The organism is Rhodococcus sp. AB351, from assembly GCF_049538275.1.
Lineage (GTDB): Bacteria > Actinomycetota > Actinomycetes > Mycobacteriales > Mycobacteriaceae > Rhodococcus.
This window is the reverse complement of sequence record NZ_JBMVFW010000011.1, coordinates 1-56,159: the sequence shown is the minus strand read 5'-3', so window position 1 is coordinate 56,159 and position 56,159 is coordinate 1. Positions and strand designations below refer to the sequence as shown.

The 56,159-nt window shown below is 69.1% G+C and carries 56 protein-coding genes, 2 tRNA genes and 1 riboswitch (1 of these 59 running past the window's edge); of the genes, 36 read left to right on the top strand and 22 right to left on the bottom strand.

What is annotated here, in order from left to right; all coding sequences use genetic code 11:
• Positions 1-449 carry the 5' portion of an undecaprenyl-diphosphate phosphatase gene (locus ACPCXD_RS18720; protein ID WP_172415048.1) on the bottom strand. The gene continues 397 nt to the left of window position 1, outside the view, so only the first 449 of its 846 coding nucleotides appear in the window; its start codon is at positions 447-449; its stop codon lies beyond the left edge, outside the window.
• Between the two features lie 211 nt (positions 450-660).
• Here ACPCXD_RS18720 and ACPCXD_RS18715 point away from each other — a divergent pair, with 211 nt between their 5' ends.
• The 8 genes from ACPCXD_RS18715 (at position 661) to ACPCXD_RS18680 (ending at position 7,886) form a co-directional block, all read left to right on the top strand.
• Complete coding sequence (locus ACPCXD_RS18715; RefSeq protein WP_258259473.1) at positions 661-1,599, top strand: aldo/keto reductase; 939 nt, start codon at positions 661-663, stop codon at positions 1,597-1,599.
• A 94-nt stretch (positions 1,600-1,693) separates the two neighbouring features.
• On the top strand, positions 1,694-2,359 hold the full coding sequence (locus ACPCXD_RS18710; RefSeq protein ID WP_423660732.1) for a biliverdin-producing heme oxygenase: 666 nt from the start codon (positions 1,694-1,696) through the stop codon (positions 2,357-2,359).
• Between the two features lie 3 nt (positions 2,360-2,362).
• Positions 2,363-3,385 carry a heme/hemin ABC transporter substrate-binding protein gene (locus ACPCXD_RS18705; RefSeq protein ID WP_413767379.1) on the top strand — a complete coding sequence of 341 codons (1,023 nt, stop codon included), beginning with the start codon at positions 2,363-2,365 and terminating at the stop codon, positions 3,383-3,385.
• A 7-nt stretch (positions 3,386-3,392) separates the two neighbouring features.
• Positions 3,393-4,490, top strand: a complete 1,098-nt coding sequence (locus ACPCXD_RS18700; protein ID WP_423660729.1) for a FecCD family ABC transporter permease — start codon at positions 3,393-3,395, stop codon at positions 4,488-4,490.
• Positions 4,481-5,353 (top strand): heme ABC transporter ATP-binding protein, encoded by an 873-nt coding sequence (locus ACPCXD_RS18695; RefSeq protein WP_423660728.1) that lies wholly within the window; start codon positions 4,481-4,483, stop codon positions 5,351-5,353. Before ACPCXD_RS18700 ends, ACPCXD_RS18695 begins: the two co-directional genes overlap by 10 nt.
• Before the next feature lie 139 nt (positions 5,354-5,492).
• Positions 5,493-6,515, top strand: coding sequence for an NHL repeat-containing protein (locus tag ACPCXD_RS18690; RefSeq protein WP_423660726.1), 1,023 nt, complete (start codon positions 5,493-5,495; stop codon positions 6,513-6,515).
• Positions 6,515-6,769: a DUF5703 family protein gene (locus ACPCXD_RS18685; protein WP_006551956.1), complete on the top strand. Its 255-nt coding sequence runs from the start codon at positions 6,515-6,517 to the stop codon at positions 6,767-6,769. The genes ACPCXD_RS18690 and ACPCXD_RS18685 overlap by 1 nt, the downstream gene beginning before the upstream one ends.
• A gap of 46 nt (positions 6,770-6,815) precedes the next feature.
• Positions 6,816-7,886 (top strand): quinone-dependent dihydroorotate dehydrogenase, encoded by a 1,071-nt coding sequence (locus tag ACPCXD_RS18680; RefSeq protein WP_160875100.1) that lies wholly within the window; start codon positions 6,816-6,818, stop codon positions 7,884-7,886.
• A gap of 57 nt (positions 7,887-7,943) precedes the next feature.
• Here ACPCXD_RS18680 and ACPCXD_RS18675 read toward each other — a convergent pair whose 3' ends face one another.
• Positions 7,944-8,486, bottom strand: coding sequence for a YbhB/YbcL family Raf kinase inhibitor-like protein (locus tag ACPCXD_RS18675; RefSeq protein ID WP_160875098.1), 543 nt, complete (start codon positions 8,484-8,486; stop codon positions 7,944-7,946).
• Between the two features lie 29 nt (positions 8,487-8,515).
• Entirely contained in the window at positions 8,516-9,868 is a 1,353-nt protein-coding gene (locus tag ACPCXD_RS18670) for a M20/M25/M40 family metallo-hydrolase (protein ID WP_160875096.1), read from the bottom strand.
• A 133-nt stretch (positions 9,869-10,001) separates the two neighbouring features.
• On the opposite strand from ACPCXD_RS18670, the gene ACPCXD_RS18665 reads away from it, so the two are divergent.
• Both ACPCXD_RS18665 and ACPCXD_RS18660 read left to right on the top strand, forming a co-directional pair.
• Positions 10,002-10,087: transfer RNA gene (locus ACPCXD_RS18665), tRNA-Leu, on the top strand.
• Between the two features lie 283 nt (positions 10,088-10,370).
• Positions 10,371-10,456 (top strand) — tRNA-Leu (locus tag ACPCXD_RS18660).
• A 63-nt stretch (positions 10,457-10,519) separates the two neighbouring features.
• On the opposite strand, the gene ACPCXD_RS18655 is transcribed toward ACPCXD_RS18660, so the two are convergent.
• On the bottom strand, positions 10,520-10,753 hold the full coding sequence (locus tag ACPCXD_RS18655) for a PLDc N-terminal domain-containing protein (RefSeq protein ID WP_160875094.1): 234 nt from the start codon (positions 10,751-10,753) through the stop codon (positions 10,520-10,522).
• Between the two features lie 86 nt (positions 10,754-10,839).
• On the opposite strand from ACPCXD_RS18655, the gene ACPCXD_RS18650 reads away from it, so the two are divergent.
• The 7 genes from ACPCXD_RS18650 (at position 10,840) to ACPCXD_RS18620 (ending at position 17,095) form a co-directional block, all read left to right on the top strand.
• Complete coding sequence (locus ACPCXD_RS18650; protein ID WP_423660722.1) at positions 10,840-12,309, top strand: SDR family NAD(P)-dependent oxidoreductase; 1,470 nt, start codon at positions 10,840-10,842, stop codon at positions 12,307-12,309.
• Positions 12,310-12,418: 109 nt separating this feature from the next.
• Complete coding sequence (locus tag ACPCXD_RS18645; RefSeq protein WP_006551545.1) at positions 12,419-12,787, top strand: universal stress protein; 369 nt, start codon at positions 12,419-12,421, stop codon at positions 12,785-12,787.
• A gap of 61 nt (positions 12,788-12,848) precedes the next feature.
• Positions 12,849-13,229 (top strand): DUF2784 domain-containing protein, encoded by a 381-nt coding sequence (locus ACPCXD_RS18640; RefSeq protein WP_423660720.1) that lies wholly within the window; start codon positions 12,849-12,851, stop codon positions 13,227-13,229.
• 13 nt (positions 13,230-13,242) lie between these two features.
• Positions 13,243-14,478: a saccharopine dehydrogenase family protein gene (locus tag ACPCXD_RS18635; RefSeq protein ID WP_423660718.1), complete on the top strand. Its 1,236-nt coding sequence runs from the start codon at positions 13,243-13,245 to the stop codon at positions 14,476-14,478.
• A gap of 294 nt (positions 14,479-14,772) precedes the next feature.
• The gene (locus ACPCXD_RS18630) at positions 14,773-15,810 is read left to right on the top strand and encodes a sulfite exporter TauE/SafE family protein (RefSeq protein ID WP_423660716.1); all 1,038 of its coding nucleotides are present in this window, start codon (positions 14,773-14,775) and stop codon (positions 15,808-15,810) included.
• A gap of 19 nt (positions 15,811-15,829) precedes the next feature.
• The gene (locus ACPCXD_RS18625) at positions 15,830-16,408 is read left to right on the top strand and encodes a hypothetical protein (RefSeq protein WP_016693110.1); all 579 of its coding nucleotides are present in this window, start codon (positions 15,830-15,832) and stop codon (positions 16,406-16,408) included.
• Positions 16,409-16,477: 69 nt separating this feature from the next.
• On the top strand, positions 16,478-17,095 hold the full coding sequence (locus ACPCXD_RS18620) for a hypothetical protein (protein WP_088899302.1): 618 nt from the start codon (positions 16,478-16,480) through the stop codon (positions 17,093-17,095).
• Here the strand turns inward: ACPCXD_RS18620 and ACPCXD_RS18615 are convergent.
• The 4 genes from ACPCXD_RS18615 to mutA are packed head-to-tail and all read right to left on the bottom strand — an operon-like array spanning position 17,035 to position 22,937.
• The gene (locus ACPCXD_RS18615; RefSeq protein ID WP_088899303.1) at positions 17,035-17,763 is read right to left on the bottom strand and encodes a lysoplasmalogenase; all 729 of its coding nucleotides are present in this window, start codon (positions 17,761-17,763) and stop codon (positions 17,035-17,037) included. The genes ACPCXD_RS18620 and ACPCXD_RS18615 overlap by 61 nt on opposite strands.
• A gap of 4 nt (positions 17,764-17,767) precedes the next feature.
• Positions 17,768-18,817 carry a methylmalonyl Co-A mutase-associated GTPase MeaB gene (meaB, locus tag ACPCXD_RS18610; RefSeq protein ID WP_088899304.1) on the bottom strand — a complete coding sequence of 350 codons (1,050 nt, stop codon included), beginning with the start codon at positions 18,815-18,817 and terminating at the stop codon, positions 17,768-17,770.
• Positions 18,818-18,824: 7 nt separating this feature from the next.
• Entirely contained in the window at positions 18,825-21,071 is a 2,247-nt protein-coding gene (gene scpA / locus ACPCXD_RS18605) for a methylmalonyl-CoA mutase (RefSeq protein WP_106199843.1), read from the bottom strand.
• A complete protein-coding gene (gene mutA, locus ACPCXD_RS18600; RefSeq protein ID WP_423660712.1) occupies positions 21,072-22,937 on the bottom strand; it encodes a methylmalonyl-CoA mutase small subunit in 1,866 nt (621 codons plus the stop codon).
• 249 nt (positions 22,938-23,186) lie between these two features.
• Here mutA and ACPCXD_RS18595 point away from each other — a divergent pair, with 249 nt between their 5' ends.
• The 3 genes from ACPCXD_RS18595 (at position 23,187) to ACPCXD_RS18585 (ending at position 25,190) form a co-directional block, all read left to right on the top strand.
• Positions 23,187-23,885 carry a VTT domain-containing protein gene (locus ACPCXD_RS18595; protein WP_160875086.1) on the top strand — a complete coding sequence of 233 codons (699 nt, stop codon included), beginning with the start codon at positions 23,187-23,189 and terminating at the stop codon, positions 23,883-23,885.
• Positions 23,886-24,096: 211 nt separating this feature from the next.
• Positions 24,097-24,678 (top strand): SatD family protein, encoded by a 582-nt coding sequence (locus ACPCXD_RS18590; protein WP_160875084.1) that lies wholly within the window; start codon positions 24,097-24,099, stop codon positions 24,676-24,678.
• Positions 24,675-25,190, top strand: a complete 516-nt coding sequence (locus tag ACPCXD_RS18585) for a hypothetical protein (RefSeq protein WP_229568056.1) — start codon at positions 24,675-24,677, stop codon at positions 25,188-25,190. Before ACPCXD_RS18590 ends, ACPCXD_RS18585 begins: the two co-directional genes overlap by 4 nt.
• Before the next feature lie 16 nt (positions 25,191-25,206).
• Here ACPCXD_RS18585 and ACPCXD_RS18580 read toward each other — a convergent pair whose 3' ends face one another.
• Positions 25,207-25,416 carry a hypervirulence associated TUDOR domain-containing protein gene (locus tag ACPCXD_RS18580; protein ID WP_006551530.1) on the bottom strand — a complete coding sequence of 70 codons (210 nt, stop codon included), beginning with the start codon at positions 25,414-25,416 and terminating at the stop codon, positions 25,207-25,209.
• Positions 25,417-25,494: 78 nt separating this feature from the next.
• Positions 25,495-26,820 (bottom strand): DUF2254 domain-containing protein, encoded by a 1,326-nt coding sequence (locus ACPCXD_RS18575; protein ID WP_423660709.1) that lies wholly within the window; start codon positions 26,818-26,820, stop codon positions 25,495-25,497.
• Positions 26,821-26,952: 132 nt separating this feature from the next.
• Positions 26,953-27,042: riboswitch (glycine riboswitch) on the top strand.
• Between the two features lie 142 nt (positions 27,043-27,184).
• On the opposite strand from ACPCXD_RS18575, the gene ACPCXD_RS18570 reads away from it, so the two are divergent.
• Complete coding sequence (locus ACPCXD_RS18570) at positions 27,185-28,222, top strand: EamA family transporter (RefSeq protein WP_160875080.1); 1,038 nt, start codon at positions 27,185-27,187, stop codon at positions 28,220-28,222.
• Positions 28,223-28,274: 52 nt separating this feature from the next.
• Here the strand turns inward: ACPCXD_RS18570 and ACPCXD_RS18565 are convergent, their stop codons facing one another.
• On the bottom strand, positions 28,275-29,513 hold the full coding sequence (locus tag ACPCXD_RS18565; protein WP_160875078.1) for an SPFH domain-containing protein: 1,239 nt from the start codon (positions 29,511-29,513) through the stop codon (positions 28,275-28,277).
• Positions 29,514-29,515: 2 nt separating this feature from the next.
• A complete protein-coding gene (locus ACPCXD_RS18560) occupies positions 29,516-29,956 on the bottom strand; it encodes an NfeD family protein (RefSeq protein ID WP_060653287.1) in 441 nt (146 codons plus the stop codon).
• Between the two features lie 217 nt (positions 29,957-30,173).
• Between ACPCXD_RS18560 and ACPCXD_RS18555 the strand changes: the two genes are divergently transcribed.
• The 12 genes from ACPCXD_RS18555 to ACPCXD_RS18500 all read left to right on the top strand — a co-directional run bounded on the left by ACPCXD_RS18555 (position 30,174) and on the right by ACPCXD_RS18500 (position 40,447).
• Positions 30,174-30,809: a TetR/AcrR family transcriptional regulator gene (locus tag ACPCXD_RS18555; RefSeq protein WP_145691703.1), complete on the top strand. Its 636-nt coding sequence runs from the start codon at positions 30,174-30,176 to the stop codon at positions 30,807-30,809.
• A 121-nt stretch (positions 30,810-30,930) separates the two neighbouring features.
• Positions 30,931-31,458, top strand: a complete 528-nt coding sequence (locus ACPCXD_RS18550) for an oxygenase MpaB family protein (protein WP_145691704.1) — start codon at positions 30,931-30,933, stop codon at positions 31,456-31,458.
• The gene (locus ACPCXD_RS18545; protein WP_423660706.1) at positions 31,344-31,682 is read left to right on the top strand and encodes an oxygenase MpaB family protein; all 339 of its coding nucleotides are present in this window, start codon (positions 31,344-31,346) and stop codon (positions 31,680-31,682) included. Before ACPCXD_RS18550 ends, ACPCXD_RS18545 begins: the two co-directional genes overlap by 115 nt.
• A 195-nt stretch (positions 31,683-31,877) precedes the next feature.
• The gene (locus tag ACPCXD_RS18540) at positions 31,878-32,723 is read left to right on the top strand and encodes an MlaE family ABC transporter permease (protein WP_202399687.1); all 846 of its coding nucleotides are present in this window, start codon (positions 31,878-31,880) and stop codon (positions 32,721-32,723) included.
• On the top strand, positions 32,723-33,607 hold the full coding sequence (locus tag ACPCXD_RS18535; protein ID WP_060653283.1) for an ABC transporter permease: 885 nt from the start codon (positions 32,723-32,725) through the stop codon (positions 33,605-33,607). Before ACPCXD_RS18540 ends, ACPCXD_RS18535 begins: the two co-directional genes overlap by 1 nt.
• A 7-nt stretch (positions 33,608-33,614) precedes the next feature.
• Positions 33,615-34,631, top strand: a complete 1,017-nt coding sequence (locus ACPCXD_RS18530) for an MlaD family protein (RefSeq protein ID WP_160875072.1) — start codon at positions 33,615-33,617, stop codon at positions 34,629-34,631.
• The gene (locus tag ACPCXD_RS18525; protein WP_229568049.1) at positions 34,628-35,665 is read left to right on the top strand and encodes an MlaD family protein; all 1,038 of its coding nucleotides are present in this window, start codon (positions 34,628-34,630) and stop codon (positions 35,663-35,665) included. Before ACPCXD_RS18530 ends, ACPCXD_RS18525 begins: the two co-directional genes overlap by 4 nt.
• A complete protein-coding gene (locus ACPCXD_RS18520; protein WP_423660703.1) occupies positions 35,665-36,681 on the top strand; it encodes an MlaD family protein in 1,017 nt (338 codons plus the stop codon). The genes ACPCXD_RS18525 and ACPCXD_RS18520 overlap by 1 nt, the downstream gene beginning before the upstream one ends.
• A gap of 1 nt (position 36,682) precedes the next feature.
• Positions 36,683-37,783 carry an MCE family protein gene (locus ACPCXD_RS18515; protein ID WP_423660701.1) on the top strand — a complete coding sequence of 367 codons (1,101 nt, stop codon included), beginning with the start codon at positions 36,683-36,685 and terminating at the stop codon, positions 37,781-37,783.
• Positions 37,780-38,808, top strand: coding sequence for an MlaD family protein (locus ACPCXD_RS18510; RefSeq protein ID WP_160875064.1), 1,029 nt, complete (start codon positions 37,780-37,782; stop codon positions 38,806-38,808). Before ACPCXD_RS18515 ends, ACPCXD_RS18510 begins: the two co-directional genes overlap by 4 nt.
• Positions 38,805-39,755 (top strand): MlaD family protein, encoded by a 951-nt coding sequence (locus ACPCXD_RS18505; protein WP_160875062.1) that lies wholly within the window; start codon positions 38,805-38,807, stop codon positions 39,753-39,755. Before ACPCXD_RS18510 ends, ACPCXD_RS18505 begins: the two co-directional genes overlap by 4 nt.
• Positions 39,752-40,447, top strand: a complete 696-nt coding sequence (locus ACPCXD_RS18500) for a hypothetical protein (protein WP_423660698.1) — start codon at positions 39,752-39,754, stop codon at positions 40,445-40,447. Before ACPCXD_RS18505 ends, ACPCXD_RS18500 begins: the two co-directional genes overlap by 4 nt.
• A gap of 12 nt (positions 40,448-40,459) precedes the next feature.
• Here ACPCXD_RS18500 and ACPCXD_RS18495 read toward each other — a convergent pair whose 3' ends face one another.
• On the bottom strand, positions 40,460-41,293 hold the full coding sequence (locus tag ACPCXD_RS18495) for a DUF3097 domain-containing protein (RefSeq protein ID WP_423660696.1): 834 nt from the start codon (positions 41,291-41,293) through the stop codon (positions 40,460-40,462).
• Between the two features lie 82 nt (positions 41,294-41,375).
• Here ACPCXD_RS18495 and ACPCXD_RS18490 point away from each other — a divergent pair, with 82 nt between their 5' ends.
• Positions 41,376-42,185: an Rv1486c family protein gene (locus tag ACPCXD_RS18490; RefSeq protein WP_160875056.1), complete on the top strand. Its 810-nt coding sequence runs from the start codon at positions 41,376-41,378 to the stop codon at positions 42,183-42,185.
• 34 nt (positions 42,186-42,219) lie between these two features.
• Here ACPCXD_RS18490 and ACPCXD_RS18485 read toward each other — a convergent pair whose 3' ends face one another.
• The gene (locus ACPCXD_RS18485; protein ID WP_423660694.1) at positions 42,220-43,047 is read right to left on the bottom strand and encodes a class I SAM-dependent methyltransferase; all 828 of its coding nucleotides are present in this window, start codon (positions 43,045-43,047) and stop codon (positions 42,220-42,222) included.
• Positions 43,048-43,216: 169 nt separating this feature from the next.
• Between ACPCXD_RS18485 and ACPCXD_RS18480 the strand changes: the two genes are divergently transcribed.
• A complete protein-coding gene (locus ACPCXD_RS18480) occupies positions 43,217-43,897 on the top strand; it encodes a winged helix-turn-helix transcriptional regulator (protein ID WP_160875052.1) in 681 nt (226 codons plus the stop codon).
• A 13-nt stretch (positions 43,898-43,910) separates the two neighbouring features.
• Here ACPCXD_RS18480 and ACPCXD_RS18475 read toward each other — a convergent pair whose 3' ends face one another.
• From ACPCXD_RS18475 to ACPCXD_RS18440, 8 genes are all read right to left on the bottom strand, one after another.
• Positions 43,911-44,987 (bottom strand): ferrochelatase, encoded by a 1,077-nt coding sequence (locus ACPCXD_RS18475; RefSeq protein ID WP_160875050.1) that lies wholly within the window; start codon positions 44,985-44,987, stop codon positions 43,911-43,913.
• A gap of 22 nt (positions 44,988-45,009) precedes the next feature.
• A complete protein-coding gene (gene inhA / locus ACPCXD_RS18470; protein WP_160875048.1) occupies positions 45,010-45,816 on the bottom strand; it encodes an NADH-dependent enoyl-ACP reductase InhA in 807 nt (268 codons plus the stop codon).
• A gap of 46 nt (positions 45,817-45,862) precedes the next feature.
• Entirely contained in the window at positions 45,863-46,612 is a 750-nt protein-coding gene (fabG1, locus tag ACPCXD_RS18465; RefSeq protein ID WP_016694070.1) for a 3-oxoacyl-ACP reductase FabG1, read from the bottom strand.
• A gap of 65 nt (positions 46,613-46,677) precedes the next feature.
• The gene (locus tag ACPCXD_RS18460; protein WP_006551517.1) at positions 46,678-47,658 is read right to left on the bottom strand and encodes a VWA domain-containing protein; all 981 of its coding nucleotides are present in this window, start codon (positions 47,656-47,658) and stop codon (positions 46,678-46,680) included.
• Positions 47,655-48,614, bottom strand: coding sequence for a DUF58 domain-containing protein (locus tag ACPCXD_RS18455; protein WP_120282469.1), 960 nt, complete (start codon positions 48,612-48,614; stop codon positions 47,655-47,657). The genes ACPCXD_RS18460 and ACPCXD_RS18455 overlap by 4 nt, the downstream gene beginning before the upstream one ends.
• On the bottom strand, positions 48,611-49,972 hold the full coding sequence (locus tag ACPCXD_RS18450) for an AAA family ATPase (protein WP_423660690.1): 1,362 nt from the start codon (positions 49,970-49,972) through the stop codon (positions 48,611-48,613). Before ACPCXD_RS18450 ends, ACPCXD_RS18455 begins: the two co-directional genes overlap by 4 nt.
• Positions 49,973-50,143: 171 nt before the next feature.
• Entirely contained in the window at positions 50,144-52,075 is a 1,932-nt protein-coding gene (locus tag ACPCXD_RS18445) for an NlpC/P60 family protein (protein ID WP_423660688.1), read from the bottom strand.
• Positions 52,076-52,434: 359 nt separating this feature from the next.
• Complete coding sequence (locus ACPCXD_RS18440; protein WP_202399684.1) at positions 52,435-52,983, bottom strand: Rv1476 family membrane protein; 549 nt, start codon at positions 52,981-52,983, stop codon at positions 52,435-52,437.
• Positions 52,984-53,325: 342 nt separating this feature from the next.
• Here ACPCXD_RS18440 and acnA point away from each other — a divergent pair, with 342 nt between their 5' ends.
• Positions 53,326-56,130 (top strand): aconitate hydratase AcnA, encoded by a 2,805-nt coding sequence (acnA, locus tag ACPCXD_RS18435; protein WP_423660686.1) that lies wholly within the window; start codon positions 53,326-53,328, stop codon positions 56,128-56,130.
• The last annotated feature ends 29 nt before the right edge of the window (positions 56,131-56,159 follow it).

The following is a 56,159-nucleotide window of genomic DNA, read 5'->3' as shown; positions in this document are numbered from 1 at the left end:
AGCTGACTGACGTCGCGCCGCTGCTTGCCGAAGTACTCGGCGGCCGCGATGACGATCGAGAACAGGATGAGCATGGTGGCGACGAGCCACAGATTGCGGGCGACGGTGCGGATGTCGTCCTTGAACAGCACACCGAGGATGCCGATCGGGATGGTGCCGAGGATGACGTACCAGCCCATCTTGTAATCGTGGTCGGCGCGGTGCTCCTTGTGGAACAGGCCGCGGAACCACGCGCGCAGGATCCGCCAGATGTCGCCGGCGAAGAACACCAGCACGGCGGCCTCGGTGCCGAGCTGGGTGACCGCGGTGAAGGACGCACCGGCGTCCTCTCCGAAGAAGATCTCCGACACGATCCGCAGGTGACCGGACGAGGAGATCGGCAGGAACTCGGTGAGGCCCTGCACGATGCCGAGGACGATCGTCTGCAGCCAGGTCATCGATTCGCCGATCATGCGGCGACTCCCGGCACGGAGCCTGCGGTGGGGACGGATCGGTGGTCGCGGATGCAGGGAGCGGTTCTCACTCGCCGAAGGGTACGTGGAAGCCGACCGGTCGGCGCGCCGGACGCTGCCGCGCGCCTGTCGCGCATTAGGGTGCAGTACCGGGGTCGTGGCCGAGCGCGGCGACGTCCCGTCGTGTCGGGAGGAAACGCGGACGGTTATGGAATACAGGACAGTCGGTGCGAGCGGCCTGCGGGTTTCACGGCTCGGCCTGGGCACCTTGACGTGGGGTCGCGGAACGGACGGCGACGAGGCCGCAGCCCAGTTGTCGGCCTTCGTCGATGTGGGCGGCACGCTCGTCGACACCTCCCCCGCCTACGGGGACGGGGTCGCGCAACGGATCCTCGCCGAACTGCTCGACGACGTGGTGCCCCGCGACCAGCTGGTGCTCTCGGGCAGCTCCGGCATCGACACCTCCACACTCGGTTCCGGCCGGGTGGACTGCTCCCGCTCGGGCCTGCTCAACCAGCTCGACGCGACCCTGCGTGAACTCGGCACCGACCACCTCGACGTGTGGCAGGTCGCGACGTGGGATCCGCACACCCCCGTCGACGAGGTGATGGACGCCCTCGAATTCGCCGTGACCAGCGGGCGCGTGCGATATGTCGGGGTGCGCGGTTATCTCGGCTGGCAGCTCGCGACCGCCGCGGGGGCGGCCCGGCGTCCGGCGCCGCTGATCAGCACGCAGGTCGAGTACTCCCTGCTCGCCCGCGGGGTCGAGGAGGAGTTGATCCCCGCAGCCGCCCACCACGGAGTGGGTGTGTTCGCAGCGGTTCCTCTCGCCGGCGGTGTCCTCACCGGTAAGTACCGGTCGGGGGTGCCGGCGGATTCGCGGGGCGCCGACGACGTGCACACCGAGGAGGTGCGCCGCTATCTCACCGAATCCGCGGTGCGCGTGGTCGATGCGGTCGCCACGGCCGCCGACGGTCTCGGCACCTCGCCGCTGGCCGTCGCGCTGGCGTGGGTGCGCGACCGGCCGCACGTCGCCTCGACACTCGTGGGTGCCCGGGATCTCGCGCAGCTGACCGGAGTGCTGGTCGCGGAGGAGTTGGCGTTGCCGCCGGCGATCGCCGCGGCGCTCGACGACGTGAGCGCGTGATCCCGGCGACACCGCCCGCACCCTGCCTTTTTCCGGAAGGTTAGGCTAGCCTGCCGAGTACATTCGGTTCAGGCAATGTGAGGGAGGTCGGTCGATGGCCGCGACCGAAGTCGTCGGATTCGCCGAGCGCATCCGGCTCGAGACCCAGCAGGCCCACAGCGACACCGAGAACTCGGTGTTCGTCTCGGAACTGCTCGGCGGCAAGCTGTCGACCGAAGCCCACGCCGCGCTCATCTCGCAGACCTGGTTCGTCTACGACAGTCTCGAGCGGATCGGCCGCGGCTACGCCGACGACCCGATCGCCGGTCCCTTCCTCAGCGACGAACTGCTCCGCACCCCCGCGCTCGAAGCCGACCTCGATTTCCTCGTCGGCTCCGACTGGCGCGACCGCATCGCGCCGCTGCCCGCGACCGTCGCCTACGTCGACCGGCTCGAGCAGGTCGCGGCGGTGTCCCCGGAAGCCTTCCTCGCGCATCACTATCTGCGTTATCTCGGCGACCTGTCCGGCGGCCAGATCATCCGCCGCATGCTCGAACGCGCCTACGGCTACGAACGCGACGGGCTGCGCTTCTACATCTTCGACGGGATCCCGAAGACCAAGCCGTTCAAGGACGCCTATCGCGCGAAGCTCGACGCCGCACCGCTCGACGGCGACCAGCAGCAGACCGTCATCGACGAGGCGAACCTGGTGTACGGCCTCAACGGTGCGCTGTTCGCCGACCTCGCGCGCGATATCGACCGTTACCGGGTGCGTGCCTGACCGATGTTCCGTTCCCTCCTCCGCCTTCCGGTCGCGCTGATCGCGGTGCTCGGTGTCCTCGTCGTCGCCGCGTGCAGTGCGCCGACCACCGACGGCACGACCACCGATGTCGCGACGGGCCCGCGGACCGCCGTCGTCGACTCCGAACCCGAGCCGATCACCACCGACCCGGCGCCCGTGCTGCCGGCCACGGTGCGCGGCGTGGACGGGGTCGAGACCACGATCACCGACATCTCCCGGATCGTGGTGGCCGACCGCTCCGGCACCCTCGCGCAGACCGTGTACTCGCTCGGTCTCGGCGACAAGCTCGTCGGCCGCTCCACCGCGTCCTTCCCCGCGATCGAGGACGTCCCCAACGTCACCCCCGGCGGGCACGGTCTCAACGCCGAGGCGATCCTCGCGCTGAACCCGACCGTCGTGCTCACCGACACCTCCATCGGTCCGCTGGCGGTGCAGGAACAGATCCGCGCGACCGGCGTGCCCGTGGTGTTCGTCGATCCGGAACGCTCCCTCGACACCGTCGCCGACGACATCGAGGCGGTCGCGGCCGCACTCGGCGTCCCCGAGGCCGGTGCCGCGCTCGCGCAACGGACGCTCGACGAGATCGCCGCGGCGAAGGACTCGATCCCCGCCGACCATCCCGAACCCACCGTCGCCTTCCTCTATCTGCGCGGTTCGGCGATCAAGATGCTCGGCGGCCCCGGCTCGGGAGCCGATGCGCTCGTCGCGGCCGCCGGTGGTCGCGACGCCGGCATCCTCGCCGGCCTGGACTCACAGTTCGTGCCGATCACCAGCGAGGCGATGATCGCCTCGGCGCCCGACATCATCCTGGTGATGACGCACAGCCTCGACTCGGTGGGCGGACCGGATGGGCTCGCGCAGCTCCCGGGCGTCGCGCAGACCCCGGCCGGGAAGACGGGCACCATCGTGGACATGGACGATTCGACCCTGCTCAGCTTCGGCCCACAGACCGGCAAGGTCCTGGCCGCCCTGGTGGAGGCGTTCTACCCGTCGGACCGGTCGTGATCGCCGGATGTCCGTGAGCGAAGACGTCACCGAAGCCACCGGTCTGCCCGAACGGGCACTGCGGAAGGCCGGACGGGGACGCACCACCGTCGTCCTCGTCGGTCTCGTCGTCGCCCTGCTCGCCCTGGCCGTCGCGTCGGCGTGCCTCGGTCAGGTGCCTACGAGTCCCGCCGAGGTGGTCGGCAGTCTGCTGCACCGCATGGGGCTGGATCTCGGGCCGGTGCCCGCGCATCCCGCCGGGGAGGTGACCTTGTGGGAGGTGCGCTTCCCGCGCGTGGTGCTGGCGATGCTCGTCGGTGCCGCCCTCGGCTGTTCCGGGGCGCTGTTGCAGGGCATCTTCGCCAATCCCCTCGCCGAACCCGGAGTGATCGGGGTGTCCTCCGGCGCCGCTGTCGGCGCGTCCGCGGTGATCGTGCTCGGCGGCGCCTTCACCGCCGGCTGGGCGCTGGCCGGTGCCGCACTCGTCTCCGGTCTGATCACCACCGTGCTGGTCTATGTGCTGTCCCGATCGAACGGACGCACGGAGGTGGTCACGGTGATCCTCACCGGCGTTGCCGTCAACGCCGTCGCCGGCGGGCTCATCGCGTTCTTCACCTTCGTCGCCACTCCCGCTGCCCGCGATCAGATCGTGTTCTGGCAGCTCGGCAGTCTCGGGGGCGCCACCTGGGACATCGTCGCGGTGGTCGCCCCGCTGACCCTGGCCGGGGTGCTCGTCGCGGTGCTGCTCGCCCCGAAACTCGACCTGCTGGCGCTCGGTGAGAGCGTCGCCCGGCATCTGGGTGTGGACGTCGAACGCGTGCGGCAACTGTCGATCCTGGCGGTCGCGGTGCTGGTCAGCGGCGCCACCGCTTTCACCGGCATCATCATGTTCGTCGGCCTCGTGGTGCCGCATCTGATGCGCCTGGCGCTCGGCCCCGCCCACCGGGTGCTCGTCGTGGCGAGTGTGCTCGCCGGCGCAGTCGTCCTGCTCGCCGCCGACCTCGCCGCGCGCACCCTGGTCGAGAACGCCGACCTGCCGCTCGGCATGATCACCGCCCTCATCGGCGGTCCGGTCTTCTTCCTGATGCTCCGCCGCACCCGCGCGAAGCAAGGCGGATGGGCATGAGGCTGCTCCCCCGCTCCCTGGGATCCCCGGCGACCGCCGTCCCGGCCCGCTCGGCGCCCGGCACCGCGACGATGCGCGCGGTGGGGGTGCGACTGCGGCGCGGCGAGCGGGAGATCCTGCACGGTGTCGACTTCGAGGTGCGCACCGGTGAGGTCGTCGCGCTCGTCGGCCCCAACGGGGCGGGCAAGTCCACCCTGCTCGCGGCGTTGTCCGGCGACCATCCGATCAGCGGCGGCACCGTCGAGGTCGAGGGCCGTGCCCTCGAGCGGTGGTCGTCGATCGCCCTGGCGCGCCGCCGCGCCGTGCTACCGCAGCAGCACACCGTCGGTTTCCCGTTCACTGCCCGGCAGGTCGTACGGATGGGACGGGCCGCGTGGGCGCGCACCCCCAGACAGGACGACGACGACCGCATCGTCGCCGAGGCGTTCGGGACCTGCGACGTCGCCCATCTGGCCGACCGGCCGTTCCCTGCGCTGTCCGGCGGCGAACGCGCCCGGGTGGCGCTTGCGCGGGTGCTGGCCCAGGACACCGAGACACTGCTGCTCGACGAACCCACCGCGGCACTGGACCTCGGCCATCAGGAGGCGGTCATGCAGGTCGTGCGGGCCCGCGCCGACGACGGGCACGCCGTGGTCGTCGTGCTGCACGATCTCGGGTTGGCCGCCGCCTACGCCGACCGCGTCTGTGTGCTCGAACAGGGCCGCATCGTCGCCGACGGCGCACCCGGCGACGTCCTCACCGAAGAGCTGCTCGGCCGTGTCTACCAGTACCCGGTGGCGATCGGCCGCCACCCCGAGACCGGTACCCCGCTCGTGTTGCCGCGACGACCGAACCGCGACCGGTCCGCCTCGGCGCAGACCTGAGCAGCAGATCACATCCGGCCCGTCGGACGACCCACTGATTTCTTCCCCGCGACCGGCATCAGGAACACTGAAGGTCGGCGCGCCGGGCGCCGGAGCACGTCCGGCAGGTGCGAATCGAATCCGAGGACGAGGAGCAACGATGGGCAGAGCGGGGATCCGAGCGGTCACGATGGTGGGCGCGATCGCGATGGTCGTGCTGGCCGGCTGCTCGTCGGAGAGCACCCCGGACGTGCTGCAGACCATCGAACCCGCCACTCCTGCGGCCGCCCCCGAGGTCGGCCCGTCCCCTGCCGGCGACGTCCGTCCGCTCGACCTGCAGGTCGATGCGCTGGTCGTCGAACCGTCCACGGGTACCTTCGCCGCGCTCGTCGACGACGGCGCACGGGTCGCGTTGTTCGACGACACGGCGTTCGACGGGCCCGGGACGGAACCGCGCCTGGTGGGCCTGCCGTCGTCCGCCGCCACCGTCGTGACCGGCCCCGAGGGCAGTGTGCTCGCGCCCGTGTCCGGGGCCGTGCTGCGCATCGACGTCGCCGACGGCACCATCACCGAGGTCCCGGTCGACGGCAATGCCGCGTCGGCGGCCGTGCTGTCCGACGGCCGCTGGGCCGTCGGCACCGACGACGGCCGGGTGCTCGTCGTCGACCCCGAATCCGGCGAGGTGGCCACCACCCTCGGGGGCCTCGCCTCCGTCGACGCTCTCGCCGTGACCGGTGACGCCGTCGCGGCGCTCGACCGCCGGCAGACCTCCCTCACCGAGCTCGACCTCGCCGACGCCCATCTCGGGCCCGCGCTGCGCGCCGGCGAAGGCGCGACGCAGCTGACCACCGACCCGTTCGGACGCGTGGTGGTCACCGACACCACCGGCGACGAACTGCTCGTCTACACCCTCGACGCGATCGTCCTGCGGCAGCGTTATCCGGTCGGCCCCGCCCCGTACGCTGTGACCTACGACGAGACGCGGGACCTGATCTGGGTGACTCTGACCGGCAGCAACGAGGTCGTGGGCTACGATCTTTCGACCGGGATCCCGCGAGAACGCCACCGCTTCGCAACGGTGCGGCAACCGAATTCGATCGCCGTCGATCCGGCCGATGCGGCACTGGTGATCGCGTCGGCAACCGGTGACGGACTGCAACGGATCCCGATCGAAGGACAGTGATGGCGAACGAGCGACTCGGCCGGCTCACCCGGATGCCCGTCGGTTGGGACACCAGCAACGACGAATACGAATACGTGCCGCTCAAGCTGCCCCGGGACGTGTCCCGGGTGAGCGCGTCGATGCGTCTGGCGATCTCCGCCGAATTCCACGGCTGGGAACTCACCCGGGTGCGTCTGTATCCGGACGGGAGCCGGCGGGTGCTGCTGCGCCGCCGCAAGACCGCCCATCACGTCCCCGAACCCACCGTTGGTTGATAACAGATCCCGGACCGTCGTGGACCGGGCTTGCAGGGAGTAGTTCGTGTACCGCTATCTTCTTCGGCTCATGTTCCTGTTGCCGCCGGAACGAGCCCACCACCTCGCCTTCCTCGCGATGCGCTGGTCGACTCGCTTCGGGCCGCTGCGCGCCCTGGTGGCGAAAGTGCTCGTCACCGACGACCCCATCCTCCGCAACACCGTCTTCGGCGTGCAGTTCCCCACGCCGGTGGGTCTGGCGGCCGGTTTCGACAAGGACGCGACCGGTGTCGACGTGTGGGGGCCGCTCGGATTCGGGTTCGCCGAGATCGGCACCGTCACCGCCCAGGCGCAGCCGGGCAATCCGCAGCCGCGACTGTTCCGCCTCCCCGAGGACCGGGCGATCGTGAACCGGATGGGCTTCAACAACCACGGTGCCGGGGAGGCCGCCAACCGGCTGCGTCAGCGCCGCCGCACCGTCCCCATCGGCGCGAACATCGGCAAGACGAAGGTCGTGCCGGCCGAGCAGGCCGCCGACGACTACACCGAGAGCGCGCGACTGCTCGGTCCGCTCGCCGATTTCGTGGTCGTCAACGTCTCCTCCCCCAACACCCCCGGCCTGCGGGATCTGCAGGCCGTCGAGTCGCTGCGCCCGATCCTCGCCGCGGTGCTGGACACCGTCACCGTGCCGGTGCTGGTGAAGATCGCCCCCGACCTGTCCGACGAGGACGTCGACGCCGTGGCCGACCTGGCACTCGAACTCGGGCTCGCCGGCATCGTCGCCACCAACACCACCATCCGCCGCGACGGGTTGAACACCCCGCAGAGCCGTGTCGAGGAGATCGGCGCGGGCGGCCTGTCGGGCGCCCCGGTCGCCGAGCGCTCCCTCGAGGTGCTGCGCCGACTGCGCGTGCGGGTCGGCGATCGACTCACCCTGGTCTCGGTGGGCGGCATCGAAACCCCGGAGCAGGCGTTCGAGCGCATTCTCGCCGGCGCGTCGCTGGTCCAGGGCTACACCGGCTTCATCTACGGCGGTCCGTTCTGGGCGCGGCGCATCAACCGCGGCATCGCCCGCAAGCTGCGCGCGCACGGCTACCGCTCCATCGCCGACGCGGTGGGCGCCACCGCACGGGTCTGACCTGCAACGGACGGGGCCCGGGTCGTACTCGACCCGGGCCCCGTCCGTCACGACCTGTCAGCGCACCTCGTAGGTGCCGGTCAGCAGACCGCGGGCGATGGCGTGCCCGAAGACGTTGAAGCCGAGGAAGGCCGGGCTCGACTCGGGCGTGACACCCTCGAGCACCTCGACGTCGAGTGCGTGCACCGCGACGATGTAGCGATGGTGGCCGTGGCCGGCCGGCGGAGCGGCACCGATGAACCCGTGGGCTCCGCCGTCGTGGCGCAGCGTGACGGCCTGCTCCGGAAGAGCGTCCGAGTCGGCGCTACCCGCACCCGTCGGCAGTTCTGTGACCGAGGCGGGGATGTTCGCGACGGCCCAGTGCCAGAAACCCGACGCCGTGGGGGCGTCCGGATCGAACACCGTGACGACGAAGCTCTTCGTCTCGGAGGGGAAACCCGACCAGGACAGCTGCGGGGAGACGTCGCCGCCCCCGGGGATTCCGAACGCACCGCTGGCCTGCGGGAGTTTCCATTCCTCGCCCTCGGCGAAGTCCGCGCTGGTCACCTCGAAGGTGGGCAGCTCGGGCAGGAACTTGTACGGGTCGTAATCGAAAGCCATTCCGGTCCTTTCGTGACGTTTCGTGTGTTCTAGGCGTGCATGAGGAAGTGTTCCATGACCCGGGTGCCGAAGCGCAGTGCCTCGACGGGGACACGCTCGTCGACACCGTGGAACAGCGCCGCGAAGTCCAGATCGGGCGGCAACTGCAGCGGCGCGAAACCGAAGCAGCGGATACCGAGCTTGGCGAACGCCTTGGCGTCGGTGCCGGCCGAGAGCATGTACGGCACCGTCCGGCCGATCGGGTCGTGCGCGAGGATCGCCGCGTTCATCGCGTCGACGAGGTCGCCGTCGAAGGTGGTCTCGTACGGCTCGAGCCCGGTGATCCACTCCCTGGTGACGTTGGGGCCGATCAACTCGTCGACGGTGCGTTCGAACTCGGCGAGCCGGCCCGGCAGGATGCGGCAGTCGACGACGGCGTGCGCGGTGCGCGGGATGACGTTGGCCTTGTACCCGGCGTCGAGCATCGTGGGGTTCGCGGTGTCGCGCAGGGTCGCGCCCACGATGCGGGCGATCGACCCGAGCTTGGCGAGCGCCCCCTCGAGATCCGGCGAGGCCGGATCGAAGTCCAGGCCGGTCTCCTCGCTCACGACGGAGAGGAACTCGGCGACGGAATCGTTGACGACCAGCGGGAAGGTGTGTGATCCGAGCCGGGCCACCGCGCGGGAGAGGACGGTGACGGCGTTGTCCTCGTGGAGGAACGAGCCGTGCCCGGCGACACCCGTTGCGGTCAGGCGCATCCAGCGCATGCCCTTCTCGGCCGTCTCGACCATGTACAGGCGACGTTCGGTGCCGTCGGGGCGCGGCACGGTCAGGGAGAACCCGCCGACCTCCCCCACGGCCTCGGTGACGCCCTCGAACAGCTCGGGCCGGTGCTCGACCAGCCACTGCGAACCGAACTTGCCTCCGGCCTCCTCGTCGGCGACGAACGCGAACACCAGATCGCGCGGGGGCACGATGTTCTCGACCTTGAAGTAGCGGGCGACGGCGATCATCATCCCGACCATGTCCTTCATGTCGACCGCGCCGCGTCCCCACACGTAACCGTTCTCGACGGCCCCGGAGAACGGGTGCACACTCCAGTCCGCGGCTTCGGCCGGCACGACGTCGAGGTGGCCGTGGAGCATGAGGGCACCGCGGCTCGGGTCGGAGCCGGGAAGCCGCGCGAAGACGTTGCCGCGGCCCGGCGCTCCGGATTCGACGTAGGTGGTCTCGTAGCCGACCTCCTCGAGCACGGAGGCCACCCATTCGGCGCACTCGCGTTCGCCGCGGGTGGTGGTGGGTTCGCCGGTGTTGGAGGTGTCGAACCGGATGAGGCGGGAGACGAGGTCGACGACCTCCTCCTCCGCCCGGGACGGCTGGTGGGCGCTCATGTCATTGGCCATGGCCGTATGTCTACCACCGCCCGTCCACCATCTCGACAGTTCGGATCACCGCAGGTGGAGGTGGCGATTTGGGACCGTGGGCGCGGTGGGTTACTCTTTCACAGCGCCCACGACGAGCGGGCGCGAGCATCAGGTCCGAGTGGCGGAATGGCAGACGCGCTAGCTTGAGGTGCTAGTGTCCTATTAACGGACGTGGGGGTTCAAGTCCCCCCTCGGACACTCTGAGTCGAGACAGACGACGAAGGCCCCGAACATCATGTTCGGGGCCTTCGTCGTTGTCGGGAAACGATCGAACGGGCGACAGCCGCTACCGCTTTCGTCAGCCGCGGCGGCGGTTGCCGTAGCGGCTGACGAATCAGCGCGCGGATCCATACGAGGTCCGGCTCGTCGAGTACCGCGGGCGCGCCTGAAGTGCCGTTTTGGGGATCGGGCGCCCCATGCGCTACTGTTTCTTCAGCGCCCGCGGGAGCGGGTTCTACCGACATGCCCCGCGTGGGCGTCGGTCCGAGTGGCGGAATGGCAGACGCGCTAGCTTGAGGTGCTAGTGTCCTATTAACGGACGTGGGGGTTCAAGTCCCCCCTCGGACACTCCGAAACCCGAAGGCCCCGAACCGATATCGGTTCGGGGCCTTCGGTTCGTCCGGGGTCCGCTCAGTCCCGGCGGCCCTTGCGGAAGTACCGGATCGGACCGAAGAAGTTCACCGCGATGGTCAGCGCCCAGCGCAGTTTGCTGCCGTTGATCTTGTCGGCCGGTCGCCTCGCCAGATCGACCCAGGCCGTGATGGCGAGCGACAACTGCACCACCGCGAGGAGGACCACCAGCGCCTGCTGGGGGCGGCTCAGTTCGGCGAACTTCTTCTTGGACAAGGGGGAGCTCGGGCTCATCGTTCCTCCGGTACCTGCACGGGAATTCGGACACGATCATCCTGCCCGATACGATCGGGCATACAGCAGCACACGGAAAAAGGCAGATGAACCCCCACAGCGACACCACCGCCGAGCCCGCCACCGACGGCTTCACCCGCATCGACCCCGACGATCTGGCCACCTGCCTGCGGGTGCTCGACCAGGCGGCGGGTCTCGACGCCGAGCATCCCGACGCGATCACCGTGCAGCGGGCCGTGGGGCACATGTTCAAGAAGTTCAAGCGGTTGCGCCGCAACGAGGCCCGCAAGCAACGCGTCGACACCGACCGTCAGGTGCTGTCCGCGACCGCCACCGCCTCCCCCACCCGCATCGACGACGAGACCGCCGGACTCCCGCTCGCGTCGGCGACGCGCGGTGCGAGCGCGGGAACGCTGCTGCGTCCGCGGCACTGCTACATCTGCAAGGACAAGTACACCCGCGTCGACGCCTTCTATCACCAGTTGTGCCCGACCTGCGCCGAGGAGAACCACGCCAAGCGCGACGCGCGCACCGATCTGCGGGGTCGTCGCGCCCTGCTGACCGGCGGGCGCGCCAAGATCGGCATGTACATCGCGTTGCGGTTGCTGCGCGACGGCGCGCACACCACCGTCACCACCCGGTTCCCCAACGACGCGATCCGCCGCTTCACCGCGATGGAGGACAGCGGCGACTGGCTGCACCGGCTGCGCATCGTCGGCATCGACCTGCGTGATCCCGCCCAGGTGGTCGCCCTCGCCGACGATGTGGCCGCGCAGGGTCCGTTGGACATCCTCATCAACAATGCCGCGCAGACGGTGCGCCGCTCCCCCGGTGCCTACTCGGCGCTCGCCGAGGCGGAGGCCGATCCGCTGCCCGCCGGCCCTCGCCCCGAGGTCCTGACCTTCGGCAAGCCCTCGGACGCCCACCCGGCCGCCCTGGCCGGGTCGCTGCCGGCCGAGTTGTCGGCGCACTCGCTGACCTCGCTGGCACTGGTGGCCGGCTCGGCGACACCCGAGCGGGTAGCGGCCGGCGTCGCCGTCGACGCCGGCGGATTGCTGCCGGATCTCGTGCACACCAACAGCTGGGTGCAGACCGTCGGCGAGGTCGAGCCGCTGGAACTGCTCGAGGTGCAGCTGTGCAACTCGGTGGCGCCGTTCATCCTCGTCAACCGTCTGCGTCCGGCGCTCGCCGCATCCCCGGCACGCCGCAAGTACGTCGTGAACGTCTCGGCGATGGAAGGGCAGTTCGCGGGTCGCCGCTACAAGGGCGCCGGGCATCCGCACACCAACATGGCCAAGGCCGCGCTGAACATGCTCACCCGCACCAGCGCCGAGGAGATGCTCACCGACGGCATTCTCATGACCGCCGTCGACACCGGGTGGATCACCGACGAGCGGCCGCACCACACCAAGATGCGGCTGGCCGAGGAAGGCTTCCACGCGCCGCTCGATCTCGTGGACGGCGCTGCCCGCGTCTACGACCCGATCGTCCAGGGCGAGACCGGTACGGACCTGTACGGATGCTTCCTCAAGGACTTCCGCCCGGCACCCTGGTGATCCGGACCCCGAAATTCGGGGAGACCGGTTCCACACCGTCGATCGTGGCCCGGCCTCGGGGCCGCGGCGATAATGGAGGACGTCCCCGCAGGCCCGCACGAGGAGAGTCATGACTGTCGCTGTCGTTCACGCCGATACCCCCGAAGGCCGGATCGCTCTGCAGGCCGCGGTGCGGGAGGCCGCCGACCGGCAGCAGTCGCTGGTGGTGCTCCACCCGCTCGACGAACCCGACGAGGTGGAAGGCGTGCGGGCACAGGTGAGCGAGGTGGCCGGTACCGACGGCTGGGAGTTGCTCTCGGCCGTCCACGACGGCGATCCGGTCGGCACGACCGTCGAACTGCTTGCGCGCAGCGGCGCCGAACGCGTGGTCATCGGCAGCCGCGGGCGCACCGCGACCGGCAAGTTCCTCGTCGAGCGGGCGGTGCAGCGGCTGATCACCGAGTCGTCGGTGCCGGTGCTCGTCATCAAGGCCGGCTGAGGCGCCGCCCGCCCTCCGATAACCGCGTTCGTTCCGCGGCCGTTCGTTCTACCCTGGGCACATGGCGTTCCGAGTGATCGCCGACCTCACGGCCTTCGTGCATCTGCTGTTCGTGCTCTACGTCGCGTTCGGTGGTTTCCTCGCGTGGCGGTGGCCCCGCACGATCGTCGCGCACGTCGTCGCAGTGGTGTGGGGAGCGGCCTCGGTGGCCGTGGGGTTCGACTGCCCGCTGACCGCGGTGGAGAACTGGGCCCGCCGCGAGGCCGGCCAGGAAGGTCTGCCGCCGAGCGGGTTCATCGATCACTACCTCACCGGGGTGATCTACCCGGAGTCCGCGCTCGGTTCGGTCCGCGCCCTCGCCGCGCTCGCCGTGCTGATCTCGTGGGTGGTGCTGTGGCACCGGATCCGTGTGACGAAGGTCGCCCCGAAGACTTACTCCTGAGTAGGGTGGGGGCATGACTGTCTCCCGGGATCTCGACATCGTCGTCTACGGCGCCACCGGCTTCGTCGGGCGCCTCACCGCCGCCTATCTCGCCGAGAACCTCCCCGACGGCGTCGCCGTCGGACTCGCAGGACGTTCACGCACCAAACTCGAGAAGCTCGCCGCCGACCTCGGAACCGACTGGCGGCTGATCGAGGCGAACGCCGACGATCCCGCCTCGCTGACCGCGCTCGCCGAGTCCACCCGCGTGGTGATCACGACCGTCGGTCCCTACGCCACGTACGGGCTGCCGCTCGTGCAGGCGTGCGCCGAGGCCGGCACCGACTACGTCGACCTCACCGGCGAGGTGCTCTTCCACCGCGAGAGCATCGACCGCTTCGACGACGTGGCCCGGCGCACCGGCGCCCGCATCGTCCACTCGTGCGGTTTCGACTCCGTCCCGTCCGACCTCGGCGTCCATGCGCTCTACCGCGCCGCGGAGGCCGACGGCAACCTGCCGCTCACCGACACGACGTTCGTGCTCGGCTCCTTCCGCGGCGGGGTGAGCGGCGGAACCATCGATTCGCTCCGGCAACAGCTCGACGCGATCCGCAAGGATGCCGCCGCACGGAAGATCGCCGCGCGCCCGTACTCGCTGTCCCCCGATCCGGCTCGGGAACCCGACCTCGGTCGGCAGAACGACTTCGCGTTCGTCGACGGCAAGTCGGTCGCCCCGGAGATCTCAGGCCGGCTCGCTCCGTTCGTGATGGCCTCCTACAACACCCGCATCGTTCGACGCAGCAACGCGCTGCGCGACTGGGCCTACGGACGCCGGTTCCGCTACCGGGAGGTGATGAGTGTCGGCTCCTCGCCGCTGTCCCCCGTCCTTGCCGGGCTCGTCGGACTCGGGACGGGCGCCCTTGCCGCCGGCCTGTCGTTCCCGCCCACCCGGTTTGTCCTCGACAAGCTCCTGCCCGCGCCCGGTGAGGGACCGTCGGAGAAGACCCGCGAGAACGGTTACTTCACGGTGGATCTGTACGCCTCGACCGAGTCGGGTGCCCGTTACACCGCACGGTTCTCCGCGCAGGGCGACCCGGGTTACAAGGCCACGGCCGTGATGCTGGGCGAGTCCGCCCTCTCGCTCGCCCTCGGCGGCGCGGCCCTGCACGCCGGCGGCGGCGTCCTCACCCCCGCGGTGGCCTTCGGGGACGTGCTGACCGAACGGCTCCGCGCGGCCGGTTTCGAGATCTCCGCGCGCCGCCTCGGATGACCTCGCGTCCGGCGCGCCGACCGGGGCGCGCCGGGCCCGCCGAGTGTGGCTCCGCCGCGGGAACGGGCTATGCTCGACCGGACCGAACGATTCGCGCGCGGAACGAGACCTGAGGACGTGACCATGGCTGCGACGAGTACCGAGATGGCTCCGGCCGCTCGTCTCGCGCTCATGCCGTTCTGGCCGACCCGTCGCGGTGCCTGCTTCGATTGTCTGTGTTGCACCCGGGAGTGTTGCTGAGCGCTTCGGCGCTCGTCCAGCTTTTCGGGTTCTTCCAGCTTTCGGAGCCAACGCATGTTCAATCTGCTCATCTTCACGCTCGTCGGTGTCGGCGCACAGCTCGTCGACGGCGCACTCGGCATGGCCTTCGGTGTCACCGCGACCACCCTGCTGCTGTTCAGCGGTGTCGGTCCGGCGCACGCGAGCGCCGCGGTGCACCTCGCCGAGGTGGGAACCACCCTCGTCTCGGGTGCTTCGCACTGGCGTTTCCGCAATATCGACTGGAAGGTCGTGCTGCGGCTCGGCGTGCCCGGTGCCATCGGCGCCTTCCTCGGCGCGACCGTGCTGTCGGGGCTGTCGACCGAGGCCGCCGAACCGGTGACCGCCGGGATCCTGCTGGCCATCGGCGTGTACGTCGCGTTGCGCTTCTCGGTGCGGCCTCCTGCGGTCGCGCATGCCCGCACCTCCCCGCACACCGCGAAATTCCTGTCCCCGCTCGGATTCTTCGGTGGGTTCATCGATGCGAGCGGCGGTGGCGGATGGGGACCGATCACCACCAGCACTCTGCTCTCCCGCGGAAAGACGGCGCCGCGCACCGTGATCGGATCGGTGAGCGCCTCGGAGTTCCTCGTCGCGGTCGCGGCGAGCATCGGTTTCCTGTTCGGGCTCGGGCACGACTCGCTCGGCAATCTGGTGATCGTCGCCGGTCTCGCCCTCGGCGGTGCTCTCGCGGCGCCGGTCGCGGCGTGGCTGGTCAGCCGGGTCCCCGCGACGCTGCTCGGTACCGGTGTCGGCGGTGTCATCGTGCTGACCAACGCGCACAAGCTCGCCAAGACTGCCGACCTCTCCGGCGCGGCGCTGGCGGTGCTCTACCTCGCCATCGTCGCTGCCTGGCTCACGCTGCTGATCGTGTCCTGGAAGCGTTCGCGCCTCACCGCCGCGGAGAAGAGCGGTTCGCTCGAACCGCTGGCGCAGCCGACGCCGGTGGCACTGCTCGAAGGCGCCGACGCGACGCCCCTCGCCGGGGCCCGTCCGGAGCCTCGGGAGGTGCCCGGACACAACGAGACTCGCCTGAATTCCACCCCGTCACCACGCTCCTCCGACGGCGCTTGATAATCGCTATTATGCCCGCGTGCGACAAAAGCGAATACATACTGGTGCCTTCGTCTTCCTCACCGCCGGCGCCGCTCTGACGGCCTGTTCCTCGGACGATTCCACGGTCGGCATCCGCAACGCAGCCGACATCAATTCCCCGACGTCCACCTCCGCCGAATCGCCGTATCTGGTGAAGATCGCACAGAGCTTCCCCAGCTGCGAGGCCATCGGCGCGACCCTCGAGCGCTACATCGACGGGCTGACGCCCGCTCCCGGCGGCATCGTGAGCACCCAGCGCGTGAACTGCGTGTGGGAGGCCGGAGCCGGCGAGCCGCCCTCCGGACTCCGTTCCGTCGAGGTCGTCGTCGAACCCGAGACCGTCACACCCGCCACCGCGGCGAAGACCGGCCTGGTGGTGCTTCCCGATCCCGCCATCGAAGCGGCCGGCGGATTCGCGCACAGCATGCCGATCAACATGGCCGGCACCGCCTTCACCGCGACCGGCGTCGAACTCCCCCAGGCCTCCGTGTCGATCACCGTCGGCGGCCGCGATGCCGCGATGGTCCTCGATCCGGCGGGCGGCGTGGCGGTCGCCAAGCAGCTTCTCGGGCTGTAACGCACGGTGTCGCGGCCCTCGACCGCCCGGGCGGAACCAAGATCACATACAACTCGTACGGACGCTACGATGCGCCGTGTGAATCTGACCCGATACGCGGTCGCATCCGCGACCCTCGCCGGCGCTCTGCTCCTCGGAGCGTGTTCCTCCGGCGACGACGCCTCCTCCGACACCGCCTCGGACGCCGACTCCGCAGCCGTCGACACCACCTTCGACGCCGACACCGTCGGCGAACCGACCGGCCTCGGCAGCGACATCCTCGCCCGCTTCGAATCGTGCGACGATGTCGCGCCCGCCGTCGCCCCCTACATCGAAGGCCTGAGCCTGCGTTCGTCGAGCGGCGTGGACGAGTACAGCGTCTACTGCGCGTGGGAGACCCCGGACACCGCGACGAACCTCGACGAGATCCGGTCGGTGGAGATCGTCCTGGCACCCGGATCCGGAAACGTCCCGTCGGCGAGCGACCTCGAAACCGGCGGTCTCGAATTGCTTCCCGACCCCGACATCGAGGCCGCCGGCGGCGTCGCCTACACCATGGGAGAGGCCGTCTCGGTCGCCGCCGTCTCGGTCACCCAGATCCAGCTGCCCGACGTGGAGGTGTCCATCACCGGCGGGCAGTGGGGCGACTACCCGTCGCTCGACGCCCCGACATCGGTGACCGTCGCCAAGGAACTGCTCGACCTGTAGGCCCGTCCGCGCCGATCGTGCGCGGTGAGCACACCGCGCACGATCAGGGCCTGGGCCGCGATGTAGGTGGCCATGATCCACAACCCCACGGCAGGCAGATCCGCGTCGACGAAGGCACGCGCGGCGATGAGCGCATCGGAGACGACGAAGAGCATCGCGCCGACCGCCGCCGTCCGGTTCAGACCGGTGGCGAGCACCGCCATCGCCGCCAGACACGACGCGTAGACCGCCATCGGGACCACGAGAATCCCTGCCGCCGAAGCGCACACGGCGACCATGGCGATCACCGCGAGGGCGTAGAGACCGACCACCCACGGGCGGGTCCGCACCACGCTCGACCGCCGGTACGGCCGGAACGCGACGATGTAGGTGAGCTGGGCGCACAGGAAGAAGCCCACCAGCACCAGGAACGAGGCATCCCCCTCGACGAGATCGGGCGCGGTGTCCCCCAGCCACGAGAACCCCAGCGCCACAAGCGTGCCCACGACCAGCCGGTCGCGCGGTGCGGACGTGACGAGGACGAGTCCGAGCGCGAGCAGCGGCATGAGGAACCACTGCGAGACGTCGGTGAACGCCGAATCCGGCGCGAGAACCTGGAAGACGAGATGAGCCGCCGCGACGATCGCGAACGCACCGAGAACGGTGGCGGCGATCGTGCGGCGGCTCATGGGATCAGGAGTCCTCGCCGGACGTTCCGGGGTCGTTCACCCCGTCGAAGGCGTCGAGCAGGCGTTGCGCGGCGAGCGCGGCGGTCAGCGAACCGTCGCGCACCCCGGCCTCGACATCCTTGCGGATCGCCCGCACGCGCGGGGAGGTCTCGAGACGACGCAACAGCTGGTCGTGCACCATCGTCCACGTCCAGTCCACCTGCTGACGGCGCCGGTTCTCCTCGAACATGCCCGCCTCGGTGAGCACCTTCTTGTGCTCGAGCACGGTGTCCCAGAAGGTGTCCAGACCGTTGCCGGTCATGCCGCTCATGGTGATCACCGGCGGCTTCCAGATCGCGTCGTGCGGATGCACCATGCGCATCGCGCCGGCGAGTTCGCGGGCGGCGACCCGCGCGTCGCGTTCGAACTCCCCGTCGGCCTTGTTGACGGCCACCAGGTCGGCGAGTTCGAGCACGCCCTTCTTGATGCCCTGCAACTGGTCGCCGGTGCGGGCCAGGGTCAGGAAGCAGAAGGTGTCGACCATGTTCGCCACGGTCACCTCGGACTGCCCGACACCGACGGTCTCGACGAGGATCACGTCGAAACCGGCGGCCTCGAGCAGCACCATCGTCTCGCGGGTGGCCTTCGCGACCCCACCGAGCGTGCCGGCCGAGGGCGACGGGCGGATGTAGGCGTCCCGCTGCACCGCGAGACGCGCCATCCGCGTCTTGTCGCCGAGGATCGAACCACCCGTGCGGGTCGACGACGGGTCGACGGCCAGCACCGCGACCCGATGCCCCTGCTCGAGCAGATACATGCCGAGCGCATCGATGAAGGTCGATTTGCCGACACCGGGCACACCCGTGATACCGACACGAATCGCGTTGCCCGCCTTCGGGAGCAGGCGCAGCAGCAACTGCTGCGCCCGCTCCCGATGGTCGTCGCGGGTCGACTCGATCAGCGTGATCGCCCGCGCGAGGCCGGCCCGCTCGTTGGCGAGCACGGCCTCGGCGAGGGCGTCGACGTCGATCTGCCGTCGGCGGGTCTGCGCGGCGCCGGCCGAGGTGTCGCTCATGCCGACGTCAGCCTCCGAGGTGGTGGCCGAGCTGCGCGGCGAGCTTGGTCAGCAGACCGGTCGCCGCATCCGCGATCACGGTGCCGGGCGGGAAGATCGCCGCCGCACCCGCCGCGTAGAGCTCGTCGAAGTCACCCGGCGGGATGACACCACCGACGACGATCATGATGTCCTCGCGGCCCACCTCGGCCAGTGCCTGCTTGAGGGCAGGGACCAACGTCAGGTGACCCGCGGCCAACGACGACACGCCGATGACGTGCACGTCGTTGTCGGCCGCCTGCTGGGCGACCTCTTCGGGGGTCTGGAACAGCGGTCCCACGTCGACGTCGAATCCGAGGTCGGCGAAGGCCGTGGCGATCACCTTCTGGCCTCGGTCGTGACCGTCCTGGCCCATCTTCGCGACGAGGATGCGGGGGCGACGGCCCTCCTCCTCGGCGAACTTCTCGACCAGCTCGGTCGCGGCGGTGATGTTGGTGGCCTTGCCGGCCTCGTCGCGGTACACGCCGCTGATCGTACGGATCTCCGCCTGGTGACGGCCGTAGACCTTCTCCAGGGCGTCCGAGATCTCACCGACGGTGGCCTTCGCGCGGGCCGCGTCGATGGCCAGCGCGAGCAGGTTGTTGTCGAGACCCTGGCTCTGCGCACCGGCGGCGCGGGTGAGCGCGTCGAGGGCGGCGCGGGTGGCCTCCTCGTCGCGGTCGGCGCGCAGCTGTTCGAGCTTGGCCAGCTGCTCGGCCCGCACACGCGAGTTCTCGACCTTGAGGACCTCGATCTCGTGGTCCTCGGTCACCTGGTACTTGTTGACACCGATGACCGGCTGGCGACCCGAGTCGATGCGCGCCTGGGTGCGGGCGGCCGCCTCCTCGATGCGCAGCTTCGGGATGCCCTCCGAGATCGCCTGTGCCATACCGCCGGCCGCCTCGACCTCGGCGATGTGGGCGCGGGCCTTGTTGGCGAGCTCGTGGGTGAGCCACTCGACGTAGTGCGAGCCGCCCCACGGGTCGATGGGCCGCGTGGTGCCCGACTCCTGCTGCAGCAGCAGCTGGGTGTTGCGGGCGATGCGCGCCGAGAAGTCGGTGGGCAGCGCCAGCGCCTCGTCGAGCGCGTTGGTGTGCAGCGACTGGGTGTGGCCCTGGGTCGCGGCCATCGCCTCGACGCAGGTGCGGGCGACGTTGTTGAAGACGTCCTGCGCGGTGAGCGACCAGCCGGAGGTCTGCGAGTGGGTACGCAGCGACTTCGACTTCGGGTTCTTCGCCCCGAACTTCTCGACGAGCTCGCTCCACAGCAGGCGACCTGCGCGCAGCTTCGCGACCTCCATGAAGAAGTTCATGCCGATCGCCCAGAAGAACGACAGGCGCGGCGCGAACTTGTCGACGTCCATGCCCGCGTCGAGTCCGGCGCGGATGTACTCCATGCCGTCCGCGAGGGTGTAGGCGAGCTCGAGGTCGGCCGTCGCGCCGGCTTCCTGGATGTGGTAGCCGGAGATCGAGATCGAGTTGAAGCGCGGCATCTTCGCCGAGGTGTAGGCGAAGATGTCGGAGATGATCCGCATCGACGGCTTCGGCGGATAGATGTAGGTGTTGCGGACCATGAACTCCTTCAGAATGTCGTTCTGAATGGTTCCGGCCAGCTGCTCGGGCTTGACGCCCTGTTCCTCCGCCGCCACGACGTACAGCGCCAGGATCGGCAGCACCGCGCCGTTCATGGTCATCGACACCGACACCTGCGACAGATCGATGCCGTCGAACAGCTGACGCATGTCGAGGATCGAGTCGATCGCGACACCGGCCATACCGACGTCACCCTGCACGCGCGGGTGATCGGAGTCGTAGCCGCGGTGCGTGGCCAGGTCGAAGGCCACCGACAGACCCTTCTGACCGGCGGCGAGGTTGCGCCGGTAGAAGGCGTTGGACTCGGCGGCGGTGGAGAAGCCGGCGTACTGGCGGATGGTCCACGGCTGGTTCACGTACATCGTCGGGTACGGCCCGCGCACGAACGGGGCGATACCCGGGTAGCTGCCGAGCGGATAGCCCTCGGCGACGACGGCGTCGCGGTCGGCCTTGGTGTAGACCGGCTTGACGTCGATGCCCTCGGGCGTCGACCACACGACGTCCTCGGTGCTGTAGTTGTTCGCCTCGGCGACGGACTCGACGAGCGCGGCGGCCTGCTCCGCGGTGGGAGCAGTGGGCGCCGGCGCTGCCGGGTCCGTCAACGGGACGTCGGCGAAGCTGCCGATTTCGTGTTCGATGCTCACTTACGCTCCCAGAGTGTTCAGCAGGTCGGTGAGGGCGGCGACGGCGTCGATGCGCGCGGTGAGGAAGCCGTCCGGACGATCGTCGCCCTGTGCGTCCTTCACGGCCTTCTCCGGTCCGGCCAGCAGCACCGTCGTGATCCCCGCCGCACGCAGCGCAGCGGTGGCCGTACCGGCCTGCTCGCCGTAGCGGGTGTCGGTGCCGCACAGCACGGCGACGGACGTTCCGGTGTCGCCCACCAGGGACGACAGGTCGGCGTCGATATCGAGCGGTCCGGGATTGACCGCTTCGATGCCACCGGCGGCGAGCAAGTTCGCCGCGAAGGTCGCACGCACGTTGTGCTCGGCGATCGGTCCGAGCGGGGCGAGCAGCACCCTCGGCCGGGCACCGTGCGAGGCCAGGTAGGTGTCGGAGCGGTCGCGCAGGGCCTCGAACGGCGCGGCGTACCGCGCGGCGGACGCGCCGGCCTCGGCGACACCGACCGGCAGCGGCTTCTCGGCCAGGTTCGGGAACTCGTTGACACCGGTCACCGGGAACTTGCGGTGCGCGATGTCGGACTCGCGGCGGGCACGCGTCTGCGCGACACGCTCGGCGATCAGCCCCGACTCGAGAGCGGCGCGGTAGCCACCGGCCGCCTCGATCTCCTGGAAGAAGCCCCACGCCTTCTCCGCGATCTGCGCGGTCAGTTCCTCGACGTACCAGGAACCGGCGGCGGGATCGAGGACACGACCGAGGTTGGACTCCTCGAGCAGCAGCAGCTGGGTGTTGCGGGCGATCCGGGCGGAGAACGCCTCGGACACCTCGAGCACACCGGCCGGCAGCGCGGAGTCGAACGGCAGGACCGTGACGGCGTCGGCGCCACCGACACCCGCACCGAAGGCGGCGAGGGTCGTGCGCAGCATGTTCACCCACGGATCGCGCTGGGCCATCATCGCCGCGGAGGTCACGGCGTGCTGCGGTGCGTTGCCGGCCTCGGGGGCACCGGCGACCTGGGCGACGCGCGCCCACACCTGACGACCCGCGCGGAACTTGGCGATGGTCTGGAACTGGTCGTCGGTCGCGGCGAGACGGAACTCGAGCTGGCCGAGCGCGGCCGCGACGGGAACCCCGGCGTCGACGAGTGCTCGCACGTAGTCGAGGCCGGCAGCGATCGCGGCGCCGAGTTCCTCGGCGTCGGACGAACCGGCGTTGTGGAAGGCGGTGCCGTCCACGGTGAGGGCACGCACCGCTTCGGTGCGGTCGGCGGCGGCCCGGGCCAGCTCGACGGCCTCGGCGAGGGGCACGTCGGGACGCTCGGAGAACGCGCTGGTGAGCGGCGCTGCACCGAGGAAGATGCGCACGGCGGTGCGGTCCTCGATGTCGGTGCGGTTGTCGAGCACGGCGTACACGGCGGTGGTCGCTGCGACCGCGTCGGCACCGGCGTCGAGACGGACCGGCGCGAGGTCGAGGAGCACACCGCTCAGCGCAGTGTCGAGCGCGTCCACGGGGACCGCGCCGGCGCCGAGACCGAGCCACACCGAGCTGACGCCGTTGTTCAGGGCGTCGAGGATGCGCTCGTTGACCGAGGCCGCGTCGGTGCCGGTGAAGCGGACGTCGACGAGCCAGCCGGTGTTGACGTCGCGCGTGGACGAGCCGCCGCGGACGAACGGGAACTCACCGGGCAGCGGCGCTTCGTCGCGCTCGTCGAGCACGCCGTACAGCGGCGCGACGGTGACGTCGTCGTAGGTCGTGGTCTCGAGCAGACGCTGCGGCTCGGGTCCGAGTTCGGCCGGGTCGACGCGTCGGGACTTGGCCAGCACCCCCGCCACCGCGTCCTGCCACTGCGCATACGCGCGCGCGGCATCCTCGGCTTCTGCAGCTAATGACACGGGCGATTCCTCCTACTGCGGGTTTGCAGGCTTTGTACGGACGGCGTTGTCGGCCGGAGGTGGACAACCCCGAAAAGGGTAGGTTGCCTTCGGTGTGATGCTATCCCCACACACCGCGCGGTCGTTGTGGGGATCACCACAGTTTTTCTAGCGCTCGATAACGACGTCCTCGACCGGAACGGTATCGTGCCGCCTTCACCACTCTGCTCGCGGGGAGCAGAGACCGCCCGGCCGGTAGTGTGGACGCTCGTGACGAGGCTTGCCGCAGACCGCAGAGCGCTCGGCATCCTGGGCCTGGTGGCGGCGCTCGTCGTCGTAGCTCTCGTGGTGCCGCATCCGACGATCGCCCAGATCCGGGAGTGGTCCGAATCGGTGCACGGCCCGGCACTGGTCCTGGCGTTCTTCGCCGTCCACGCCCTGGTCACGATCGCCCCGATTCCGCGCACGGTGTTCACCCTCAGCGCCGGCGTGCTGTTCGGCAGTGCCGTCGGCATCGGCGTGACGGTCGCCGCCTCCACGGTCAGCGCCGTCCTCGCGTTCCTGCTCGTGCGGGCCGTCGGACGCAAGGCCGTGGAATCGCGTCTCACACACCCGGCGGCGAAAGCGATCGATCTGCGGCTGGCACGCCGCGGATGGCTCGCGGTGGGCTCCCTGCGGTTGATCGCTGCCGCCCCGTTCTTCGTCGTGAACTGTTGCTGCGCGGTCTCGGCGGTCCGTCTCGTCCCCTACACACTCGCGACGGTGGTGGGCATCCTGCCGGGCACCGTGGCGGTCGTGCTCCTCGGCGATGCCCTGACCGGGCAGACCGATCCGCGGCTGATGGTGATCACCGGGGTGTGCATCGCGCTCGGTCTCGCCGGACTGCTGCTCGAGGCCCGGCTCCCCGAGCCCGCCGGTTCGGCGCTCGACGCCGTCGTCGATCCGGATCAGGACCCGGCGGCGAGATAGTCGGCCAGGATCGGGCCACGGACGGCGAGCACGGCCGGGGTCATCATCTCCACCGGTCTCGTGCCCGGGACCGCGGTTCAGCGCGTCGAGCAGCACATCATGAGCTGACGGGGAACGAGCCGGCCCGATAGCCTGTACGCATCACTACGCGGCACCGATTCGTCAAGCTTCAGGTATTGATTATCCGGAATCAAGCCCTCACACTTGACACATGTTCGTCTTGACGGTCGACCAGCGGCGCAGCCGCCGAGACATCGACCGCGTGGCAAACCTCCTCACCGAACTGCAGGACGTTCCGCTGGTACGGCCCTTCGATCGCACCGCGGGCGACGAGGTCCAGGCCGTCGCGGACAATCCCGCCCTCGTCGTCGATCTCGTCCTCGACCTCCTCCGGAGGGAACGCTGGAGTATCGGGGTGGGAATCGGCCCGGTGGAGACCCCGCTCCCCGAACAGACACGCGCCGGCCGCGGACCCGCCTTCGAACACGCCCGCACCGCCGTCGAACGCGCCAAGAACGCCCCTGGGCAGGTCGCGGCCGAAGGCGACGACACCGAGGTCACCGCCGACGTCGACGCCGCGCTCACCCTGCTCGCCACCGTCGTCCTGCGCCGCACAGACCAGGGGCACGAGGCCGTCGACTTCGCTCGTCAGGGCCTGTCGCAGGCGCGGATCGCCGAGCGTCTCGGCATCAGCAAACAAGCGGTGTCCCAGCGCCTCGCCACCGCCGGCTGGCAGGCCGAACTGGCCGGACGCGAACTCGTGCGCCGACTCCTGGAAAGGGCCGACCGTTGACCGTCCTCTCACTGGTGTGCCTGGCCGTGGCCGCTCTCGCACCCGCACTCGCGCTACGCCCGAGCATGCCGGTGTGGCCGGCCGCCTCGTTGAGCATCGCGGGTCTCGCCGGTGCAGCCCTCGCCGCCACCGCGACCACACCGGTTCAGGGAGTCGCGCTCGCGGCCACGCTGATCCTCACCGCCACGGCGGCGATCACCGGGGGCGGACCCGCGGTCCTCGTGGCGTTCCGCATCGCGCGCCGGCAACCCGACGCCGGTCCCGAGCCCACCCCTCCCCCGGGCCCGCTCCGCGGCGGACGCGTCATCGGCGTGCTCGAACGCGGAGCGGTCACCGCCTCGATCCTCGCCGGATGGCCCGAAGGGATCGCCGTCATCATGGCGGTGAAGGGTCTCGCCCGTTATCCCGAACTGCGCGAACCGAACGCTTCCGAACAGTTCATCATCGGTACATCCACCTCGGTGCTGTGGGCGGTCGCGGTGTGCGGCGTCGGGCAGGCGCTGATCACCTGAGCGGGGATCTTCACCGTCAGGTCTTCTTCAGCGCACTCCCCTTGTGCATCGCGACGTGATCGGTCTTGTCGCTCCGGATCTCGTACTGCGGCTCGTCCTCGCTGCACCGCCGCGTGCGTCCCTTGAACTCCACGTCCTCCGTGTGCTTCGCGATGATCACACCCTCGACGTATCCGGCTTCGGAGTTCCATCGGACGTGGTCACCGACGGAGAAGTGGGTCGCCATGTCGTCGTCCTCCCGATCGGCCCGCTTCCTGTTGACAGTCGGATAGCCGTCTCCCATCGGTCCTACACCTCGGGCCGATCAGTCCGTCCGATGCTCTGCGGGATCCGCGGACCCCTCGGCGACGGCGCGGAAACGTTCGAGGTCCTCCGGACGGAACTCGGGCCGGGCCATCACCGCGTCGACGAGCAGACGCAACTGGTGTTGCAAGGCCGGTACCGGCTCGGTGCGCCCCTGCTCGGAGAGATGATCGATGAGCATGCGCAGCACCCGGGCGAGCGCCGTGGCCACGTGCAGCTGCGCCGAACCGGCCTGCCGGATCTGTTCGAAGGCGTGCTCGATGTACTCGTCGGGCGACAGGATCCACGGACGCAGCAGGATCCGGCCGTCCGCACCCTCGATCGCCGGCACCGGACTGCCGGTGACCAGCAAGGTGCGCAGCAGACTGCCGAGTCGGAGCACTACCTCGGTGGCGGTCGTCGGGTCGTTGATCGCCTGGCTCAGCGCGCGCAGCGCGATGTCGACGAGTTGCCGCAGCGCGAAGTCCACGTCCTGTTGCATGGTGCGCGTATTCGAGATCTCCACGGCCGCCTCGAGCCGCCGCAGGATCACCGCCCGTTCCGGCTTCGGATGGATCCGCAGCAGCGGTTCCCCGCAGTGGATGTACGCGCCGGGACGCGTCTCCATCCGCACGACCGAACCCGGCGGTGCCACGGCGAGAGCGAGCTCGGCCGGCGCCTGGGTCACCCAACCGTCGCGCGGGGCGTGCACCGTCGCCCCCTCGGTGAAATCCGGCTCCGGCACCCGGTCGACGCGGATCTCGCGTTGCGCACTCCGGCTCGTGTTCGCGATGACCTTCTCGGCCTCCGAGGCGATGCTGCGCACCACCTCCCCGACCTGCAGACCATGGGCCAGCCGGTTGAGATAGGCGATGATGAGCACCACGGTCGACACCGCGAGGACCACCGCGAGGGTGGTCGACAGCGTCGGGGCGGGTGCGGCGTCGTCCGCGCCGATGTGGCGCAGCGTCAGCACGCAGTAGACGAAGGTCGCCACCAGCATCCCGATCACCGTCTGGCTGGCCCGATCCCGGATGAAGGACCGCATCACCCGCGGCGAGAACTGGCTGCTCGCCAACTGCAGGCTCACGACGGTCAACGAGAAGACGACACCGGCGGTGGTGATCGTGGCACCCGCCACGGTGCTCAGTAGCCAGATCGCGGCGTTGCTGTTCATCTTCATGCCCCACGGAAAGGGGCCGAAGGCCCGATCGATGTAGCCACTCACCTCCGCCAGCACGGCTCCGGCGACGACGACCAGCGCGGGCAGCGCGAACAGGCTCTCCCGGAATCGGTATACGCCCGCGGCGATCCGCAACTGCATCCACGATCTCGGCAGAGCACTCATGTCGACCAAGCTAACCATCCGGTCTCCGCACCGCGGGCACTCGCAACGAACTGGGGGCACGCGCACCGGATGTCCCCTGCGGCGCGGTCACGACGAGTCCATGAGATACTCGACGGACAACTGAACAGCCACCGAACCGTGGCGGGAGAGTCCCGCACACAGCGGGCGCCGAAGGAGCAACCTCCCCGGGAATCTCTCAGGCCCCCAGACCGCCACGGCGAGGCTCCTCTGGAAAGCAACTCTTCCGGGTTCACCGAAGGTGTAAGCGGCTCCGTCCGCGAAAGCTCTCAGGTCCGATGACAGAGCGGGGAACGACAACACCCGCTGGTGCTCGTGTCGTGCACCCTGGACCCGAGGTAGACGTGTGACCGTTTCCCTGGGCGCGCCTTCGCGCGCCGATAATTCGCTGTCCGCGCCCCTGCGCGCCGATGATGCGCTGCTCGAGCAGCGCGCCGATATTGCACCGACCGAGTCGCGTGGCCCTGTTCTCCTTCCCTCCCCCGCCCCGAAGTCGCCGCCGCGTACGAACCGGCGACTCGGGATCGCCGCGATCGTGCTGTCCGCGACCGCGATGGGCGCCGCAGGATTGTTCGGCCGCAAGGCCACTCCCGAAGGCGCGGTGCTCGGTGAGGCACTGACGCTCGGGCGGATGGCGGTCGGAGCGCTCGGCATGCTCGTCCTGATCGCGCTGTCCCGCCGCCTCGGACAGTTGCGCCGGACCCGCCTGTCCTGGTCGGTCGTCGGTGGCGGTGTGCTTCTCGGACTGTCCCTCGCGACCTATCTGTCCGCCACGGTGTTGACCGACCTGTCCCGTGCCGTGGTTCTCCATTACCTCGGCCCCGTCGTTGCGACGGCCCTCGCCCGGGTGTTCCTGAAGGAGAGGGTCGGTCGCCTCGACGCCCTGTCGATCGGCACGGCGTTCGCCGGGATGTTGCTCGCCGCCGGCCTGGTGGGCGGTGAGTCGTCCGGGGGCGAGCACGAGACGCTGGGTACCGTGCTGGGCGCTGCCTCGGGAGTCTTCTACGGCGGGGCCCTGCTGTGCTACCGCTATCGCACCGACATGCCGTCCGACGTCCGGTCCCTGTGGAACTTCGTCTTCGGTGCCGTCGCGGCAGGGGGGATGGTCGCGGTGACCCGACCCGACATGTCGGGGATGACCGCGACGCACTGGTTGTGGGCCGGTGGGTTCTTCGTCGTCTGCGGTCTGTTCGCGCTGGGGCTGCTCGTCGTTGCGGGCAAGCACCTCCGCGCCGCGGAACTGTCGGGCCTGTCCTACCTCGAAGTCGTGGTCGCGCTGATGATCGGCATGGTCGCCTTCGGAGAGTCCGTGACCGTGCTCGCCGCCGCGGGCGCCGGTCTCATCATGGTGGCGATGACACTGCCGATGCTCGGCCGCCGATGACGAGTGGGAGGGCGCGCCGACGGACGCGCCCTCCCACTCGAATCGGTTTCCGTTACTGCTGTTGCGGCGGCTCGACCGGTTGCTCGGATGCGTCGTTCGTCATCCAGCGCTGCGCCGGCGGCGTTGCGGGCAACGCCGACTGTCCTTCACCGGCACCCTGCGTCCCCGCCGTGGCGAGACCCGTACGGACCGCGGGATCGACCGGCTTGCGCGCGACCGCCTCGGCTTCGGCAACGGCCTGGGCCACCTCGGGGTCGCGCTTGGTCGCGAACCAATCCTCGACCTCGTCACTGTCGTCCTCGGGCCGTTGCAGTTCCTCGTCGACAGGACTCGGTTCGAAGCGGAAGACGCCGTCCTCGCCGGGTGCACCGAGCGTCCGCGCGAATCCTTCGAGCGCCTTGCCGAAGTCGCTCGGCACCACCCACATCTTGTTCGCATCGCCCTGGGCCATCTGAGGCAGGGTCTGCAGGTACTGGTAGGCGAGCAGCTCCGGAGTGGGCTTGCCGGCCTTGATCGCGGCGAACACCTTCTCGATGGACTTGGCCTCGCCCTGGGCTTCGAGGTAGCGCGCCGCGCGATCACCCTGCGCGCGCAGGATCCGCGACTGCCGATCGGCCTCGGCTTCGAGGATCGCGGCCTGCTTCGCCCCCTCTGCGGAGAGGATGCGCGACTGCTTGTCGCCCTCGGCGGTCTTGATCGCGGATTCGCGGTGACCCTCGGCCGTGAGGATCATCGCGCGCTTCTCGCGGTCGGCCTTCATCTGCTTCTCCATCGATTCCTGGATCGACGGCGGCGGATCGATGCTCTTGAGTTCGACCCGGGCGACACGCAGGCCCCATCGGCCGGTCGCTTCGTCGAGCACACCGCGGAGCTGGCCGTTGATGGAGTCGCGCGAGGTGAGCGTCTCCTCGAGGGTCATTCCGCCGACGACGTTGCGGAGTGTGGTGACGGTGAGCTGCTCGACCGCGGCGATGTAGTTGCTGATCTCGTAGACGGCCGCCTGCGGGTTCGTCACCTGGAAGTACACGACCGTGTCGATGCTCAGCGTCAGGTTGTCCTGGGTGATGACGGGCTGCGGCGGGAACGAGACGACACGTTCGCGCAGATCGACCTTCGCGCGGATGCGGTCGACGAAGGGCACCAGGAAGGTGAGCTGACCCGACGCCGTCCGGTAGTACCGGCCGAGACGTTCGATGACCGCGGCCTCCGCTTGCGGTACCAGCGATACCGATTTGGCCACGACCACCACGACCAGTGCCACCACTACGGCGAGCACGATCAGAGCTTCCATTCTCAGACACCCCTCCATACGACGGCTGTCGCGCCGTCTATCTGCATCACTGTCACTGTCGTTCCCGGCTCGTACACCTCGGTGGCGTCCAGCGGCCTGGCGGTCCACACCTCACCGTCGATCTTCACGCGCCCGGAATGCTCCCCCACCTGCTCGAGGACCAGCGCGTGCTTGCCTGGGAGAGCGTCGATCCCGGTGGGCAGAGCCGGCGGCTGGGAGTACCGCCGCCTCAGCATGGGCCGGACACCGAGCAGCAGAACCAGCGAGGTCACGGCGAAGATCACCGCGTCGATCCAGACGGGCAGATCGGTCACCGCGGAGACACCGCCGGTGACGAGCGCTGCACCGCCGAGCATGAGCAGCGCGAAATCGCCCGTGAGCGCTTCGCCGGCCGCCAACGCCACCCCGGCGATCAACCAAATCAATGCGGCCACGATCACCATCGAACCACAAATCGGACATCCTGGCAGATGCCCTGGTGGAGGAAACGGTTTCGGCTCCTTGTCTTCGATGCTGCTTCTCGCAGGGAAGATCTCAGGCCGCGGATTCTGCATTTTTCGTTCTTCCGTCCCGACCGGACTCCCGCCCCGGCTCCATAAGTGATGTTGGTCGAAACACATCCTTTTGCCGATGTGAGATCGGTGATACCGTCCCCGAACTATGGGTATCACCCCCGTGCGTTCGCTCCTCGTGGGAGCGTTGATCGGCCAGAGCGCCGGCGCCGATCCGACCGACACCGCAATTCTTGCGGCCACCATCCGCTGCCTGAGCCATCACGGCCTCGAGCGGACGACCGTGGCCGACGTCGCGGCAGAGGCCGGCGTCGGACGCGCCACGGTCTTCCGGCGGTTCGACACCAAGGAGGAACTGCTCGGTCGCGCGTTCGCGTGGGAGCTCGATCAACTCGTCACGCGGTTCCACGCGGCCATCGACGACATCGAGGACCCGTACGAGCGCGCGGTCGAATGGATCGTCGAAGCGGTCCGCACCGTTCGCCACCACCCGGTCGCACGACGATTCGTCGACGACGGAGCCGCCCTCCCCCTCCTGCACGATCCACAGATCACCGCCGCGCTGCTCACGTCGGTCCGCCACGAACTCGACCTCACCGCACAACGGGCGGGGATCACCTTCGACACGGCCACCGCCGCGGAGATCGTCTCGCGATTCTTCGCGAGCGTGTGGCTCGCACCCGATCTGGGCAGCGCCACCGCGACCGACGACGGGGTACGACGGGTGGCCCGGACGATGCTGTCCTTCCTGATCGTGCCCTCGACGCCCTCCACCGACAGCTGATGTCCGCATCCGTTCCCCAGCCATCGAACCCGAGGAGTCCGGCAATGGAAGTCACTCCCGCACAGCGTGTCGCGCAAACATCGAGGACGACGTACCCGTCGCCGACCGCACCTTCGTCCGGTTGCTGGCAGACCGCCGCATCTGGCCGATGTTCCTGTTCCGGGCGCTGTCGCTCCAGGGCACCTACCCCACCGTCATGGTTGCGCTCGAACAACATTCGAAGTCGTTCACCGAGCCGTCGGTACGTGCGGAGAACACCCTCGCGTACACCTACCGCATCTACTTCGCCGAGAACGTCGCCGATTCGGCGCGGGAACTGCGGGAGATGCACCGCCCCATCACCGGGCTCGATCATGAAGGCCGGAGATTCCACGCGTGGAACCGCGACGTGTGGACGTGGGTCCACCTCACCACCATCGAATCGCTCATCTATGCGATCGAGGTCTGCTTCGGTCCGCGACCCGCACCGGAGGTGGGGCCTTCTACCGGGAGAGCTGCCGGCTCGGCGTGCTGTTCGGGGCTCGTGAGCAGGACATGCCGGACGACGTGGCAGGTCTTCGCGCCTACCTCGACCGGGGGGTCGCCGACAAGCTCGCGATGTCGCCCGGAACCCGGCGGATGCAGCAACTCGTCGACGAACAGGACGTGATCGCAACCCTCGAGGCGAAGCTCGCCGCACTCCCCCGGCCCCTTCCCGCCGTCCTCGAGAAGTTGACGGGGCGGCCGGTGATGACGTTGATGTTCGGCGCATTCCTCGAATCCGTCCGCCGGATCTGGGGAGTGCCGTGGAGCGCGGCCCGCGAACGTGAGTTCCGAGCGATCCTCGCACTCATGCGCGTCGGCTCCCGGCTGGTTCCCGAGCGCTGCGCATGATCCCGGAAGCCCGCGCCGCGCTGGAGGTCCGACCCACCGGTCGTCACCTCCCGTACACGCGTCCGCTCGTCACGGACGCGAGCCGATGCTGCAGTCGTCGATAGTCCTTCGAGTACCCGACTCGGGTATCCGGTTGCTTCCGTGCCGGTTCCACCCAGTACCACTCGATTCAGTGTCAGTTCATCAGGGGGCTCGATGAAGACCTCGCGACCCGCGGACGCAGACGTCCGGGGCGAGCGGCCGTTCGGAGGTGCCGTGGTCACACGCACCGCCGACTCCACACGCACATTCGGACGCACGCTCCGTCTGGCGTTCCGCTCCACCGCATACCTGATCGTCGACATCGCACGCGGTCGTTTCCCGATGCGGGAGGCAATCGTTCAAGGATGGTTCTTCATCTCCGTCTCGGCCGTGCCCGCCGTTCTGGTGGCGCTGCCGCTCGGCGTCGTCATCGCCGTCCAGGTCGGCAGCATGACCGACAACGTCGGCGCCAACTCGATGGCCGGCGCGGTGGGCGGCATGGGAGTGATGCAGCAGATCGCGCCCCTGGCCGCGGCCCTGCTCATCGGTGGTGCCGGTGGTTCGGCCATCTCGGCCGACCTCGCCTCGCGCACCATCCGGGAGGAGATCGACGCGCTGCGCACCCTCGGCATCGACCCCCAGCGCAGGCTGGTCTCCCCCCGCATCCTGGCGATGGTCGTCGTCGCCCCGATGTTGTCGGTGCTGATCATCCTCATGAGCATCCTTGCGAGCTTCGCCGTGGCCTCGCTCGGCCAGGGAGTCGCCCCCGGCTCGTACTGGTTGTCGTTCGGCAGTTTCGCCTCGACCACCGACCTGATCGTCTGCCTGTTCAAGGCCGCGGTCTTCGGTTACGTGGTGGCGATCATCTCCAGCCAACGGGGCCTCGAGGCCAAGGGCGGCCCGAAGGGCGTCGCGGACAGCGTCAATGCGGCCGTGGTGCTCAGCATCATCGCCTGCATGGTCGTCAACCTCTTCATCACCCAGGTGGTCCTGATGTTCGTCCCCATGAGGTTCCTCTGATGAGTGCCACACGCAGCGGATCCGTTGCCACGCCGTCGCCCTATCGTCCCCGCGGTCTGCGGTGGACGCGCCACGCCGGCCGGGCGTGGAACCCGATCGAATCCCTCGGGCTCTACCTGCACTTCGTCGTCGTCTCCTTCCGCGGCATCGGCCACGCCCTGCGCCGCAACCGCCGCCAGACCGTCGCCATCTTCACCGACCTGACGTGGGGCAACGGCCGCGCCGTCATCGTCGGCGGAGGCGTCGCACCGGTGCTGGCCATCCTCGGCATCGTCGCCGGGGCGATGGTCGGCCTCGTCGGTTTCTCCGCCCTCGACATGCTCGGAATGGGACCACTGACCGGAGCCATGTCGGCCCTGGCGAATCCACGCGAGCTCGCACCGCTCATCGCGGCGATCGGGTTCGCCGCCCAGGCCGGCTGCCGCATCACCGCCGAGGTCGGCGCCATGCGGATCTCGGAGGAGATCGACGCGCTCGAAGCCCAGGCCATCGACTCGATCCCCTACGTCGTCTCCACCCGGCTCATCGCCGCCGTCGGCGCCGTCGTCCCGTCCTATCTGATCGCGCTCGCGCTCGGATTCGCCGCCACCGGCGCGACCGTCACCGTGGTGCAGGGTCAGGGGTCGGGCGCCTACGACCACTACTTCCACATGTTCACCGAGCCGATCGACCTGATCTACTCACTGGTCAAGGTGATCGTGTTCGTCCTGGTCGTGACGCTCGTGCACGCCTACCAGGGCTATCACGCGAGCGGTGGTCCCGAGGGGGTCGGGATCGCCTCGGGCAGGGCCATCCGGGCGAGCCTCGTGCTCATCGTGACCACCGACATGGTGCTCACGCTCGTCATGTGGGGCCTCGACGCGACGATCAGCTTCTCGGGGTGAGGAATCAGTGAGCGCAGCACAGTATTCGGGCTTCGGCCCCAGCCGCCGCGGACTACGGATCCGCGGGCTCGCCGTCGTGGTCGCCGCCGCCCTCGTCGTCACCGCGGCCTGGTGGGCGTCGCAGCCCGACCGCTCCGGTGAGGTGCAGTTCGCCGTCACCGCATCGAATCTCGGCGACGGGGTCTCCACCGACACCGCCGTGCGTCTGCGGGGCATGTCGATCGGATCGGTGATCGAGGTCGAACCGCAGGGGCCACAGCAACAGATCGTCACGCTCAGTGTCGACGAGGAGCACGTCGACGAGTTGTCGACGGCTATGCACACCCGTTTCGTCTCGTCGAACATCTTCGGCTCCACCGCACTCGAACTCATCCCGATGCCGGGCGGCGAGCCGATCCGAGCCGGCAGCACCCTCGCCCTCGGCGATGTCGGGGACTACACCGTCACCACGGTGCTGCGCGATTCCGGTCGTCTCCTGCTCGACGTGGTCACCCCACAGCTGTCGGACTCGATCGACAGTGCCGCCGAACTGACCCACCAGATGGCGCCGCTGTTCGCCTCGTCGCTGCTCGTGATGCGCAACATCGCCCGCACCCAGAACGAGCCGCTCAGTGAGTTGCTGCCGAAATTCGCGGATGTCTCCGAAGGTGTCGCGGCGTTCACCCCGTCGGCACTGAACACTCTGTCGGCCATCGCGTCCGTCGAGGAACTCGAGGACGACTTCCGCACGCAGCAGGCGAGCGAGACGATCACCGAGGTCTCGCATCTGGTGCTCGCACTCTCGGGTGAGATCGTCGGCGCGCTCGGCCCCACTTCGTCTGCCGTCGACATGCTCCTCGACATCCTGATCCCGCTGAACCAGAGCCTGGGCGGGGTCACCCCCGACCAGGTCGACCGGCTCGTCGACGGCGCCGACGGCGCACTGCAGCACCAGGGCGACCGGGTGGTCCTGGGGGTGGACGTGCTCGTCGACACCTTCCCGGCCTTCCGGGTCCCGCTCGAGACCACCGGGGGTACCCGATGAGAACTCCACGCCAGGCAGCCGTCCGGCTCGCCCTGCTCGCCGGCGTCGTCGTCCTGATCATCGTGCTGATCGTGCAGGCGATCGAACGTCCCGTCGGCGGATCGACCGTCGCCTACAAGGCCCAGTTCGGTGACGTCTTCGGCCTCAAGGAGAACGCCGATGTGCGCCTGCGGGGCGTACAGATCGGCAAGGTCACCGACATCTCGGTGTCCGACGGCAACCGTGCGCTCGTCGACTTCACGGTGCTCGAGGAGTACCGTCTGCGCGAGTCGGACCGGCTGCTCGTCAAGTTCCAGAACCTCACGGGCCAGCGCTATCTCGAACTCGATCGCAGCGAGGAGGGCGGTCAGGAGGTCGATCCGTCGGGGCTGGTCGTGAACACCGTCGACTCGTTCGACATCACCACGGTCTTCAACGGACTCAAACCGCTTCTGCGCGAAGCCGATCCGGCCGTCTACAACCGGCTCGCCACGAATGTGGCCGCGTTGATCGAGGGCAGCGAGTCCAGTCCGACCCCGGTGATGCGCGACATCGCCGAGCTCGCGAGCTACGCCGAGGACCGCAGCGCCCTGATGAGCACCCTGCTCGACAACTTCACGGCCCTCAACGAGCAACTCGAAGGCCGGTCCGCGAACCTAGAGAACATCCTCGAGGTCTTCCACTCGATCTTCACCCCGCTGGTGACACGTATGACCGAGTTCCTGTCCCTGACCAAGCTCGGTGCACTCGAGATGGCGGAGGTCGACCGCACGGTGAACCTGCTCTCCCAGCTGGGCCTCGGCGCGCCTGCCGAACACGACGGATTCCTGGAACGCAACGACGATTTCATCGTCCGGGTGGACCAGGTGATCCCGGATCCGCAGACGGCCATCGACACCCTGTCGGTTCTGCCGGGGATCTTCGAGGGCATCAACTCCCTGGTGCCGCGCGTGGACGAGTCCCGGCAGTGCAGCAACGGCGCGGTGCAGTTGCCGATCGAGGCCGACATTCTGCTCCAGGGCCGTCCCCTGACCATCTGCAACGGAGGTGCCTGATGCGCACCCGCCTGTTCGGACGACTCGACTTCGGCGCCGAGGACGCCGATCCCCGCACCCAGATGTGGTGGGCGCTGTCGGGTCTGATCGTCCTCGCCCTCGTCGCGGGCATCGTCCTCGTGCTCTATCTGCGACCGGTCGGTTCGACGACCTACCGCCTCGAACTGCCGGAATCGGCGGGGCTCGCCGCGGGCGACGACGTGCGCATCGCGGGTGTGCCGGTCGGTTCGGTCACCGGCCTGCACCTCGCCGACGACCACGTCGACGTCGAGTTCACCGTGGACTCCGAGCATTTCGTCGGCGACCAGACCTCCGTGTCGGTGCGGATGCTCACCCCCATCGGAGGCCTGTACCTCGCGGTGCACCCGGCCGGCCGGCAGCCGCTCACCGAACCGATCCCCGAGAACCGCGCAGCACTGCCGTTCCTGGTGAACGACATGTTCGAGGAGGCCACCGAGGTGGTGGAAGAACTCGACACGCAGGCACTGCGCACCGCCCTGAACAAGACCGCTGCGCTGCTCGGCGAATCCCCGGATTCGGTGCGGATCACGGTCACCGATCTCGAAGCCGTCATGGACGTCATCGCGAATCAGAAGGACCAGATCGAAAGCCTGCTCGAGCTGTCCAACGAATATCTCCGCACCGCCAACGACAACAAGGAACTCGCGCTCGAGATCATCCGCGGCTACGCGATCCTCGGCCCCAAGATCGTCGAGGCCCATCAGGACGTGAAGATCTTCGCCGACGGGCTCTCCGGGCTCGCCGGGCTGCTGTTCGACTTCCTCAGCGGCCCGTACCAGGAAAAGGTCGAACCGATCATCCCGCATCTCGTCGAAGCCGCCGACAGCAGTGCGGAACTGTCGGCCTCCGTCGAGTCGATGACGGAATCCCTCCGTGCCACCCTCACGGGACTCGCGGCCGTCGCCGGTCCCGAAGGCCAGGCCCTTGTCGACCAGAGCGGACTGACGGTCCAGCGACCCGACGTCTGTCTCCCGATGCCGGGAACACGGTGCTGACGTGCGAACACTGACGACGACTACACGACGACTCGTTCCCGCGGTGACGGTCGTGGCGCTGGCCGTGGCCGGCGCGACCGCCTTCGCCGCGACCTCGGGGGACGACACCTCGATCTGCGCGTACTTCGAGGACTCCTACGGCCTCTACCCCGGTTCCCCGGTCACCATCCGCGGGATCTCGGTCGGGACCGTGGACCGGATCGAACCCGACGGTGCGCGCGTGCGCGTCGACATGACCGTCGGTGACCGCGAGCTTCCCGCCGAGACCGGCGCGGTGATCACCAACGCGTCCATCCTCACCGACCGCAGACTCGAACTCGTCGACGCCGATCCCCGGCCGGGACCGACCCTGTCGCGGGAGACGTGCATCGACACGGCGCACACCCGCACCCCGGTCAGCGTGTCGGACGCGCTCGGATCGTTCTCCGAACTCGTGCGGCAGATGACCGAGCGCGGACCCGACGGGACCGCGCCGCTCGAAACCGCATTGAAGGACGCCGGACGCGAGTTCGAGGACCTGGGACCGACACTCAACCGCGAACTGCGCGACCTCGCAGACCTGCTCTCCTCCCCCGACAACTTCATGGACCAGCTGGGACAGATCCTCGACAACTCGGCCGAGATGACGACCCTGCTCACCGAGGACTGGGACAACGTCAAGTCCACCATCCAGACGTTCGCGCCGGGTCTGGCCGGCATCGAGCAGATGCTCGTCGTCGCGAAGATTCTCGTCGAGAAGCTCTCGCTGGCCGTCGGACCGCTCGACCGGCTGTTCAACGAGCACTTCCCGTACCTGATGAACGCCCTGAACTCGACGCTGCCCACGCTGACGATGCTGCGCACGCAGGCCGAGAGCTCGAGCGAACTGCTCGCCACCATTCCCGGCACGATCACGATGCTCGAGACCATGGTGCAGACCCACCCGGGGTCGGTCGCCGTCGAACTCGACCCCGCCCGCGCCGAGGTGCCGACCCCCGACGCTGCGCTGACGTGCACGGCACTCGAGCAGATCGCACCCGACAGTTGCACCGTGGTGTCCTCCCGCTCGGTGTCGGTGCCGCTGCCCCAGCTGGTCCTGTCGACGATCGGAGCAACGCCGTGACCCGTTCGTTCTTCCGGTCCCGCATCCTCATCGGTGCGGTCCTCACCGCTCTGGTGGCATTGTGCGGATGCAGTTTCGACCCCAGCGACCACGCGCTGCCCGGCTCCGGGGTACGCGGACCGACCTACCGGCTGAACCTCGAATTCGAATCGCTGCTGAGCCTGCCGGCCGGGGCGGACGTCCGCTCCGAGGGCATCTCCGTCGGCACCCTGCGGGCGATCGATCTCGAGCCGCACAGCGCCGTCGCCCGGATCGACGTGCGTGAGTCGGTGGTCGTGCCGGCGGGCACCCGCGCCGAACTGCGGCAGAACACCGTACTGGGCGACATCTACATCGCTCTGCTCCCGCCGAAGGACGGCAGCGGCGCGCCCTTGCAGGATGGCGACACGATCCCGTTGCAAGACACGGATCCGGGTCCGCAGATCGAGGACATGCTCGAACGGATCGCGATGTTCGTCAACGGCGGAAGCCTGACCCGTCTGCAGGATTCGCTCGCGCGACTGAACGACGTGCTGCCCGAGGACACGGAGGAGACCCGCGAGTTGTCGGCGGTCGTCTCCAACGATCTGAGCGAGGCCGCGGCGAACCTCGACCAGATCGATCGCATCGTCGTCGCGACGGAGGACCTGTCCCAGCGTCTCGATGCCGCACGTGACGACGTGGGGTTCCTGTTCTCCGACACCGCACGTCGGCGTCTCGACCGGGTGCCCTACTTCATGGAGGCCGTGCTCAATATCGTCATCGACGTGAACACCATGGTCACGGGCCTGGAATGGCTGATCCCCCGCCTCCCGCGCATCAACGACAACCTCGAGATCCTCACTCCGCTGCTGCGCGAACCGTCGCCGAACGCCACCGAACTGCGCGGCAACGCAGCAGAACTCGTGGAGCTCGTCGACGAGAAGCTCGTCCCCTTCCTGCTCGAACCCGGCATCGACATCCGTGAGGTGACCATCGCCGGTAACAAGGGGAGTCCGGCGGCCGACGGACTGGTTCTCCTGCGCATGATCGGAGCGATCCCGTGACCCGAATTCCGGCCTGGATGTCCGCACTCGCCCTGGCCCTCGTGATGATCCTGGGCACCTTGTATCTCGTCGTCGGTGTGCTGCAGATCGATCCGACCCAGCGCCGCGCCCACGCCGTGGTGGACATGCGCGACGCGGCAGGACTGCGCACCGGATCGAGCGTCGTCTACCGCGGGGTGAACATCGGACGGGTCGACGGCATGGAGAACCTCGACGGTTTCGTCCGCATGAACATCTCCTACGAGGCCGAACACCGCATTCCCGTCGACAGCACCATGCGCGTCGAGAACCTGTCGTCGCTGGGCGAACCGGTGTTCTCGTTCCTCCCTGCCTCGACACAAGGGCCCTATCTCGAGGACGGCGCCCACCTGACCGAGGTCGTCGAACTGCCCACCTCGGTCCCCGATCTCCTCGCCACCACTTCGGAGCTGCTCGAACAGACAGACGCCGAATCGCTGAACGAACTCGTCGCGACGTTCACCGAATCGGTTGCGGGTCTCGAGGAGACCATGCCCGCGGCAGGTCGTGGCGCCGAGCTGCTGCTGTCGACCCTGACCCGGCACGAGGGATCGCTGGAAACGGTACTGAGCGACCTGATGTGGATGATGGGTGACGTCGACTGGGTGAGGCCCGCGATGGTCGCGGCGCCGCCCATGCTGGACCAGTTCGGGGAGACCCTCGGTATCTCGTACGAGTACCTCTTCGAGGGGTCCTCGGTACTGAAGGGTGAGGAGATCCTCGGCTCGTGGCGCGAGGAGGAGATCGAACTCGCCGACTTCCTCAGAAGGTTCGCACCCGAACTCGGCGCGATCGGTGTCGCGCTCCGCCCGGTGACCCAGGCCACCGGTTCCGTGGTGGGCCGGATGGATCTCGGTACCCTGCTCGAACAGGCCATCGCGACCATGCCGGGCGACAGTGTCCGATTCACCGTGAACGTACCCCGATGAAGAAGGAAGAAATCGTCATGTCGAACACCGGAGCTTCGAACACCGGGCCCTCGACCATCGGGGTCCCCGAACAGGAACCGGCCGTCTCCGCCCCTACCGCCACTGCCACCGAGGCGGGAAGTCGCGGTCCGTGGTGGTCGTCGGTGCGCGCACTCGCGGTCGTCACGGTGCTCGCCGTCGTCGCCGCGGTGACCTTCGGGGTGCTGTGGGCGACCGACGACTCGTCCGAGCAACTGCAGGCCCTGCAGAGCCGGCTCGACACCGAGGCCGAGGCCGAGGCCGTCGCCTCCGACTACGCACTGAGTGTCTCCGAGGTCGACTTCCGTGACCTCGACGCCTGGCGGGCGGCGCTCACCGACGGCGTCAGCGGACAACTCGCACCGAAACTCGAAGGGGCCGTGGACGTCGTGGCTCCGTGGCTGACGCAGATGGAGTACACCGCCGACGCCCGGTTGCTCGCCGCCGAAGTGGCGAGCAACGACGGCGACACTTTCGTCGTGCAGGTCTTCGTCGACATGATCTCGAAGAGCAAGCAGACACCCGACGGTGTCGCCGCCACCGCGACCTACACGGTGACGATGGACCGCGCATCGGACTGGACCATCACCGACGTCGGCGGCGTGGGCACCGGCCTGCCGGGCGGCACCGGGGAGCCGGAACCTGCGCCGGCGCCGGCGGACGGGGGCCGCTGAGGTTCCGGTCGGTCAGCCCTCCTCGGGTTCGGTGACGAAGTCGACGAGGCGCTCGACGGCGCCGATGAGGTGCGATTCGAGATCGCGGAACGAATTCACGGCGTTGTAGACGCGCCGCCAGCCGTCCTGCGGGGTGCCCCAGCCCAGTTCACGACAGACGCCGGTCTTCCAGTCCTGCCCGCGCGGGATGGTGGGCCAGGCGTCGATGCCCACGGCCTTCGGTTTCACCGCCTGCCACACGTCGATGTAGGGATGACCGGTGACCATCACGTGCGAACCGAGATTCGCGGTGAGACGCTCCTCCTTGGATCCGGTGACGAGGTGGTCGGCGAGCACACCGACCCGCCGGCCCGGGCCGGGATCGAACTCGGCCAGCCGGGCACCCAGATTGTCGAGGCCCTCGAGCTGTTCGACGACCACACCCTCGACCCGCAGATCGTGCCCCCACACCCGTTCGACGAGGGCGGCGTCGTGCACGCCCTCCACCCAGACCCGGCTCCCCCGCGCCACGCGTGCGCGCAGACCCTCCACCCGGGTGGACCCCGAAGCGGATCTCGTCGGTGCGGAGGCGGGACGGATCTTCGGCTTGACGAGGGTGACGGATGCTCCGTCGACCAGGAACGCGGCGGGGCGCATCGCAAACAGGCGGGTGCGTCCCTGCGCGTCCTCGAGCCGCACGAAGTCGCCGTCGTAGGTCTTCTCGATCCCCACGATCGCGCCGCACCAGCCGGATGCGGCGTCCTCGACGACGACGCCGCGCTCCGCTGCGAGTTCGGGAACGGCCTTCTTCTTGGTGCGGGCGTGACCGGCATAGATGTCGCCGCCGTAGATATCGCGTGGGCTCACGCCAGTCGACCCTAGGACATCGCGCGGGACCGCTCGCGCTGCCACGCCGGACCGCCGTGCGCGGTCGCCGTATGCTTTCGGGGTGAGTTCTCCGAGCCTGACGCTGACCGTGTGGGCGGGGTCGTGGCTGTCCGGTCACGCCTCCCCCGACGATGTGATCGACGCGCTGCACGAATGGGCGCCGATGCATCTCGTGGGTGCCCACGATGCGGCGACGGCCTCCGCGGCGGATCTGCCCGACAGAGGTGTCGCCGACGGTGCCGCACTGCTGCTCACCCTGATCCGCCGCGTCGACACCGCAGCCGGCGCGGGTCTGCATCTCGTCCTTCCCGCCCCGGGCGACGTCCGCGCGCTGCCTGCAGGTACAGCGTTCGCCTCCGCGGCGCTCGCGGCCGGTGAAGGCGTCGTCGTGGGAGCGCCCGGTGCACCGGGGTTGGGCCTGGTGCCCGTGATCGAGGGTCCGGACGTGCTGCAATGGAACGTCTTCACACTGCCGGCGGTCCCCGAGATCGCCGTCGATGGTGGTCTCGGTGCGGCCGAGTTCGCGATTCGCGAGGCGGTACGTGATGCCGCCTCCGCATTGAGCGGAATCCCGACGGTGGGCACCGACGGGCGCCGCGCCGATCCGCGGACGGAGATCGCCGAGGAGATCGCCGAACTCGCCCGGCACCGCTATCCCCCGTCCCTGCCCGCACGTGCCGTGCGCGTCCTCGACACCGCCGACCAGGTCGCGGCGATTCTCACCGTGGCCGGTCGCGGAGGGGGCCTGCGGGCCGGTTCGGTGTCCGCCGCCACCGGTCGCGAGGGCGCGCTGCAGCCGCTGTGGGCCGCGGTCCGCGAGGCCCGCACCGGTGCAGTCGCGGCGGCTCTGCGGGCCGAGCACCATCACTGACCGCGCCGGCAGTGCGCGTCGACTCCAGTGCGCGTCAACCTCGTTGCGCGGTGACCAACAGGTACTCCCAATTCATCGCTCCCCCACCGAGATCGTGACGCTGGGCGAGTTCGAGCAGATCGAGATCGAGAGCCGCGACCCGTTCGTGGTCGTCCGCAATGTTGCGGTACACCGCGATGGTGGGACCGTAGGCGGACTTGAAGAACTCGCGGAAGTCCTCCCCGGTCGCGAACCGTTCGACGCGCAGATTGTCGGTGCGTGCCTGCAGGTCGGTGACGCGGTCGCCGATCAACTCGCGCACGTGCACCTCGTCGCCCCACAGCGGCGGCTGTGCGCCCGGCGGGGGCGGTGGCGCATACGGTTTCATCGTCGCGAACATCTGCCCGATGAAGCCGGTGGGGGTCCAGCTCAGGAGGCCGATACGTCCGCCCGGCCGGGTCACCCGGAGCAGTTCGTCGGCAGCGGCCCGGTGGTGGGGCGCGAACATCACTCCCACGCAAGAGATCACGGCATCGAAGCTCGCATCGTCGAACGGGAGTGCTTCGGCGTCGGCTTCCTGCCAGTCGAGCGTCGCACCTGCCGCGTCGGCGTCACGACGGCCCACCTCGAACAGTTCCGGGGTCAGGTCGGTCGCGAGCACCGTCGCACCGGTGAGCGCGGCGGGGATCGACGCGTTGCCCGATCCGGCGGCGATGTCCAGGACGCGGTCGCCCGGACCGATTCCGGTCGCGGCCACGAGAGCGGGGCCGAGTTCGGCGATGACCTCGGTCGCCACCGCCGGATAGTTGCCGAGTGCCCACATCGCCCGGTGCTTGGCCTTCAGGGCGAGATCGGCGTCGTGTGTCGTGGAGATGTCGGTCATCAGAGGATTCCTCCTGTCGAGGGACCCGGCTTCGGCGCCGTCCCGGAGGCGGCCCGGGTCACAGATCGACTGTAGGAACGCGGACGCGGTGTCCTCCAGTACACAATCTGTACTGCACCGCCACACATTCGTGCTGGTCGCGGCGGTCCGACCGGCCTAGGATCCGATCATGGGCCCGCCCTACCACCAGTTCTGTCCCGTCGCGAAGGCGATGGAACTGTTCGACGAGAGGTGGACGCTGCTCGTGGTGCGCGAACTCGTGCTCGGCAGCGAACGGTTCAACGATCTCCGGCGCGGCCTGCCCCGCATGTCGCCGACGCTGCTGTCGAAGCGGTTGCACCAGCTCACGGCGGCGGGAATCGTGCGGCGTCTCGAGGACGGAAACGACGTCCGGTACGTGCTCACCCCGGCGGGACGCGATCTCGAGACCGTCGTCGACGCACTCGGTGCGTGGGGCACGCGGTGGACCGGGAAACTCGGTGACGTCGACCTCGATCCGCGACTGCTGATGTGGGACATGCACCGGCACGTCGACCATGCGGCCCTGCCGGAATCCCGGGTGGTCGTGGAGTTCGCCTTCCCGACGGTCACCCACGCGTCGCGCCGGTGGTGGATGGTCATCACGCCGCACGACGTCGACGTGTGTGACGAGGACTCGGGCTTCGAGGTCTCGATCCGGGTGACGACGGGACTGCGGGAGCTGACCGAGATCTGGCGTGGCGAAGCGACCTGGCCGGACGCATTGCGCTCGGGCGCCGTGGTCGTCGACGGTCCGAGCGCCCTGCGCCGGTCGCTGCCGCGCTGGTTCGACTCCCCTCTGGCCTCACCGGTCGGGCACGCCGCCCGGTGAGGCGCGGAGGGATCTATCCGTTCGCGGCGGGACGGGACGGGCGTTTCGGCGGCTCGCAGCACCCGACGGCGCACAGGCTCCCGTTGCACGCGGCCCCGAGCAGCGGTTCGGTGCCGCAGCGACGGGCGGTGATCCCGTCCCGCTGTTCCTCGACGAGTTCGCGGACGAGTTGCGCGAAGCGCGGGTCGGTACCGGCCGTCGCCGCACGAGAGAAGCCCATGCCCAGCTCAGCGGCCCGGTCGCGAGCCTCGGTGTCGAGATCCCACACGACCTCGAGATGATCGGAGACGAACCCGACCGGCACGACCACGACGGCGCGGACTCCCCGTTCGTGCAGGGCGTCGATGTGGTCGACGATGTCGGGTTCGAGCCACGGCACCTGTGGCGGACCGGACCGCGACTGCCACACCAGGTCGTAGTCGTCCTCGCCGAGCGCCTCGGCCACCAACCGCGCCGCTTCGGCCACCTGCCGGCTGTAGAGATGCCCACCCTCCTCCGGCGGACCACCGGTCGCGTCGAAGGAGTTCGGAACGGAGTGCGCGGTGAACACCACGCGCGCGGAATCGCGCACGTCGTCGGCGAGTTCGACGCGGGCGGCGCGCACGGCGTCGGTGACGGCGTCGAGGAACAGCGGGTGGTCGTAGAAGTGCCGCAGCTTCGTCAACTGCGGGGCGTTCTCGACGGCGTCCCGTGCCCGCGCGATGTCCTCGTGGTACTGCCGGCATCCCGAGTAGCCGCCCCAGGCGGAGGTCGCGAACACCAGGGCGTTGCGGATCCCGTCGTCGCGCATCCGCGCGACGGTGTCCTCGACCATGGGATGCCAGTTGCGGTTGCCGAAATAGATCGGCAGATCGATACCGTGCGCGTCGAACTCGGCGCGGACGGCGTCGATGATCGCCCGGTTCAGGGCGTTGATCGGCGAGACACCCCCGAAGTGCAGATAGTGCTGCGCAACCTCGTCGAGTCGTTCCGGTGGGATCCCCCGTCCGCGGGTGACGTTCTCGAGGAACGGCCGCACGTCGTCGGGTCCTTCCGGTCCGCCGAACGACAGCAGCATCAGCGCGTCGTACGCCCCGGGAGTGTTCGTCATGAAAGTGCCTTCCGTCGTACGGTCAGCTGCCGAAGCCGACCTGGGAATGGAAACCACCGTCGACGTAGACGATGGATCCCGTTGTCCCGGGTAGCCAGTCGGACAGCACCGCACACACGGTCTTCGCCACAGGCGTCGGGTCGTCGACGTCCCAGCCGATCGGGGACGCGGCCGACCAGCCCTCGTTCAAGCGGTTCATCTCCGCTCCCGGGCCGGTCGCGTCGCCCGCGATGGCCTTGGCCGCGAGCGTCTTGATCGGGCCGGCGGCGACGAGGTTCGAACGGATGCCGCGCGGGCCGACCTCCTTGGCCACGTAGCGGTTCACCGACTCGAGCGTCGCCTTGGAGACACCCATCCAGTTGTAGAACGGCACGGCCCGGGACGGGTCGAAGTCCATTCCGACGATCGAACCGCCCTCGTTCATGACGGGCAGGACGGCCTTGGCGAGCGCGCCGTAGGAGTAGGCCGACACCTCGAGCGCCACCGCGACGTCGGTCCACGGCGCGTCGAGGAACGGGCTGCCCAGGCAGGACCGGGGTGCGAAACCGATGGAGTGGACGACACCGTCGATCCCCTCCGGTGCGAGTTCGCGGATCTTGTCGGCGAGACCGTCGAGATCATCCTGGTTCTGCACGTCGAGGCTGATGGCCGGCGGCACCGGCTGCGGGAGACGCTGCGCGATCCGGTCGATCAACCGGAGTCGCTCGAAGCCGGTGATGATCACCTTCGCGCCCTGTTCCTGCGCGGCCTTCGCGGTGTGGAAGGCGATCGAGGCATCGGTGATGATGCCGGTGACGAGAATGGTCTTGCCCTCGAGCAGTCCGCCCATGAGTGTGTCGGTCCTCCAGTGAGATTCGGATGTGGTCGCGAGACCGTCAGTGGCCCATGCCCATGCCGCCGTCGACCGGGATGACGGCGCCGGAGACGTAGGCGGAGTCGTCGGAGGCCAGGAAGCTGACGACGGCTGCGACGTCCTCGGGCTTGCCGAGTCGCTGCAGCGGGATGAACTTCTTCGCGGTGTCGCGCAGGTCGTCGGACAGATCCGCAGTCATGTCGGTCTCGATGAAACCGGGAGCGACGACGTTGGCGGTGATCGATCGCGAACCGAGTTCGCGGGTGACGGAGCGGGCGAGACCGATGACACCGGCCTTCGAGGACGCGTAGTTGATCTGACCGGCCTGACCGGCGAGGCCGACCACGGAGCCGAGGAAGATCATGCGGCCCCAGCGGGCACGGAGCATCGCGCGGTTGGCGCGCTTGGCGCACCGGAAGGCGCCGGTGAGGTTCGCGTCGATCACCGAGCTGAACTGGTCCTCGGTCATGCGCATCAGCAGGGTGTCGTCGGTGATGCCCGCATTCGCGACGAGCACCTCGACGGGTCCCTGATGCTCCTCGACCTCCTTGAACGCGGCGTCGACCGAGTCTGCGTCGGTGACGTCGCACCGTACACCGAACAGGCCGTCGGGCGCGCCCGAACCGCGGTGGGTCACGGCGACCTTGTGGCCGTCGGCCTGCAGGCGACGGGCGACGGCGAGGCCGATCCCGCGGTTTCCACCGGTGACGAGGACGGATCGGGGGGTGACACCCGCGCGCGTGGACGCTGCGGCACTATCTGCGTCAGTCATGCATTCCAACCTATCTGGTGGCCTGTCCGGGACGGAAAACGCTCCGTGAGCGTGCACAAGGTGGATCAGGGCAGCCGTTGGCGCAACACCATCGCCGCGCCGAGCCCCGCGATCACCGAGAGCGCTCCGAGCATGAGCCACGGACGACTGGCGTCGCCGCGGGTCGTCTCGAAGCCGATCTGCTCCTCGAGCGTGTTGTAGGCGTCCTCGAGTTCCTCGAGGCTCGCCGCCGTGAAGAAGCTCCCACCCGAGAGATTGGCGATCTCCTTGAGCGACGGGTCGTCGACGGGCACGGGGATCCGATCGTCCTCGATGGTGACGGTGCCCGTCTGCGTGCCGAACGAGATGGTCGAGACCGGGATTCCCTTCTCCGCCGCCTGTCGCGCCGCGGTGAACCCCCCGCGAGGATCGTCGGGACTCTCGGGGACGGTCTGCTTGCCGTCGGACAAGAGCACGATCCGCGCGGGCGGCGCCTGGTCGCTACCGCCGAGCACGGCGGCGAGCGTGTCGATCGACTGCATCGCCGTGAAGATCGCCTCGCCGGTCGCGGTGCGCTCGCTGAGCTGCAGGTTGTCGATCGCGGACTTGCTCGCCTCCCGGTTGGTGGTCGGCGAGACCAGGACCGAGGCGGTACCCGAGAACGCGACGAGACCGAGGTTGATGCCGGGTGTCAGGTCGTCGGCGAACTGCTTGGCCGCCTCCTGAGCGGCGGCGAGTCGCGTGGGTGCGACGTCCGTGGCCTCCATCGACAACGACACGTCGATGACGAGCACGACCGTGGCCCGGTTGCGCGGCACCCGCTGTTCGGCGGTCGGGCCGGCGAGCGCCACGGTGAGGAAGACGAGGCCGACGAGCAACAGTGCGACGGGAATGTGCCGAGCGCGTCCCGGGCGGGCGGGCGCGACCTTCTCGAGCAGCTCGAGATTGGTGAAGCGCAGCGTGTTCGTCTGGCGCCGGCGCTGGACCAGCACGTACGCACCGCCGAGGGCGGCGACGACGAACAGCAGCAGCAACCACCACGGTGAAGTGAAACCGGACAGGCTCATCGTCCCCCCTGCCGTGCGGGTGCGCCGAAGCTGTGCCGCCGGGCCGCGACGAACCGCACGACGTCGCCGATCCAGTCGCGGTCGGTACGCAGCGTCAGCACGGGTGCACCGGAACTGCGCAGTGCCTGGTGCACGGCCGCGCGATGCTCCGCGGCCGCCTGCGCGTAGTCGGCCCGCAGTTCGGGAGTGGTCGTGAATTCGCGGGTGCGGCCCGTCTCCGGGTCGTGCAGCACCACGTCGCCCAGATCGGGCAGTTCGAGGTCGCGGCGATCGATGATCTCGACGGCGAGCAGTTCGTGCCGGCCGGACAGCGCCCGCAGGGAGCGCTCCCAGTCGAGCGGACCCAGAAAATCGCTCACCACGACGGCCAGACCGCGGCGGCGCTGGGGGCGTCGCAGCGACTCGACGAGGCCTTGGAGATCGCCGCGGGTCCCGTCGGGTGCATGCGGGGTGGTCGCGACGGTACGCAGCAACGACTGGGCGTGCAGCCGCCCACCACGCGCGGGGACGCGGACGGTCTCGTTGCCGGTGGAGATCACCGCACCGATCCGATTCCCGCCACCGGTGGTCAGATGCGCGAGCGCGGCCACCGCTGCGATCGCCAGGTCGCGCTTCTCGCACATACCGGTACCGAAGTCCAGGCTGGCCGACAGGTCGACCGCGAGCCACGTCTCGAGTTCCCGGTCGGCGACGGTCTGCCGCACGTGCGGGTGCGTCGTGCGCGCAGTGACCGACCAGTCCATCTGCCGCACGTCGTCGCCCGGCTGGTACTCGCGGGCGTCCCCCGGTTCGGAACCCGGGCCCGGGATCAGACCGAGGTGGTCGCCGTGCAGGACGCCGTCGAGACGGCGCCGCACGGTGAGCTCGAGGGTGCGGAGCGCGGCGGTGAGCGCGGGATCGCGCAGTTCACCGGACCGGAACCGCGGTGGCGACCCGTCGTGAGGACGTGTGCTCACCGCGCGCCCGCACCTCCCTGCGGACCGGGTGCACCGACGGGCGCCTGCTGACCGGCAACGGTCCGCGGATCGGCGGGCGCCGGGCCGGGGGTCGCGGTCGGCACGGGTGCGTTCGCCTGGGGCGCGACCTGCGGAAGACCCACCGTCTGCAGGATGCGGGTGATGATCTGGTCCGGGGAGACGTCGTCCGCGAGCGCGTCGTAGGACAGCACCAGGCGATGGCGGAGCACATCGGGGATGACGTCGACGATGTCCTGCGGTACCACGTAGTCGCGACCGCGCACGAGCGCCAGGGCACGCGCCGAGGAGATGATGCCGAGCGTCGCGCGGGGCGAGGCGCCGTAGGCGATCCAGCCCTGCACATCGTGCAGGCCGAGTTCGGCGGGCCGACGCGTCGCGAAGATGACCCGCACCACGTAGTCGACGAGCGCGTGGTGCACGAACACACGTCCGGCGATCTTCTGCAGGCGCAGGAGCTGCTCGTTGTCGAGCACCTGCTTCGGTTCGGGAGCGGCGACACCCATTCGGTAGACGATCTCGCGTTCTTCCTCCACCGTCGGGTAGTCGACAAGGACCTTGAACAGGAAGCGGTCGCGCTGTGCTTCCGGGAGCGGGTAGACGCCCTCGTTCTCGATGGGGTTCTGCGTCGCCATCACGAGGAACGGCTCGGGCATCGGGAAGGTCCTGCCACCGATGGTGACGTGGCGTTCGGCCATCACCTCGAGCAGCGCCGATTGCACCTTCGCCGGGGCGCGGTTGATCTCGTCGGCGAGCACGAAGTTCGCGACGACCGGTCCGAGTTCGGTGTCGAACTCCTCGCGTCCCTGCCGATAGATGCGGGTACCGACGAGGTCGGTCGGCACGAGGTCGGGAGTGAACTGCACGCGGGAGAACGACCCACCGACGACCTTCGCGAAGGTCTCGACGGCCAGCGTCTTCGCGACACCGGGAACGCCTTCGAGCAGCACGTGCCCGCGCGCGAGCACACCGACCAGCATCCGCTCGACCAGCAGGTCCTGGCCGACGATCACGCGCTTGACCTCGTAGATGGCCCGTTCGAGGAGACGGACGTCGTCGGCCGGGTCGTACGCCTTCGCAGGAGCGTCGCCGGGTTTCCGCATGTTCGCGCCGGCTGCCGGCTGGGTGTTCGTACCGGCCGCCTGCTGAGTGTTCGCACCGGTCCCCTGCGGAGCCGGCTGAGCGTTCGCGCCGGACCCCTGCGGAGCAGGACCGTTCGCGCCGGCCGCCTTCGGCGCCGGCGCGGCACCCGCCGCAGCCTGGTTGTTCTTGCGTCCGTCGTTACCGCCCTGGTCGCCCGGCGTTGCCGAACCGGACGTCCCACCCTCGCGTGAGGTCACCAACAATCCACCGCTTTCGCCTACGTCGCTCCGCTGGAAACACCTGCTGCACCACTATTGCAGGTGCCGGCTCGGTGTGTCGTCGCCCCTGCACCGACCGGGAGACGGCACCCGGAAACGACCGGATGGCACCCGTCCTCGGTGGTACGAGGGCCGCGGCAAACCTCGCCCTCACGACACCATGCGCACCACGTACGGTGTCATGCCGCCCCAGCGTACCGGCGAGATCTTCACGAACGATCCCGACTGCGGCGCCTCGAGCATCTGCCCGTCGCCGAGATACAGCGCGACGTGCTGGCTGGCGTTGGGCCCGTAGAAGATCATGTCGCCCCGTCTCATCTGCGACGACGGAACCTGGGTACCGGCCGTGTACTGGTAGCCGGTGTAGTGCGGGAGCGAGATGCCGATGCCCGCGAACGCGTAGATCATCAGTCCGGAGCAGTCGAAGCCGACCTTGGCGTAGTCGCCGTGGACATCCGCGACGCCGCCGTCGCGGATACCGCGGGTCGGGCCGTTCTCGTTGCCACCACCCCACGCGTACGGGACGCCGATCTGGGACATCGCGCGGTCGATGACGATCTCCACCGCGGCGGGACCGGTGACGGACGGACGCGACGGGGTGCTGGGCGTCGAATTCGGTGTGGAGGGGCGGGAACCCGATCCCCCGGTCCCCGAACCAGGGGTCTCCACGACGGGGTCGCCCGGATCCGGGTTCTCCCAGTCGATCCCACCGTCGCTGCCGCTGTCCTCGTCGTCGTCCTCGTCGGGGATCGTGCCGCTGTCGGTGTCATCCGGGACGGTTCCACCATCGGTGTCGTCCGGGACGGTTCCGCTGTCCGTGTCCTCGAGGACGTCGTCCAGGACGCTTCCACGGTCGCCGTAGTCCGGAACGGTGACGTCGTCGGTGTAATCCGGTGCAGCCGTGTCGGTGCCACTCGTATCGGTGCCACTCGTAGCGGTGTCACTGCCCTCCGGCACTCCGGATTCGGTGGTGACCTCGCCCGGTGCGGCGACGTCGCTCTCGCGGGTCGACGGAGACTCCTCGATCAGTGTGTGGGGGCGACGGCCGTTGGCCAGTTCCGACGCACGTTCCCGGGCTGCGGCGTCGGCGGCGACACGCTCGGCTGCCTCGGCTGCCGCGACCCGTGCCGCCTCGGCGGCCGCCGCGGCAGCTGCTTCCTCGGCTGCGCGGCGACGCTCCCAGTCCTGGTACTGCGCGCGTTGCCCTTCCAGGCCCGCAACGTTCACGCGGGCCCGGTCGAGTTCGCTCTGCGCGTTCGCACGTTCCTGCTCGATGCGCGACTTCTCGGCAGCCTGCCGACCGAGTTCCGCTCGCGCGACGGCGATCGCGGCCTCGGCCTCGGCCCTGCGCTGCTCGGCGGCTTCCGCCGCCGCGTCGGCCTCGAGCTTGGCCGCGCGTGCCCGCGAGTGGGAGTTGGCCTCCTGGGCCCGGGCGCGCTGGAGCGCATCGAGCACCGCGGTGCGCCCGGCGGACAGCAACCGCATGACCTGGGCGCGGTCGAGCAGATCGTCGGGACCGTCGACGTCGAGGAAGGCCGCGAGGGAGACCGAGTTGGCGCCACGGGTGTAGCTGTCCCGGACGAACGCGTCGAAATTCTTCTGGGCAGCGGCGATCCGGTCGGCGGCGTCGTCGAGTGCGCGGCGGGAATCCACGACCACCCGTTCGGCGAGATCCGCCGCGTCGCGCGCGCTCTGGAGATCGACGAGGGCGCGGTTGACGTCCTCGCGGCGGATGGCGACCTGCGCGTCGAGCTCGGCGAGCTGCTGATCCGCGTCGGCGATCCGGACGATCAGCTGCCCGACCCGGTCGATGTTGGCCGCGACGGCCGCACCTGCGCGGTCGATCTCGGCGTCTGAGGGGTTCGGCGGCGGGGGCGGTGCGGCGGACGCCGTCGTGGTCACGGTGAGGAGCACGGCTGTGACCAACCCCAAACCGGCGAGGAGCGTGCCGGTGCGCGTCCGCGGGGTGCGACCGGGCGTCGGACCGTCGGGTCGACGGCCTGCAGTGAGCGTCGTGGCGGTGCCGTCCGGCCCCGACCGTCGCGGAATCCCTCCGTGGATACCGAACCGTCTCACGTGCATCTCCCTCGGTCGCACCTGGTGGCCGAGACATCCGGCCGGACGACCCGAGGAAGGCAGGCAGCATCCGCTCGCCGTGGGTGCCCCACGGCTCACACGCTGCAGTCGTACACCGGCTGCGGACAGCGCCCCCACGAGCCGGGTTGTGACACACCTTCCCCAAGAGCGTCATGAGAACCGTACGACACCTCAGGGGTATGTCGCATGACAGTCACGAAGATCGGCCGGAAGAACTCCGAAAGAACACGGAGCGGGCACCGAGGAACACCGTGAGGACAACGAACGATCTTCCCTGCCGGATTCCGTCACGATCGAGGCGCCGAAGGCTCGTATTCCCTCTCCGGGGTGACGGGAAAGAGACCTCAGAGGTCCTTGGGCGATGACGGTCCGTTACCTCCGGCAACGGTCGCGTCACCGTCCGCGCGGCGGCGTTTGGCGAGATAGGTCGCGCCCGCCGCGAGGGCGACCACCGCGACGATCAGCAACGTCATCAGCGTCCATGGCGGCGACGGCTCGAGCACCGAATCCACGAAGTTGCGTGTGGAGACCACCGGATCGCCGGTGTAGGTGCGATCCTGGGCGGCCTCGAGAGTGACGCGGTCGAGATCCTCGCTGAACGTCCCGACCCATCCCGGGCTGAGGACCAGCACCGTTCCGCCGTCCTCGGCGCCGACCTCCGTCGCGAGGTCGCGCAGCTGCGAATCCATACGGGGGTCCCGGTCGAGCACGACCACGCTGAGGTCGATCCCGTTCTCCTGCGCGCGCTGCACCTCGGCGACGAGGTCGTCGACGTACTGCGAGGGCGCCGCCACCTGGTCGTCGGCGAGATCGGCGAGCACTTTTTCGACCGAGACCCCGGTAGGAAGATCCGTGAGCGCAGGGCCCGGTATGCGAAGCAGTGGCGCAGACATCTCTCTCCGGTGGTGCAGGGTCGGAAGCCGGGCGATACGGCGATCCGGCCGCGCGGAGACGACACGAAGCGCCACACCCGTGCGGCAAGGGAGAACACTACGCGATCGCGCGACGGCGCCTCGAAGCACTCGTCGCGAGCAGGACCGATGCCGGCGGGACGCCTCGTCGACACGACGGACCCGACTTCGGTTCAATACAGGACAAGCGTACTGTTAGAATCGAGTGCGAGACGCCACGACTACTGCATCCGGGCCACGGGCCGCGAGCGGACGTCGTGTGCCTCGCTTCAGCCGTCGACACAGCCCCGTCGGCGGCCAGCCGAAACGACGAGTGGAGCTGACGTGAGCACCAGTAGTGATTCGTTCGGCGCCAAGGGTTCGCTGCAGGTCGGAGACAACTCCTACGAGATCTTCCGCCTGTCGGCCGTCCCCGGCACCGAGAAACTTCCTTACTCTTTGAAGGTCCTGGCCGAGAACCTGCTGCGCACCGAGGACGGTGCCAACATCACGGCCGATCACATCCGGGCCATCGCCAACTGGGATCCCTCCGCCGACCCGAGCATCGAGATCCAGTTCACGCCCGCCCGCGTGATCATGCAGGACTTCACGGGCGTCCCCTGTGTCGTCGACCTCGCCACCATGCGTGAGGCCGTGACCACCCTGGGCGGCGACCCGAACAAGGTCAACCCCCTCTCCCCCGCCGACATGGTCATCGACCACTCGGTGATCCTCGACTACTTCGGTCGCGCCGACGCCCTCGAGCGCAACGTCGACCTCGAGTACGAGCGCAACGGCGAGCGCTACCAGTTCCTGCGCTGGGGCCAGGGCGCCTTCGACGACTTCCGCGTCGTCCCCCCGGGCATGGGTATCGTCCACCAGGTCAACATCGAGTACCTCGCCCCGACCGTCATGGTCCGCAACGGGCAGGCCTACCCCGACACCTGCGTCGGCACCGACTCGCACACGACGATGGTCAACGGCCTCGGCGTGCTCGGCTGGGGCGTCGGCGGCATCGAGGCCGAGGCCGCGATGCTCGGCCAGCCGGTCTCCATGCTCATCCCGCGCGTGGTCGGCTTCAAGCTCACCGGTGAGATCCAGCCCGGCGTGACCGCGACCGACGTCGTGCTCACCGTCACCGACATGCTGCGCAAGCACGGCGTCGTCGGCAAGTTCGTCGAGTTCTACGGCGCCGGCGTGGCCGAGGTCCCCCTCGCCAACCGCGCGACCCTCGGCAACATGAGCCCCGAGTTCGGTTCGACCGCAGCGATCTTCCCGATCGACGGCGAGACCATCAACTACCTGCGCCTGACCGGCCGCAGCGACGAGCAGCTCGCTCTCGTCGAGGCGTACGCCAAGGAGCAGGGCCTGTGGCACGATCCGAGCCGCGAGCCCGAGTTCTCCGAGTACCTCGAGCTCGACCTGTCGACGGTCGTCCCGTCGATCGCCGGCCCGAAGCGCCCGCAGGACCGCATCCTGCTGTCCGAGTCGAAGGTCGCCTTCCGCAAGGACATCCACAACTACGTGGAGGAGAACCTCCCGGCCGAGCACACCAAGCTCGACGAGGCCGTCGAGGAGACCTTCCCGGCGTCCGACCCGGCCGTGCTGTCCTTCGCTGACGACGGTGCCGTCGACGTCCACTCGGCTGCCAACGGCGCCCACGGACGTCCGTCGAAGCCGGTCAAGGTCGTCTCCGAGGAGCGCGGCGAGTTCGTCCTCGACCACGGCGCCGTCGTGGTCGCGGGCATCACCTCCTGCACCAACACCTCCAACCCGTCGGTCATGCTCGGCGCCGCGCTGCTCGCCCGCAACGCGGTCGAGAAGGGCCTGGCCACCAAGCCGTGGGTCAAGACCAACATGGCTCCGGGTTCGCAGGTCGTCAACGACTACTACGAGAAGGCCGGCCTGTGGCCGTACCTCGAGAAGCTCGGCTTCTACCTCGGTGGCTTCGGTTGCACCACCTGCATCGGTAACACCGGCCCGCTGCCCGAGGAGATCTCGAAGGCCGTCAACGACAACGACCTCTCGGTCACCGCGGTGCTCTCCGGCAACCGCAACTTCGAGGGTCGTATCTCCCCCGACGTGAAGATGAACTACCTGGCCTCGCCGCCGCTGGTCATCGCGTACGCGCTCGCGGGCACGATGGACTTCGACTTCGAGACCGACGCGCTGGGCAAGGACAAGGACGGCAACGACGTCTTCCTGAAGGACATCTGGCCTTCCGCCCAGGAGATCGACGACACCATCAAGTCGGCGATCAACCAGGACATGTTCCGCAAGTCCTACGCCGACGTCTTCAAGGGCGACGAGCGCTGGCAGAACCTCGAGACCCCCGAGGGCGACACCTTCGCGTGGGACGAGGATTCGACGTACGTCCGCAAGGCTCCGTACTTCGAGGGCATGACGATGGAGCCGGACGCGGTCAGCGACATCAAGGGCGCTCGCGTCCTCGCGCTGCTCGGCGATTCGGTCACCACCGACCACATCAGCCCGGCCGGTCCGATCAAGCCGGGTACCCCGGCCGCGCAGTACCTCGACGCCCACGGTGTCGAGCGCAAGGACTACAACTCGCTCGGCTCGCGTCGTGGCAACCACGAGGTCATGGTCCGCGGCACCTTCGCGAACATCCGTCTGCAGAACCAGCTGCTCGACGGTGTCTCCGGTGGTTACACCCGCGACTTCACCCAGGACGGTGCTCCGCAGGCGTTCATCTACGACGCCTCGCAGAACTACCAGGAGGCCGGCATCCCGCTGGTCGTCCTCGGTGGCAAGGAGTACGGTTCGGGCTCCTCGCGTGACTGGGCCGCCAAGGGCACCCGCCTGCTCGGCGTCAAGGCCGTCATCACCGAGTCCTTCGAGCGCATCCACCGCTCGAACCTCATCGGCATGGGTGTCATCCCGCTGCAGTTCCCGGCGGGCGAGTCGGCCGCGTCGCTGGGCCTGACCGGCACCGAGGTCTTCGACATCGAGGGCATCGAGAAGCTCAACGAGGGCGTCACGCCGAAGACCGTCAAGGTCACGGCGACCAAGGACAACGGCGAGAAGGTCACCTTCGACGCTGTCGTCCGCATCGACACCCCCGGTGAGGCCGACTACTACCGCAACGGCGGCATCCTGCAGTACGTGCTGCGGAACATGATCCGCGGCTGAGAGCAGTGCTCGTGACCCGATCGGTCACA

Coding starts and splice junctions, on each gene's coding strand:
- ACPCXD_RS18475 (WP_160875050.1), bottom strand. CDS start 44,987: ATGACGAACACTCCCGGGGCGTACGACGCGCTGATGCTGCTGTCGTTC.
- ACPCXD_RS18555 (WP_145691703.1), top strand. CDS start 30,174: ATGGGTATCACCCCCGTGCGTTCGCTCCTCGTGGGAGCGTTGATCGGC.
- ACPCXD_RS18545 (WP_423660706.1), top strand. CDS start 31,344: ATGCCGGACGACGTGGCAGGTCTTCGCGCCTACCTCGACCGGGGGGTC.
- ACPCXD_RS18695 (WP_423660728.1), top strand. CDS start 4,481: ATGGGCATGAGGCTGCTCCCCCGCTCCCTGGGATCCCCGGCGACCGCC.
- ACPCXD_RS18500 (WP_423660698.1), top strand. CDS start 39,752: ATGAAGAAGGAAGAAATCGTCATGTCGAACACCGGAGCTTCGAACACC.
- ACPCXD_RS18480 (WP_160875052.1), top strand. CDS start 43,217: ATGGGCCCGCCCTACCACCAGTTCTGTCCCGTCGCGAAGGCGATGGAA.
- ACPCXD_RS18580 (WP_006551530.1), bottom strand. CDS start 25,416: ATGGCGACCCACTTCTCCGTCGGTGACCACGTCCGATGGAACTCCGAA.
- ACPCXD_RS18590 (WP_160875084.1), top strand. CDS start 24,097: ATGTTCGTCTTGACGGTCGACCAGCGGCGCAGCCGCCGAGACATCGAC.
- ACPCXD_RS18485 (WP_423660694.1), bottom strand. CDS start 43,047: ATGACCGACATCTCCACGACACACGACGCCGATCTCGCCCTGAAGGCC.
- ACPCXD_RS18645 (WP_006551545.1), top strand. CDS start 12,419: ATGACTGTCGCTGTCGTTCACGCCGATACCCCCGAAGGCCGGATCGCT.
- ACPCXD_RS18640 (WP_423660720.1), top strand. CDS start 12,849: ATGGCGTTCCGAGTGATCGCCGACCTCACGGCCTTCGTGCATCTGCTG.
- ACPCXD_RS18710 (WP_423660732.1), top strand. CDS start 1,694: ATGGCCGCGACCGAAGTCGTCGGATTCGCCGAGCGCATCCGGCTCGAG.
- ACPCXD_RS18440 (WP_202399684.1), bottom strand. CDS start 52,983: ATGTCTGCGCCACTGCTTCGCATACCGGGCCCTGCGCTCACGGATCTT.
- ACPCXD_RS18445 (WP_423660688.1), bottom strand. CDS start 52,075: ATGCACGTGAGACGGTTCGGTATCCACGGAGGGATTCCGCGACGGTCG.
- ACPCXD_RS18560 (WP_060653287.1), bottom strand. CDS start 29,956: ATGGTGATCGTGGCCGCATTGATTTGGTTGATCGCCGGGGTGGCGTTG.
- ACPCXD_RS18655 (WP_160875094.1), bottom strand. CDS start 10,753: ATGAGCCCGAGCTCCCCCTTGTCCAAGAAGAAGTTCGCCGAACTGAGC.
- ACPCXD_RS18540 (WP_202399687.1), top strand. CDS start 31,878: ATGAAGACCTCGCGACCCGCGGACGCAGACGTCCGGGGCGAGCGGCCG.
- ACPCXD_RS18615 (WP_088899303.1), bottom strand. CDS start 17,763: ATGAGCCGCCGCACGATCGCCGCCACCGTTCTCGGTGCGTTCGCGATC.
- ACPCXD_RS18575 (WP_423660709.1), bottom strand. CDS start 26,820: ATGAGTGCTCTGCCGAGATCGTGGATGCAGTTGCGGATCGCCGCGGGC.
- ACPCXD_RS18620 (WP_088899302.1), top strand. CDS start 16,478: ATGCGCCGTGTGAATCTGACCCGATACGCGGTCGCATCCGCGACCCTC.
- ACPCXD_RS18715 (WP_258259473.1), top strand. CDS start 661: ATGGAATACAGGACAGTCGGTGCGAGCGGCCTGCGGGTTTCACGGCTC.
- ACPCXD_RS18635 (WP_423660718.1), top strand. CDS start 13,243: ATGACTGTCTCCCGGGATCTCGACATCGTCGTCTACGGCGCCACCGGC.
- ACPCXD_RS18705 (WP_413767379.1), top strand. CDS start 2,363: ATGTTCCGTTCCCTCCTCCGCCTTCCGGTCGCGCTGATCGCGGTGCTC.
- ACPCXD_RS18630 (WP_423660716.1), top strand. CDS start 14,773: ATGTTCAATCTGCTCATCTTCACGCTCGTCGGTGTCGGCGCACAGCTC.
- ACPCXD_RS18520 (WP_423660703.1), top strand. CDS start 35,665: ATGCGCACCCGCCTGTTCGGACGACTCGACTTCGGCGCCGAGGACGCC.
- ACPCXD_RS18460 (WP_006551517.1), bottom strand. CDS start 47,658: ATGAGCCTGTCCGGTTTCACTTCACCGTGGTGGTTGCTGCTGCTGTTC.
- ACPCXD_RS18700 (WP_423660729.1), top strand. CDS start 3,393: ATGTCCGTGAGCGAAGACGTCACCGAAGCCACCGGTCTGCCCGAACGG.
- ACPCXD_RS18525 (WP_229568049.1), top strand. CDS start 34,628: ATGAGAACTCCACGCCAGGCAGCCGTCCGGCTCGCCCTGCTCGCCGGC.
- fabG1 (WP_016694070.1), bottom strand. CDS start 46,612: ATGACTGACGCAGATAGTGCCGCAGCGTCCACGCGCGCGGGTGTCACC.
- ACPCXD_RS18650 (WP_423660722.1), top strand. CDS start 10,840: ATGAACCCCCACAGCGACACCACCGCCGAGCCCGCCACCGACGGCTTC.
- ACPCXD_RS18565 (WP_160875078.1), bottom strand. CDS start 29,513: ATGGAAGCTCTGATCGTGCTCGCCGTAGTGGTGGCACTGGTCGTGGTG.
- ACPCXD_RS18535 (WP_060653283.1), top strand. CDS start 32,723: ATGAGTGCCACACGCAGCGGATCCGTTGCCACGCCGTCGCCCTATCGT.
- ACPCXD_RS18670 (WP_160875096.1), bottom strand. CDS start 9,868: ATGGCCAATGACATGAGCGCCCACCAGCCGTCCCGGGCGGAGGAGGAG.
- ACPCXD_RS18675 (WP_160875098.1), bottom strand. CDS start 8,486: ATGGCTTTCGATTACGACCCGTACAAGTTCCTGCCCGAGCTGCCCACC.
- ACPCXD_RS18685 (WP_006551956.1), top strand. CDS start 6,515: ATGGCGAACGAGCGACTCGGCCGGCTCACCCGGATGCCCGTCGGTTGG.
- inhA (WP_160875048.1), bottom strand. CDS start 45,816: ATGGGCGGACTGCTCGAGGGCAAGACCATTCTCGTCACCGGCATCATC.
- ACPCXD_RS18690 (WP_423660726.1), top strand. CDS start 5,493: ATGGGCAGAGCGGGGATCCGAGCGGTCACGATGGTGGGCGCGATCGCG.
- meaB (WP_088899304.1), bottom strand. CDS start 18,817: ATGAGCGACACCTCGGCCGGCGCCGCGCAGACCCGCCGACGGCAGATC.